At 66.8% G+C, this 57,671-nt stretch carries 46 protein-coding genes and 2 tRNA genes (2 of these 48 running past the window's edge); 24 read left to right on the forward strand and 24 right to left on the reverse strand.

Annotated elements, in window-relative coordinates:
• The 4 genes in view from ACFXNW_RS19775 to ACFXNW_RS19790 are tightly spaced (at most 19 nt apart) and all read right to left on the reverse strand, a layout consistent with a single transcriptional unit that may run on beyond the window.
• Positions 1-258, reverse strand: the beginning of a protein-coding gene (locus ACFXNW_RS19775; protein ID WP_379419180.1) for a PDR/VanB family oxidoreductase. Its footprint begins 855 nt before the window's first position; the window shows 258 of its 1,113 coding nt (coding positions 1-258); it begins with the start codon at positions 256-258; the stop codon falls past the left edge of the window.
• Complete coding sequence (locus ACFXNW_RS19780) at positions 255-1,157, reverse strand: metal-dependent hydrolase (protein ID WP_379419181.1); 903 nt, start codon at positions 1,155-1,157, stop codon at positions 255-257. Before ACFXNW_RS19780 ends, ACFXNW_RS19775 begins: the two co-directional genes overlap by 4 nt.
• A 19-nt stretch (positions 1,158-1,176) precedes the next feature.
• Positions 1,177-2,964: an amidohydrolase family protein gene (locus ACFXNW_RS19785; RefSeq protein WP_379419182.1), complete on the reverse strand. Its 1,788-nt coding sequence runs from the start codon at positions 2,962-2,964 to the stop codon at positions 1,177-1,179.
• Positions 2,965-2,981: 17 nt separating this feature from the next.
• Entirely contained in the window at positions 2,982-3,905 is a 924-nt protein-coding gene (locus ACFXNW_RS19790) for an alpha/beta fold hydrolase (protein ID WP_379419183.1), read from the reverse strand.
• Between the two features lie 240 nt (positions 3,906-4,145).
• Between ACFXNW_RS19790 and ACFXNW_RS19795 the strand changes: the two genes are divergently transcribed.
• From ACFXNW_RS19795 to ACFXNW_RS19810, 4 genes are all read left to right on the forward strand, one after another.
• A complete protein-coding gene (locus ACFXNW_RS19795; RefSeq protein WP_379419184.1) occupies positions 4,146-5,513 on the forward strand; it encodes an ABC1 kinase family protein in 1,368 nt (455 codons plus the stop codon).
• Positions 5,514-5,557: 44 nt separating this feature from the next.
• Entirely contained in the window at positions 5,558-6,265 is a 708-nt protein-coding gene (locus ACFXNW_RS19800; protein WP_379419185.1) for a TetR/AcrR family transcriptional regulator, read from the forward strand.
• Between the two features lie 175 nt (positions 6,266-6,440).
• Entirely contained in the window at positions 6,441-7,694 is a 1,254-nt protein-coding gene (locus tag ACFXNW_RS19805) for a PucR family transcriptional regulator (RefSeq protein ID WP_379419186.1), read from the forward strand.
• 163 nt (positions 7,695-7,857) lie between these two features.
• Entirely contained in the window at positions 7,858-8,790 is a 933-nt protein-coding gene (locus ACFXNW_RS19810) for an alpha/beta fold hydrolase (RefSeq protein WP_379419187.1), read from the forward strand.
• A 261-nt stretch (positions 8,791-9,051) separates the two neighbouring features.
• Here the strand turns inward: ACFXNW_RS19810 and ACFXNW_RS19815 are convergent.
• Positions 9,052-9,133, reverse strand: a tRNA-Leu gene (locus ACFXNW_RS19815).
• A gap of 382 nt (positions 9,134-9,515) precedes the next feature.
• Here ACFXNW_RS19815 and ACFXNW_RS19820 point away from each other — a divergent pair.
• Positions 9,516-18,875 (forward strand): fatty acid synthase subunit beta domain-containing protein, encoded by a 9,360-nt coding sequence (locus tag ACFXNW_RS19820; protein ID WP_379419188.1) that lies wholly within the window; start codon positions 9,516-9,518, stop codon positions 18,873-18,875.
• Between the two features lie 11 nt (positions 18,876-18,886).
• Complete coding sequence (locus ACFXNW_RS19825) at positions 18,887-19,324, forward strand: holo-ACP synthase (RefSeq protein WP_379419189.1); 438 nt, start codon at positions 18,887-18,889, stop codon at positions 19,322-19,324.
• 176 nt (positions 19,325-19,500) lie between these two features.
• On the opposite strand, the gene ACFXNW_RS19830 is transcribed toward ACFXNW_RS19825, so the two are convergent.
• Complete coding sequence (locus ACFXNW_RS19830) at positions 19,501-20,121, reverse strand: TetR family transcriptional regulator (protein WP_379419455.1); 621 nt, start codon at positions 20,119-20,121, stop codon at positions 19,501-19,503.
• 359 nt (positions 20,122-20,480) lie between these two features.
• Between ACFXNW_RS19830 and ACFXNW_RS19835 the strand changes: the two genes are divergently transcribed.
• A complete protein-coding gene (locus ACFXNW_RS19835) occupies positions 20,481-21,737 on the forward strand; it encodes a hypothetical protein (protein WP_379419190.1) in 1,257 nt (418 codons plus the stop codon).
• A 19-nt stretch (positions 21,738-21,756) separates the two neighbouring features.
• Here the strand turns inward: ACFXNW_RS19835 and ACFXNW_RS19840 are convergent, their stop codons facing one another.
• Together ACFXNW_RS19840 and ACFXNW_RS19845 are read right to left on the reverse strand one after the other, a co-directional pair.
• A complete protein-coding gene (locus ACFXNW_RS19840; protein ID WP_379419191.1) occupies positions 21,757-22,545 on the reverse strand; it encodes an ABC transporter permease in 789 nt (262 codons plus the stop codon).
• Between the two features lie 25 nt (positions 22,546-22,570).
• Entirely contained in the window at positions 22,571-23,548 is a 978-nt protein-coding gene (locus ACFXNW_RS19845) for an ATP-binding cassette domain-containing protein (RefSeq protein WP_379419192.1), read from the reverse strand.
• 121 nt (positions 23,549-23,669) lie between these two features.
• On the opposite strand from ACFXNW_RS19845, the gene ACFXNW_RS19850 reads away from it, so the two are divergent.
• The gene (locus ACFXNW_RS19850) at positions 23,670-24,398 is read left to right on the forward strand and encodes a TetR/AcrR family transcriptional regulator (RefSeq protein WP_379419193.1); all 729 of its coding nucleotides are present in this window, start codon (positions 23,670-23,672) and stop codon (positions 24,396-24,398) included.
• Here the strand turns inward: ACFXNW_RS19850 and bcp are convergent, their stop codons facing one another.
• On the reverse strand, positions 24,399-24,893 hold the full coding sequence (bcp, locus tag ACFXNW_RS19855; RefSeq protein WP_379419456.1) for a thioredoxin-dependent thiol peroxidase: 495 nt from the start codon (positions 24,891-24,893) through the stop codon (positions 24,399-24,401).
• 155 nt (positions 24,894-25,048) lie between these two features.
• Here bcp and ACFXNW_RS19860 point away from each other — a divergent pair, with 155 nt between their 5' ends.
• Positions 25,049-25,270, forward strand: coding sequence for a DUF3618 domain-containing protein (locus ACFXNW_RS19860; protein ID WP_379419194.1), 222 nt, complete (start codon positions 25,049-25,051; stop codon positions 25,268-25,270).
• Between the two features lie 73 nt (positions 25,271-25,343).
• On the opposite strand, the gene ACFXNW_RS19865 is transcribed toward ACFXNW_RS19860, so the two are convergent.
• Positions 25,344-25,643 carry an excalibur calcium-binding domain-containing protein gene (locus ACFXNW_RS19865; RefSeq protein WP_379419195.1) on the reverse strand — a complete coding sequence of 100 codons (300 nt, stop codon included), beginning with the start codon at positions 25,641-25,643 and terminating at the stop codon, positions 25,344-25,346.
• A gap of 316 nt (positions 25,644-25,959) precedes the next feature.
• Here ACFXNW_RS19865 and ACFXNW_RS19870 point away from each other — a divergent pair, with 316 nt between their 5' ends.
• Both ACFXNW_RS19870 and ACFXNW_RS19875 read left to right on the forward strand, forming a co-directional pair.
• On the forward strand, positions 25,960-28,026 hold the full coding sequence (locus ACFXNW_RS19870) for an acyltransferase family protein (RefSeq protein WP_379419457.1): 2,067 nt from the start codon (positions 25,960-25,962) through the stop codon (positions 28,024-28,026).
• A 56-nt stretch (positions 28,027-28,082) separates the two neighbouring features.
• Entirely contained in the window at positions 28,083-28,586 is a 504-nt protein-coding gene (locus ACFXNW_RS19875; protein ID WP_379419196.1) for a MarR family winged helix-turn-helix transcriptional regulator, read from the forward strand.
• Positions 28,587-28,592: 6 nt separating this feature from the next.
• Here the strand turns inward: ACFXNW_RS19875 and ACFXNW_RS19880 are convergent, their stop codons facing one another.
• The 8 genes from ACFXNW_RS19880 to ACFXNW_RS19915 form a co-directional block, all read right to left on the reverse strand.
• On the reverse strand, positions 28,593-28,907 hold the full coding sequence (locus ACFXNW_RS19880; RefSeq protein ID WP_379419197.1) for a hypothetical protein: 315 nt from the start codon (positions 28,905-28,907) through the stop codon (positions 28,593-28,595).
• 38 nt (positions 28,908-28,945) lie between these two features.
• A complete protein-coding gene (locus ACFXNW_RS19885) occupies positions 28,946-29,560 on the reverse strand; it encodes a transglycosylase SLT domain-containing protein (protein WP_379419198.1) in 615 nt (204 codons plus the stop codon).
• Positions 29,561-30,176: 616 nt separating this feature from the next.
• Entirely contained in the window at positions 30,177-30,815 is a 639-nt protein-coding gene (locus ACFXNW_RS19890; protein WP_379419199.1) for a TetR/AcrR family transcriptional regulator, read from the reverse strand.
• 353 nt (positions 30,816-31,168) lie between these two features.
• A complete protein-coding gene (locus tag ACFXNW_RS19895) occupies positions 31,169-32,440 on the reverse strand; it encodes an acyl-CoA dehydrogenase family protein (protein ID WP_379419458.1) in 1,272 nt (423 codons plus the stop codon).
• Positions 32,441-32,466: 26 nt separating this feature from the next.
• The gene (locus ACFXNW_RS19900) at positions 32,467-33,345 is read right to left on the reverse strand and encodes an SDR family oxidoreductase (RefSeq protein ID WP_379419200.1); all 879 of its coding nucleotides are present in this window, start codon (positions 33,343-33,345) and stop codon (positions 32,467-32,469) included.
• Between the two features lie 15 nt (positions 33,346-33,360).
• Positions 33,361-34,230, reverse strand: a complete 870-nt coding sequence (locus ACFXNW_RS19905; protein WP_379419201.1) for a MaoC/PaaZ C-terminal domain-containing protein — start codon at positions 34,228-34,230, stop codon at positions 33,361-33,363.
• Positions 34,230-34,676, reverse strand: a complete 447-nt coding sequence (locus ACFXNW_RS19910) for an SRPBCC family protein (protein ID WP_379419202.1) — start codon at positions 34,674-34,676, stop codon at positions 34,230-34,232. The genes ACFXNW_RS19905 and ACFXNW_RS19910 overlap by 1 nt, the downstream gene beginning before the upstream one ends.
• A gap of 25 nt (positions 34,677-34,701) precedes the next feature.
• Positions 34,702-35,910, reverse strand: coding sequence for a lipid-transfer protein (locus tag ACFXNW_RS19915; RefSeq protein ID WP_379419203.1), 1,209 nt, complete (start codon positions 35,908-35,910; stop codon positions 34,702-34,704).
• Between the two features lie 199 nt (positions 35,911-36,109).
• Between ACFXNW_RS19915 and ACFXNW_RS19920 the strand changes: the two genes are divergently transcribed.
• From ACFXNW_RS19920 to ACFXNW_RS19955, 8 genes are all read left to right on the forward strand, one after another.
• Positions 36,110-37,453, forward strand: a complete 1,344-nt coding sequence (locus ACFXNW_RS19920) for an ABC1 kinase family protein (RefSeq protein ID WP_379419204.1) — start codon at positions 36,110-36,112, stop codon at positions 37,451-37,453.
• Positions 37,454-37,831: 378 nt separating this feature from the next.
• Complete coding sequence (locus tag ACFXNW_RS19925) at positions 37,832-38,725, forward strand: diiron oxygenase (protein ID WP_379419205.1); 894 nt, start codon at positions 37,832-37,834, stop codon at positions 38,723-38,725.
• Complete coding sequence (locus tag ACFXNW_RS19930; protein WP_379419206.1) at positions 38,722-40,515, forward strand: NAD(P)-binding domain-containing protein; 1,794 nt, start codon at positions 38,722-38,724, stop codon at positions 40,513-40,515. The genes ACFXNW_RS19925 and ACFXNW_RS19930 overlap by 4 nt, the downstream gene beginning before the upstream one ends.
• A gap of 52 nt (positions 40,516-40,567) precedes the next feature.
• On the forward strand, positions 40,568-40,756 hold the full coding sequence (locus tag ACFXNW_RS19935) for a hypothetical protein (protein ID WP_379419207.1): 189 nt from the start codon (positions 40,568-40,570) through the stop codon (positions 40,754-40,756).
• A 3-nt stretch (positions 40,757-40,759) separates the two neighbouring features.
• Entirely contained in the window at positions 40,760-41,236 is a 477-nt protein-coding gene (locus tag ACFXNW_RS19940) for a 4Fe-4S binding protein (RefSeq protein WP_379419208.1), read from the forward strand.
• A 54-nt stretch (positions 41,237-41,290) separates the two neighbouring features.
• Positions 41,291-42,409 (forward strand): hypothetical protein, encoded by a 1,119-nt coding sequence (locus ACFXNW_RS19945; RefSeq protein ID WP_379419209.1) that lies wholly within the window; start codon positions 41,291-41,293, stop codon positions 42,407-42,409.
• Positions 42,410-42,512: 103 nt separating this feature from the next.
• Positions 42,513-43,373, forward strand: coding sequence for an SDR family oxidoreductase (locus ACFXNW_RS19950; RefSeq protein ID WP_379419210.1), 861 nt, complete (start codon positions 42,513-42,515; stop codon positions 43,371-43,373).
• Positions 43,370-44,947 (forward strand): succinic semialdehyde dehydrogenase, encoded by a 1,578-nt coding sequence (locus tag ACFXNW_RS19955; protein WP_379419211.1) that lies wholly within the window; start codon positions 43,370-43,372, stop codon positions 44,945-44,947. Before ACFXNW_RS19950 ends, ACFXNW_RS19955 begins: the two co-directional genes overlap by 4 nt.
• Before the next feature lie 40 nt (positions 44,948-44,987).
• Here ACFXNW_RS19955 and ACFXNW_RS19960 read toward each other — a convergent pair whose 3' ends face one another.
• On the reverse strand, positions 44,988-45,659 hold the full coding sequence (locus tag ACFXNW_RS19960; RefSeq protein WP_379419212.1) for a TetR/AcrR family transcriptional regulator: 672 nt from the start codon (positions 45,657-45,659) through the stop codon (positions 44,988-44,990).
• A 351-nt stretch (positions 45,660-46,010) separates the two neighbouring features.
• Here ACFXNW_RS19960 and ACFXNW_RS19965 point away from each other — a divergent pair, with 351 nt between their 5' ends.
• Genes ACFXNW_RS19965 through ACFXNW_RS19980 form a run of 4 tightly spaced genes read left to right on the forward strand, consistent with a single transcriptional unit; the run spans position 46,011 to position 51,319 of the window.
• Positions 46,011-46,910, forward strand: coding sequence for a diiron oxygenase (locus ACFXNW_RS19965; protein ID WP_379419213.1), 900 nt, complete (start codon positions 46,011-46,013; stop codon positions 46,908-46,910).
• Positions 46,907-48,742: an NAD(P)-binding domain-containing protein gene (locus ACFXNW_RS19970; protein ID WP_379419214.1), complete on the forward strand. Its 1,836-nt coding sequence runs from the start codon at positions 46,907-46,909 to the stop codon at positions 48,740-48,742. Before ACFXNW_RS19965 ends, ACFXNW_RS19970 begins: the two co-directional genes overlap by 4 nt.
• The gene (locus tag ACFXNW_RS19975) at positions 48,735-49,553 is read left to right on the forward strand and encodes an SDR family NAD(P)-dependent oxidoreductase (protein WP_379419215.1); all 819 of its coding nucleotides are present in this window, start codon (positions 48,735-48,737) and stop codon (positions 49,551-49,553) included. Before ACFXNW_RS19970 ends, ACFXNW_RS19975 begins: the two co-directional genes overlap by 8 nt.
• Positions 49,554-49,609: 56 nt before the next feature.
• Complete coding sequence (locus ACFXNW_RS19980) at positions 49,610-51,319, forward strand: FAD-dependent oxidoreductase (RefSeq protein ID WP_379419216.1); 1,710 nt, start codon at positions 49,610-49,612, stop codon at positions 51,317-51,319.
• A gap of 190 nt (positions 51,320-51,509) precedes the next feature.
• On the opposite strand, the gene ACFXNW_RS19985 is transcribed toward ACFXNW_RS19980, so the two are convergent.
• Positions 51,510-51,582 (reverse strand) — tRNA-Lys (locus ACFXNW_RS19985).
• Between the two features lie 309 nt (positions 51,583-51,891).
• Between ACFXNW_RS19985 and ACFXNW_RS19990 the strand changes: the two genes are divergently transcribed.
• On the forward strand, positions 51,892-53,103 hold the full coding sequence (locus ACFXNW_RS19990; RefSeq protein WP_379419217.1) for an Ig-like domain-containing protein: 1,212 nt from the start codon (positions 51,892-51,894) through the stop codon (positions 53,101-53,103).
• 97 nt (positions 53,104-53,200) lie between these two features.
• Here ACFXNW_RS19990 and ACFXNW_RS19995 read toward each other — a convergent pair whose 3' ends face one another.
• From ACFXNW_RS19995 to ACFXNW_RS20010, 4 genes are all read right to left on the reverse strand, one after another.
• Positions 53,201-53,485 carry a hypothetical protein gene (locus ACFXNW_RS19995; protein ID WP_163824400.1) on the reverse strand — a complete coding sequence of 95 codons (285 nt, stop codon included), beginning with the start codon at positions 53,483-53,485 and terminating at the stop codon, positions 53,201-53,203.
• 181 nt (positions 53,486-53,666) lie between these two features.
• The gene (locus tag ACFXNW_RS20000) at positions 53,667-55,157 is read right to left on the reverse strand and encodes an amino acid permease (RefSeq protein WP_379419218.1); all 1,491 of its coding nucleotides are present in this window, start codon (positions 55,155-55,157) and stop codon (positions 53,667-53,669) included.
• Positions 55,158-55,190: 33 nt separating this feature from the next.
• A complete protein-coding gene (locus ACFXNW_RS20005; RefSeq protein ID WP_379419219.1) occupies positions 55,191-56,318 on the reverse strand; it encodes a Glu/Leu/Phe/Val dehydrogenase dimerization domain-containing protein in 1,128 nt (375 codons plus the stop codon).
• An 86-nt stretch (positions 56,319-56,404) separates the two neighbouring features.
• Positions 56,405-57,671: the 3' portion of an indolepyruvate ferredoxin oxidoreductase family protein gene (locus ACFXNW_RS20010; RefSeq protein ID WP_379419220.1), read on the reverse strand. 2,219 nt of this gene lie beyond the right edge of the window; the window shows 1,267 of its 3,486 coding nt (coding positions 2,220-3,486); the start codon falls outside the window, past its right edge — the gene reads right to left on this strand; its stop codon occupies positions 56,405-56,407.

Raw genomic sequence — 57,671 nt, forward strand, 5'->3', positions numbered from 1 at the left:
CGGCAATTCGCCGCCCTCGGGTGCGCGCAGTGTCAGGCTGACCACGTCGGTGTCGTGTGCGACCGAGTGGCGATCGGTGATCGTCAGCTGGGTACGCAGATCATCGGCCGCGAGCAGCCGTTCGCGACGGTGCACCAAACCTGCCCAGCCCAGCCGAAGCGTCGCCAGCCCTGCCATCGTCCGCATCAGGATGTCGCGCTCGCGTTTGCCGTAGAGCGCGGGCGGTACCTCGGTCGGAGCAGGGAACAGTGCGTTCACGATGCGATCGCCTTGGCCGCGGGCGAGGTGGCCAGATAGGCCACCGCCTGGCTTGTCGAACCCACCGATTCCGGTGAATAGCGCGGGTTGAACGTCGACAGGGCGCTCCACAGCAGCGACGGCACACCAGGTAACGCACCCCGCCACATCGCACCGAACAGTTTCATCGTCAGCCGGAAGTAGCCGATGTTCGGCAGGCTCGGATCGGCGGTGACGAGGAACTTGGTTCCGCGCGCGACCAGCACGATGAACAGCGGAAACACCAGCAGCATCGGTATCGCCCGCCGCAGGTATCCGGCGCCGAAATACACCGCGACATCGTGGGCGACATGGCGATGTTCGACTTCTTCGGCGCCGTGCCACCGGTACAGATCAGCCATCCGGGAATCGGCATTTTTGCCTTCCAAGTCGGCATTGAGCACCCAGTCGCCGAGGAAGGCGAAGAAATGCTCGAGGCAGGCGATGATCGCCAGCCGCTCGACCAGATGCTGGCGTCGCGCCTGCTCGGTGCGGGCCGGACGTGGGCCTGCCGCCTTGCGGAACAGGAACTCGGCCTGGCGGACATAGGGTTCGACATCGATTCCCTGACCGGCCAGTACCTGATTCAGCACCTCGTTATGGGTTTCGGCGTGCATCGACTCCTGGCCGATGAAGCCGATCATGTCCTCGCGCACCTTCTCATCGCGCACCATCGGCAATGCCTCGTTGAAGGTCTGGCAGAACATCCGCTCACCCTCGGGTAGCAGCAGATTCAGCGAGTTCATCACGTGTGAGGCGATCGGCTCGTCCGGCATCCAGTGCAGCGGGGTGCCGGTCCAGTCGAAGCGCACGTTGCGCGCCTGCAAGGACACGGCGCCGGGATCGGCGCTCGACTGTTCGGTCTTTCCGCGAGGTTTCATTGCTCGACTCCTGCCCGTCTCATGCGCGCGCGGCGGCGGTTTCGGGTGCGCGCCGAGACTGTTGCCCAGCCCGCAGGAACTGTCCCGGGCCCCAGTTCTTTCCGAGTCCATCGGCGAAAACGCCGTGACGGTAGACAGGGATGCCGTTGACGATGGTGGCCAGCACCGCCCGGTCATTACGGTTGACCATCCGGTCGAGGCCGAACTCGGGCATCGGGTGTTCGTGTAGCTGGTGCACCGACTCGTCCAGCCCGGCCGGATCGACGATCACCAGGTCGGCACGGTCGCCGCGCCGGAGGAAGCCCGCATCGATGCCGTACCACTGCGCGAGTTCACCGGTCAGCCGATGCACGGCGTGTTCCACCGAAAGGAACGGACGCTTCGTCGTCTGGGCTCGTACGACTCGCTCCAGCAGCCGCAGGTGGTAGTTGTAGAACGCCATATTGCGCAGGTGCGCGCCTGCGTCACCGAAACCCATCTGCACACCCGGATTGGCGGCAAGCTTGTCGGCGTATTTCGGACGATGATTGGCCACCGTCGTACGCCAGCGCAGCTCGGTCCCGTATTCGACGACCAGATCCAAGTAGGCGTCCACCGGATGTATTCCGCGATCCACGCCGACCTGACCGATGGATTTACCGACCACCGATTCGTCCGGGCAGGCCAGGATTTCGGCGTCGAAGAAGTTGCGATGCCAGATCCGTGGCGAGAATTTATCGTCGTAGTTCTTGCGGAACCAGCGCCGGTAGTCCTCATCGCGCAGCAGCTCGTTGCGCTCGACCTCGTCTTTGAGATGAAGTGCCGCCGCACCCGCGCCGAATTCCTCGAACACCACCAGATCGATCCCGTCGGCGTAGACGGTGAACGGCACCGGAAGATGCTGCCAGCGGAATTCGGTGCGCGCGAACCGGTTCAGCAGCGGCGCGGTGTACATCATGAAATAGACCAGCGGCGGATAGGCCTTGGAATCGGCCGCCGACAGCAGTGAGGTCTTGAGCCTCTTGCGGCCGGCCAACCCGGAGCTGGCGAGGAAGAACTTCCAGATATTGGGCCGGAAGTTCACCGTCGGCGCGCTCTGCAGAATCCGCTCACGCCTGCGCAATACCTTGTTCAGCGCCCGGACCTCTTTGCCGCGTGCATAGGTCGACGGCAGCGAACGTGAGCGGTAGATGTCGCCGTCGATCTTGTCGAGAGTGTTCGACATCGACGACATCCCGAGGAAGCCCGCGTCCACGGCTTGGTCGAGATAGGACTGCATCCGTTCGAGTTCGGCCCGCTCCGGCTTGGTATCCCGGGTGACGGCGCGATCGATCCCGAGCACATGGGTGCGCAGGTCCGAATGACCGAGGAACGCGGCGACATTCGGGCCGAGCGGCAGCGCGTCGAGCGCCTTCGCGTACTCGGCCGGATCGCTCCAGGTGCGTTCACGCTCCAGCACACCGTGCACCGCGTCGCGCGGCACCGCCTCGACCCGGCTGAAGATATCGGCACAGTCGGAGTTGGAGGCCAGGATCGTCGACAGCGAACAGTTGCCGACGACGACGGTGGTGACGCCGTGCCGCACCGACTCCGAGAGTTCGGGTTTGATCAGTATTTCGGCGTCGTAGTGGGTGTGCACGTCGACGAAACCAGGCATCACCCACTTGCCGTGTGCGTCGATGACCTCGGTGTCCGCGCCGACAGGTAGCGGATCCGCCGAGACCTCCTCGACGATGCCGTTGCGAATGCCCAGGTTGCGGGGCAGCGGCGCGGCGCCGGTGCCGTCGAACCAAGTGCCGTCGGTGATGACGAGGTCGAAATCGGACACAGGGTGCTCCTTGCCGGTCATCGGGTGCGGTGGTCGTCGACGAACGCCGCGCCGAGCTCGGCGACGAGTTCGGGATTCTTGAACGGCAGCCAATGCCCGAACGGCACATCGCGACGCACGACATCCGCCGCCCAGCGCCCGGTGTCGTCGTAGCCCGCCGGCCGCACCGCGACATCGCGGGTATTGACCACCAGCTGAACCGGCACCTTCGTGTAGCGCTCGCGCGGCCGGGTCAGGCGCGCGATGATGTTGGCGCGGTAGAACTTCAAGCCCGAGACCATATCGCGGTTCAGCGATTCGGCCACGTGCACCCGCTCTCCGGGAATACCCTCGACCACCCGGAGGAACAGCCGCCACGACCAAGCCCGGCCGAACACGCGCCACACCAGATCCGACAGCACCGGCACCATGAAGAACCCGGTGTAGGCCGAGGAGACCAGCTGGGTGAGCGGGCCCCACACATTGCGCGGTGTCGGGCTCGACAGCCTGGCACGCACCCACTGCGCGAGATGATCCAGGTTGGGCCCGGAAATCGAGGTGAACGACGCGATCCGTTGCTCGGCGCCCGGGTCGCACACCGCTTCCCAGACCTGCACCGACCCCCAGTCGTGGGCGATCACATGCACCGGCCGATCCGGGCTGACGGCATCGACGACGGCGAAGAAATCGGCGGCGAGCTCCTCGAGGCGATACCGGGCGACCTTTTTCGGCGCACTCGATTCCCCATAGCCCCTGGTGTCATAGGCGATGACATGGAACCGCTGCGCCAGCAGCGGGATCACCGAGTCCCACAGGTGGTGGGTATCCGGCCGGCCGTGCACCAGCACCACCGGCTCCGCATCCGGGCTTCCGTACTCGAAGACGGCGATGTCGATATCACCGTTTCCGACGACCCGGCGCCGCTGCGGCGCCCGGTCGCCGGTCATCAGTTCGCCCGTCATCAGGCCCCTTCCCTCGGGCTCCATTGCCCGTCGACACCCGGTACATATGTAGTACCGCCAGTACTGGGTAAAGAGTGTTGCTACATGAGTGAAGGATGTCAACCTCGGGGCGTGATCGGAGGGCGGGCGCGGTAGTGATCGAGCACAGTTTCGGGCCGGGAGGTCGACAACGATCGGGGCGACGGGCGAGAGTAGCGTGACGCGCGTCATATGGCGTGCGGCCGAGAGAGGTGGGAGAAGGTGGCCGGTCGCGTGCCGAAGGGGCGTTTTGCGCGGGGAAGCAGGCTCGGCCGGTTGGCGGCAGGACAAGCCGTGCGCGGGGTCGGCACCCGCCTGTCGATGGTGGGGCGAACCGAGCAGGCGCGGCAGGTGCTCGCGGAACGGTCGGCCCTGCAAACCGCGCAGCAGATCGTCACGGTGCTCGGCAGTATGAAGGGCGCGGCGATGAAGCTGGGTCAGATGCTGTCGGTGCTCGACATCGAGATGGTTCCGGAATCGCATCGCGAGCTGTTCCGGGTGAAGCTTGCCGAACTGCGTGATCAGGCGCCCGCGGTTTCCTTCGCGCAGATGCGCACGGTGATCGAAGACGATCTCGGCCCATTGGCGCGAGCCTTCGCCGATTTCGACGAGACACCGATGGCCGCGGCGTCCATCGGCCAGGTCTACCGGGCGAGATTGCACGACGGCCGCGCGGTCGCGGTCAAGGTGCAGTATCCCGGAGTGGATGAGGCCATCGCCGCGGACATGCGCAACCTCGAGTTCTTCAGCAAAATGTGGAAGTCCGTCCTGCCGAGCGCAGCCGACGCCGCCGTGCTCGACGAGATCACCCGCAACCTGGAACGAGAACTGGACTACCCGCGCGAGGCGCGGACCCAGCATCGGGTGGCCGAGCGCTACCGCGACCATCCGTTCATCGTGGTGCCCGACAGCGTCGGAGAACTCTGCACGCGCCACGTTCTGGTGACGGAGCTGGTGGAAGGCAGGCAGTTCCAGCAGATCCGGGAGCTGCCCGAGGCCGAACGTGATCGGATCGGCGAACTCATCTACCGCTTCTATATCAGTTCGCTATTCGCCGACCACGAGTTCTGTGGTGACCCGCATCCCGGCAACATCCTGCTCGCCGACGACGGACGCGTGGGTTTCGTGGACTTCGGTCTCTACAACCGGATGGATCCGGTGCACGTCGACTTCGAGCGCATGTGTCTGCGCTTCGCTGGTGAACAGCGCGCCGATGACCTGTACGCCGCCTGGGTCGGGCGCGGCATCATCGACCCGGACGCCGGCGTCAGCCCACAGGAATGCCTCGAATATGTGTGGGCCGCCGCGGGCTGGCATCTGCTCGACGAGCACATCACCATCACTCCCGAACTCGCCACCGGGGCCGTGGTGCTCGCCGTCGATCCGCGGGCTTCCGAGTTCAAGGGCATGCGTCATCAGCTGCTTCCGCCGGAACATGTGTTCTCCCGCCGGGCCGACCTGTTCACCTATGCCGCGCTCGGGCAGCTCGGGTCGACCAACAATTGGCATCGCATCGCCCGCGAATGGCTCTACGACGAACCGCCCGTCACCGAGATCGGACTCGCCACGGCGCAGTGGCTGAGCCGCTAAGGTGAGCGGGTACTCATTTTCGGCGACAGCGGCAGGGGAGTGCGATGCCCGCGAAAGCAGTTGGTCAGCGTCGACGTCCTAGCCAGGAGCGTGCCAAGGCGACAAGGGAACACATCCTGGACACCGCCGCGCGATTGTTCGGCGAACGCGGTATCGCCAACACCTCCACCAATCGGATCGCCACCGAAGCCGGCCTGAGTATCGGCACCGTCTACCGCTATTTCTCCGACCGCACCGTCATCGTCGAGGAGTTGCTCGGCAGGCTGCTCGAAGACATCGAAAGACGCTTCACGCAGCGGGTATTCGATCTGTCGGAGAACTCGATCGAAAATCTGACCGTCGGCGTGCTCGAGGTGATCACCGAGGAACTCGTCGCCAACGCGGAGCTGGTGCGCGCTCTCGTCGCCGGAGTTCAGTTCTACAACAGTGGAATTCCCGAATTCGAGCCGCGGCTGCGGCTGCTGGTCAAGGTCCTGCTGATCCAAGTGCTCGGCCCCGGAGACGATCACGAGTACGACCTGATGACCTTTGTGGTGCTCAACACCGGTTTCGCGGCTGTGCTGCGTGCGTCGGCCCTCGAAGTGAGTATCGAGGAGCGTCAAGAGGCGATCGCGATGACCGCGCGCATGATCGGCGCCTGGTTCGAGGTCGAAGCGGCAGCGAAGGGGCACGCCCAGACGCGGTTCTCGGGGCTGGGCGGGGCTGGTGCCCGGCAGGTGACTCCGGTTGCCCGGGGCGACGTCAAAAAGTGAGCGGTTGCCTAGGTATCGCTCCTGCGGCATGTCGTTTTCGGCAGCTATTTCACCTATACCGCCTGGTAGATCTTCTGTTTGTGGGCAACCATGCGGAAATGTAAAGAGGAGTGGAAGGTGAGCGCGCGCTCGCATTAGTGTTCGTTGCGTAGTACAGGTGACAGGGAGGTCACACGTGACGATCGAGAACGCGATCCGCCCCGGATGCCAGACTCCTGGCCGGCCGATGTCGCCGCCCGTGCGCGATGTCCGCCGGTTGTCCCGTCGGCTGGTCGATCACCTGGCCAGTTCGGTTCCGCCGTTCACCACGCTGCGGGCGGAGGTGATGGCAGGAGAGGTCTCGGCATTGGTCCGGGTCTGCGTGGAGTGGTCGATTCAACGCATGAACGGCGACACCGAGCCCGCGCCTACCGACCGACTCAACGCCGCGGCGGCGAAATGGGCGAAGGACGGTATCCCTATCGACGCCGTATTGCACGCCGTCCATGCGGGATTCAAAGCCGGCCTCGACTTGCTGTTCGCCCGTACCGACGTGAACGGAAGCGACGACATCGTCGAGGGCACCACCGCCGCACTGGAATTGCTGAATCTGATCACCTCGACGGTCAGCAAGGCCTACGTCCGCGAGCACCGAGCCGATGCCGCCGAACACCACACCGCCGTGCATACGCTCACCTCCGCGCTGCTCGGCGGTCACGCCACCTCGAAGATGGCGCGCGAGTGCGGTATTCAGATCGCCGCCGAGTATTTCGTGCTCGCGGTCTCGTTGCCATCGCATCCCGACGAGAGCCATCCCCGCCTGGATCCACATGTCGTCGCGCGTCGCAAGCTGCGCCGGGTGCAGGCCGCGCTGGCCGACCAATGCGGTGACACCTCGTTGTCGCTGCTGTCGGTCGACGGCGGAACCATCCTGGTTCCGGCCACCTCCTGCGCCGAATCCGAGCTCGACGACATGCTGCGCGCACTGTCGGAGGCCGCGCTGGTGCCGATCCGCGCCACCGTGCTCACCGCCGCCGCCGATGACGTCGCCTCGGCCGCGGACCGCGCCCACGACCTACTCGACACCGTGCACCAGCTCGGCCGAGGTCCTGGCCTGTACCGCTTCGCCGAACTGGCCTTGCACTACCAGCTCACCCGCCCCGGCATCGGCCGCGACATCCTGCACGCCCGCCTCGCACCGCTCGACGATCACCCCGAGCTGATGGAAACCCTGCGCGTGTTCTTCAGCATGGACCTCAACCGTCAGCGCACCGCCCGAATCCTGCACGTGCACCCCAACACCGTCGACTACCGCCTGCGCCGCATCGGCCAGCTCACCGGCCTGGACCTGTCACCGACCGAAGGCCTGTGGTACCTGCGTTCGGCATTGATCGCCCGGGTGAGCGGCGACCGCCAGGACGCGTCGATGGGCGACCGTCAACCGGCCTGAGGGTTCCGGGCTCAGCGCCTCGCCGGCTTCCGTGATGACCGAAGCGCAGCTCCACAATGCCGCCTACCTCGCGTAATGAGGCTCGGTGAATATTGAATCCGACGTCGAACGCGAATACCGTCGAACCGATCGCTTGCATCCGCGACATCGAGGGGCGCCGGGCATGGAAAACCGCAGTTTTCTCCAGGATTGGCGGCGACTGGGCAGCCGCCAGGTCGCCACGAATGGGATCGAGCTGCGGGTGGTCGACCATGGCCAGGGGCCGCCGGTGGTGTTCTGTCACGGGTTTCCCGAGCTGGGTTTCTCCTGGCGGCACCAGGTTTTCGCCCTGGCCGCGGCGGGTTTCCGGACGCTGACTCCGGATATGCGCGGATACGGCGGCAGCTCGCGGCCGGCCCGCATCGAGGACTACGACATCGTGACGTTGTGCGCCGACCTGGTAGGTCTGCTCGATGAGGCGGGACTGGACGAGGCGGTGTTCGTCGGCCACGACTGGGGAGCCTCGGTGGTCTGGCAACTGGCCATGCTGCACCCGGATCGTGTGCGGGCAGTCGCAGGTTTGAGTGTCCCCGCGACCCCGAGGTCCGCGGCGCCGCCACTGTCGATTCTGCGTTCCAGGCTCGGCGACGCCTTCTATATGTGCTGGTTTCAGGAGCCAGGAGTCGCTGACGCCGCACTGGCAGCGGATGTGCGTCGCACCCTGCAACGCGACGGCGTCGTCAGCGCTACCGACCTGGCCTACAGCGAGGATTCGGCCGACGCGGTGCCCGAGTGGCTCGAGGCCGACGAATTCGACTATTACGTAGACACGTTCACCGCGACCGGCTTTACCGGTGGGCTCAACTACTACCGCAACTTGGATCGGAACTGGCACCTCACCGCCGACCTGGCCGGCGCAACGATCGACGTGCCATCGTTGTTCATCGCGGGATCGACGGACCCGGTCATCAGGTTCACGCCCACAACGAAGATGGCTGCGGTATTGACCGATCTTCGGGCCACGATCATCCTCGATGGCGCGGGCCACTGGATTCAGCAGGAGCGCGCCACCGAGGTGGATGCTGCCTTGCTCGAGTTCCTCGGCGGCCTGGACTGAGTGCCGCGAGTGAGTATGGCGTCGCTGTGATGAAGCGTTGCGGGTGCGGTGCGCGATGGGCAGGACTCGATCGCCGAGAGTGAGCTGGACCCTGCGGCGGGGCCGATGCGGGGTGCTGAAGAAGCCGTCTGCTGTGTGTTCGGCAACTGGATGAATTGCCCGGTTCCCAGGGCTGAGAATGCGAAATCGCTGGTCGGCGCAGTGCCTGCGTAGCCTCGAATGCCTGCGGACCGCCCTATGGGGCAGCCCGGTTCGGGGTTGTGCGCGAGGGGGGACTTGAACCCCCACGTCCGTGGACACCAGAACCTAAATCTGGCGCGTCTGCCAATTTCGCCACTCGCGCTGATGGTACGACCGTGCAAACTCTACCGGTCTCGGTGCAGATCGCGAAGCAATGGGCGGGCGTGGCGTACTCGCGAGTAACCCCACCAGCGGTTATAACGATTAGATAACGGCCAATATGAGGGGGACTCATGTTTCACCTAGGCAAACAGCGGGAGGACCTGCGGATTCAAACATGAGGACGAGTCATGTTTCTCGCCCTTCTGGTACGGCCGTACAGAAATACTGAACGGTAGCGGACGGGCGGCGGGGCAAACGTGAGGATTCCCTCATGATTTTGTGCAATCCTCGCCATATCAGGGCCAGTTGGGTGAGGAGTGCCCGCACGAGGACGTGCGGCATCCCCGGACGGCATGTCGCCACGAGAAGGAAGACGAAGCGTCTTGACGATCAACGAGAGCACCACGGCCGGGACCGGATTTCGCGCACATGCGGGTAGGGGCGCATCCGACGGAACGCGATCGCCCTTGCTGGATCGTCTGCTGAACGGAGCGCCCTATGCACTGGCGTTCGGCGGTCAGGGTGCCCAGTGGCTGGGCGAGCTCGAGGAGATCGGCCGCGACGCCGCCCTGGAGCCGGAGCTCACCGCGCTGGTGAACGAGTCGGCGGCCCTGCTCGAGCCCGTTGCCGCACAGTTGCTGGTGGTGCGGCCGGTGGGATTCGACCCGATCGGCTGGATGCTGGAAGACGAGCTGGTCGACGCGGATCAGGGAGAGACCTCCGCGGCGCCCTCGGATCAGGTGCTTCGCTCGGCGACGGTCTCGATGCCCGGTGTCATGCTGACCCAGCTGGCGGCGCTGCGCGCGTTGCGGCTGCAGGGTCTCGACCCGGCCGAGCACGCCCCCGCCGCGATCATCGGACATTCGCAGGGCCGGCTGGCCGCCTCGGCGGTGGAGGCGGGAGGCACCCGCGATGCCGAACTGCTCGCCATCGCCCAGTTGATCGGTGCCGCAGCGGGTCTGGTGGCCCGCCGGCGCGGGCTGATGCCGGTGGGAGACCGCTCGCCGATGGTCGCTGTGTCCAATGTCGATCCCGACGAGCTGCGCGCGGTGGTCGCCGAGGTGTCCGAGGGTGTCGATCCCGCGGTCGCCGCGGTGGTCTCGATCCGCAACGGCCGCAGGCGTGCGGTGCTGTCGGGCACCCCGGCCCAGCTGGAGCGGGTGCGCTTGCGGTGCGAGCAGATCCACGCCGAGCAGACCAGGGAACGTGAGTCGAAGACTCGCGGCGGTGCGGTGTTCGCGCCGGTGTTCGAGGACATCGACGTCGACGTCGCCTTCCACCACCCGGCGCTGGCCGACACCGTCGACCTGGTCGCAGGCTGGGCGGGCCAGTGTGAGCTGGACACCGAGCTCGCGGGCTCGCTGGCCGCGCAGATCCTGGTCGATCCGATCGACTGGGTCGCCACAGTGGATGCGGTCGTTTCCGAAGGCGCGGAATGGATTCTCGATCTCGGCCCCGGTGATCTGCTGTCCCGCGTCACCGGCGGCTCGTTGAAGGGCACCGGCGTCGGCATCGTCGCCGCGGCCACCCGTGCCGGTCAGCGCAGCCTGCTGACCCCGGGTGCGGCACCCGAGGTGGCCCAGCCGTGGTCGGCGTTCGCACCGCGTCCGGTGCGGCTGCCCAACGGCCGGATCGTGGTCGAGACCGCCTTCACCCGGCTGACGGGTCGTTCGCCGGTCCTGCTCGCGGGCATGACCCCGACCACGGTGGACGCGAAGATCGTCGCCGCCGCGGCCAATGCGGGCCACTGGGCCGAGCTGGCCGGCGGTGGCCAGGTCACCGAGCAGATCTTCGCCGACCGGGTCGCCGAGCTGAAGACGCTGCTGCACCCGGGCCGCTCGGTGCAGTTCAACTCGCTGTTCCTGGATCCGTACCTGTGGAAGCTGCAGCTCGGCGGCAAGCGGTTGGTACAGAAGGCTCGCGCGGCGGGCGCTCCGTTCGACGGCGTCGTGGTCACCGCCGGTATCCCCGAGCTCGAGGAAGCCGTCGCGCTGGTCGAGGAACTGACCGAGGCCGGGATCACCCACGTGGCGTTCAAGCCGGGCACCGTCGCCCAGATCCGCGCGGTACTGCGGATCGCCGACGAGGTCCCCGGCTACCCGGTCATCATGCATATCGAGGGCGGCCGGGCCGGCGGGCACCACTCCTGGGAAGACCTGGACGATCTGCTGCTCGAGACCTACTCCGAGCTGCGCGCCCGCGACAACGTGGTGGTCTGCGTCGGTGGCGGTATCGGCACTCCGGAACGGGCCACCGAATACCTCACCGGCGTGTGGTCCGAACAGCACGGCTACCCGGTGATGCCGCTGGACGGCGTGCTGGTCGGCACCGCCGCCATGGCGACCTTGGAGGCCACCACGGCCCCCGAGGTCAAGCAGATGCTGGTCGACACCCCCGGAACCCCGGACTGGGTCGGCGCGGGCACCGCCACCGGCGGTATGGCCTCCGGCCGCAGCCAGCTCGGTGCCGATATCCACGAGATCGACAACGCCGCTTCGCGCACCGGCCGCCTGCTCGACGAGGTCGCCGGTGACGCGGACGCCGTCGCCGAACGTCGCGCGGAGATCATCGCCGCCCTCGACGCCACCGCCAAGCCGTACTTCGGCGACCTGGCCACCATGACCTACGTCGAATGGCTGGAGCGCTACGTCGAACTCGCGGTCGGCCTGGACCGCCGCAAGGACTTCGACTGCGGCAGCGACCTCGGCGAGGCCATCCTCGACGCCACCCGCTCGGTGTGGCTCGACATCACCTGGCGTGACCGTTTCGCGGACATGCTGCGCCGCACCGAATCCCGGCTCAACCCCGCCGACCGCGGCGAGATCCCGACGCTGTTCTCCGACGACGATCTCGAGCACCCCGTCGCGGCGCTGTGCACCCTGCGCAAGCAGTACCCGGCGGTCGCCGACACCCTGCTGCACCCGGCGGACGTGCCGTTCTTCGTCGCGCTGTGCAAGACCCCCGGCAAGCCGGTGAACTTCGTCCCGGTCGTCGACGCCGACGTGCGCCGCTGGTGGCGGTCGGATTCGCTGTGGCAGGCCCACGATCCGCGCTACTCGGCCGATCAGGTGTGCATCATCCCCGGCACGGTGGCCGTCGCCGGTATCACCCGGGTCGATGAGCCGGTCGGCGAGCTGCTCGACCGCTTCGAACAGGACACCGCCTACTCGCTGGTTCGCGCGGGCGTCGTCCCGGCCGCGGTGGATGCGCGCCGCACCGCCGCGGTGACGGCGGGCGCGATCGACGTGGTGCTGGCGGCTCCCGATGTCGAATGGTCCGGCCGCACCACCATCAACCCGGTGCACCGTCTCGGCGCTGTCGCCGACTGGACCGTCGACGGACAGGGCGCCGTGCATCCGCCGACCGGTGCGACGCTGGTCGACACCACGGGACCGGTGGCCGAGAACAGCTACCTCGAACTCACCGTTCCGCTGTACGCGGGCAATGTGGTTCGCATCCGGATCACCGTGCCGGTCTCGGTGTACAACGGCGGCGCGCCGGTTGTCACCGCAGATGACGCGGACGACGCCATGTCCGCGCTGCTCGCGGTGGCCGCCGGGCAGTCGCTGCCGGAAGTGAAGGGCCGCGTCGCGCACGTCAACCTGGCCTGGACCCCCGACCTCATCGCCGACCACGCCGGCGTCACCGGCTCCGGTCTGCCGCGCAACCTCAGCACGCTCGGGCGCACCGTCCCCGACGTCCTGGTCGGCGCCTGCTGGCCCGCCGTGTTCGCGGTGCTCGGCGCCACCCGCACCGAGGCCGCCGAGTCCGTCATCGAGGGCATGCTCGACCTGGTGCATCTCGATCACCGGATCGAGCTGATGCGCGAATTGCCCGCCGACACCAGCATTCTGGTGGTTCGCGCAGAATCGACGTCGGTGCTCGACACCGATATGGGCCGGGTCGTGGAGGTCGAGGTCGTCGTCGGTGAGATGCGCGATCAGGGCCTCGACGTGGTCCCGCTGGCCCGGCTGAACGAGCGTTTCGCCATCCGTGGCCGCAACGGCTCTGGTGAGCTGGCCGATCCGCCGCGCGCGGGCGGCTCGCTGTCCGCGGGCGCCGCCGATACACCGCGACGTCGTCGTCGCGATGTCACCATCGTCGCGCCGCGCACCATGGCTGCCTTCGCCGCGGTTTCCGGTGATCACAACCCGATCCACACCAGTGATGCCGCCGCCAAACTGGCCGGCCTCGGCAGCCCGATCGTGCACGGGATGTGGCTGTCGGCCGCGGCCCAGCACGCGGTGTCTGCGCTGGATCCGCAGAGCTCGGTGCCCGCGCGCACGCTGACCGCGTGGACCACACGGTTCCTCGGTATGGTGCGTCCCGGCGCCGAGATCGATGTGCGCGTCGAGCGCGTCGCGGTCGATCAGGGCAGCGAGATCGTCGAGGTGTCCTGCCGTACCGGTGGTGATCTGGTGATGACGGCGACCGGACGGACCGCGGCCCCCAAGACCGTCTACGCCTTCCCCGGTCAGGGCATTCAGCGCAAGGGCATGGGCCTGGACGCGCGCTCGCGGTCCAAGGCAGCCAAGCAGATCTGGGACCGCGCCGACAAGCACACCCGCGCGGCGCTCGGCTTCTCCATCCTCGCCGTCGTCCGCGACAACCCCACCTACCTCAAGGCGCGTGGTGTCGAGCACCGGCACCCGGACGGCGTACTGCACCTGACCCAGTTCACCCAGGTCGCGATGGCCACCCTCGGGGTGGCGCAGGTGGCCGAGCTGCGTGAGGCCGGCGCCTTCGTCGAAGGTGCGCTGCTGGCGGGCCATTCGGTCGGCGAGTACAACGCGCTCGCCGCGGTCGCCGGTGTGCTGCCGCTGGAGGCGGTGCTCGAGGTGGTGTTCCAGCGTGGTTCGGCCATGCACGAGCTGGTGCCGCGTGATGCCAAGGGCCGCAGCGACTACCGGATGGCCGCGATCCGCCCGTCGCAGTTCGGGCTGCCCGACGACGAGGTCATCGGCTTCGTCTCCGGCCTGTCCGAGCAGATCGGCGAATACCTCGAGGTGGTCAACCTCAACCTGCGCGGTGCGCAGTACGCGATCGCGGGCACGGTGGCCGGTCTCGAGCATCTGGAGACCGAGATCGACCGCCGTCGCGCCGAATTCGGCGGTAAGCGCGCGTTCATCCTGGTGCCCGGCATCGATGTGCCGTTCCATTCGACTGTGCTGCGGGAGGGGGTGCCGGAGTTCCGGCACAAGCTCGAACAGCTGCTGCCCCAGGATCTGCACCCTGAGGTCCTGGTCGGGCGCTACATCCCGAACCTGGTGCCACGGCCGTTCTCGCTGGAGCGCGAGTTCATCACCGAGATCGCCGAGCTGGTGCCGTCCGAGCCGCTGGCCGCGGTACTCGCCGACTTCGACTCCTGGGCACAGCGGCCCGCCGAGCTGTGCCGTGTGGTGCTGATCGAGCTGCTGGCCTGGCAGTTCGCCAGCCCGGTGCGCTGGATCGAGACCCAGGACCTGCTGTTCACCGATACCGCGCACGGCGGGCTCGGGGTGGAGCGCTTCGTCGAGATCGGTCTCGGTGCGACGCCGACGGTGGCGAACCTGGCGAGCCAGACCCTGAAGCTGCCCACCTTCGGCACCACCACGGTCGAGGTGCTCAATATCGAGCGCGAGTCCGGTGTCGTGTACTCCACCGACACCGATCCGGCACCGGTCGACGAGCCCGAAGAGGCGCCCGCCGAGACTGCCGCCGCCGCACCGGCCGCAGCCGCCGCGCCTGCGCCGGTTGCCGCACCGGCTGCCTCGGGTGGCCCGCGTCCCGACGACATCGTGTTCTCCGCCGCCGACGCCACCCGCGTGCTCATCGCACTGTGGACCAAGCTGCGCATCGACCAGATCGGCCCGGTCGACACCATCGAAGGCCTGTGCGACGGCGTCTCCTCTCGCCGTAACCAGCTGCTGGTCGACCTCGGCGCGGAGCTGTCGCTCGGCGCCATCGACGGTGCAGCGGACGCGGATATGGGTGCTCTCTCGGCGACCGTCGAACGGCTCGCCCGCACCTACAAGCCGTTCGGCTCGGTGCTGTCGGACTCCATCGGCGATCACCTGCGCAAGGTGTTCGGCCCCTCCGGCAAGCGGCCCGCCGCGATCGCCGAGCGGGTCAAGAAGGTATGGGAACTCGGTGACGGCTGGGCCAGCCATGTCACCGCCGAGGTGTCGCTCGGCACCCGCGAGGGCGCGAGCGTGCGCGGCGGTGATCTGGGCGGGCTCGTCTCCGGTGCCCTGGGTGACGCCGCCTCGGTCGACGCCGCCATCGACGCCGCCGTGCAGTCCGTGGCCGCCCGTCGCGGCATCTCGGTCGCGTTGCCCGCCGCCGGTGGTGGCGGTGGCGCGACGGTGGACGCCGCCGCGCTCGGTGAGTTCACCGAGCAGATCACCGGCCGCGACGGCGTGCTCGCCTCGGCCGCGCGCCTTGTCCTCGAGCAGCTGGGTCTCAGCGAGGAAGTCTCCGCCCCGGAGACCACCGATGACGGTCTGGTCGACCTGGTGTCGGCCGAACTGGGTTCGGATTGGCCGCGACTGGTCGCTCCCGCGTTCGATGCCCGCAAGGCGGTGCTGATCGACGACCGCTGGGCCACCGCGCGCGAGGATCTGGCCCGGCTGTGGCTGGCCGACGACGCCGATACCGCGCAGCAGTCCGTCGCGGGCTTCACCGGCGCGGGCGAAGCCGTTGCCGCCCAGGCCGGTTGGTGGCGCCAGCGTGCCATGCACGAAGCCCGCTCGGTGCTGGCCGGCCACTACGGCAGGATCGCCGAGGCCGCGCTGAGTACCGAGGAACCCGGCATGTGGTCCGCCGATGTCGCCGTGGTCACCGGCGCCAGCAAGGGGTCCATCGCCGCCGCCGTCACCGGACGGCTGCTCGGTGGCGGTGCCACCGTCGTGGTCACCACCTCTTCCCTCGACGACAAGCGCCTGGCCTTCTACCGCGGGCTCTACCGCGATAACGCCCGCAACGGCGCCGCGCTCTGGGTCGTTCCGGCGAATATGGCCTCCTACACCGATCTCGACGCGCTGATCGAATGGGTCGGCACCGAACAGGTCGACAACGCCGGTGGCGCCAAGATCAAGACCAAGGACGCGCTGACCCCGACCCTGTTGTTCCCGTTCGCGGCGCCGCGGGTGGCAGGTGACCTGTCCGACGCCGGTGCCCGCGCCGAAATGGAGATGCGGGTTCTGCTCTGGTCGGTCGAGCGGCTGATCGGCGGACTGTCCAAGCTCGGCGCCGACCACGATGTCGACGCCACCCTGCATGTGGTGCTGCCGGGTTCGCCCAACCGCGGCCTGTTCGGCGGTGACGGCGCCTACGGCGAGGCGAAAGCCGCGCTGGACGCCGTTGTCGCCAAGTGGCGGGCCGAGAAGTCGTGGTCGACCCGGGTCACCCTGGTGCACGCGCTGATCGGCTGGGTGCGCGGCACCGGGCTGATGGGTCATAACGACCCGATGGTCGAGGCCGTGGAGCTGGCGGGCGTGCAGACCTGGTCCACCGATGAGATGGCCGATGAGCTGCTCAAGTGGGCCACCGGACGGGCCCGCGCGGTCACCGCGGACGGCCCGCAGCAGATCGACCTGACCGGCGGCCTGGCCGCCGCCAAGCTCGATCTGCCCGCACTGGCCAAGCAGGCACAGGAGGCCGAGGAAGCCGCCGCCGCTGCCGAGTCGGACGCCGACGAGGCCCAGCTGATCCCCGCCCTGCCCGCGCCGCCGACGCTGACCTCGGCGCTTCCGGTGCCCGAATGGGGCCGGGTCACCGCCGATCTCACCGATATGGTCGTGATCGTCGGCGCCGGTGAGCTCGGACCGTACGGTTCCGCGCGCACCCGCTTCGAGATGGAGGTCTCCGACGAACTGTCGGCGGCGGGCGTGCTGGAACTCGCCTGGACCACCGGCATGGTGGCCTGGGAGAACGATCCAAAGCCCGGCTGGTACGACGCCGAATCCGGTGATTACGTCCCCGAATCGGAGCTGGCCGAGCGGTATCACGACGCGGTGGTCGCGCGCTGCGGTATCCGCCGCTACGAAGACGACGGCGCCATGGTCGACAACGCAGGCCCACTGATGACCTCGGTGTTCCTCGACAAGGACCTGTCGTTCACCGTCGGCAGTGAGGCCGAGGCCCGCGCCTTCCACGCCGCCGACCCCGAGCACACGGTGATCACTCCGGTCGCCGAGTCCGGCGACTGGACCGTGACCCGTCAGGCGGGCACCGAGATCCGGGTGCCGCGCAAGGCGAAGCTCTCGCGCACCGTCGGCGGCCAGATCCCCACCGGCTGGGATCCCACCGTCTGGGGCATCTCCGCGGATATGGCGTCCTCGGTGGACCGGGTGGCGCTGTGGAACATCGCCTGCACGGTCGACGCGTTCGTCGGCTCCGGGTTCAGCCCGGCCGAGCTGATGAGCTGGGTGCATCCGAGCCTGGTGGCCAACACCCAGGGCACCGGCATGGGCGGTATGTCCTCGATGCGCTCGCTCTACGTCGACAACCTGCTCGGCGAGCCGCGCCCGAACGACATCCTGCAGGAAGCACTGCCGAACGTGGCGCTGGCGCATGTGGTGCAGTCCTACGTCGGTAGCTACGGCGCGATGGTGCACCCGGTGGCGGCGTGCGCGACCGCCGCGGTCTCGGTGGAGGAAGGCGTCGACAAGATCCGGCTCGGCAAGGCCGAGGTCGTGGTGGCAGGCGGGTTCGACGATCTCGGAATCGAGGGCATCGTCGGCTTCGGTGACATGTCGGCCACCGCCGACTCGGCGGCCATGAGTGCCAAGGGCATCAGCGACCGGTACTTCTCCCGCGCCAACGATCGCCGCCGCGGCGGGTTCGTCGAATCGCAGGGCGGTGGCACCGTGCTGCTGGCCCGTGGTGATGTCGCGGTGGAACTGGGTCTGCCGGTGCTCGGTGTGGTGGCCTACGCACAGTCGTTCGCCGATGGTGTGCACACCTCCATCCCTGCGCCCGGGCTCGGCGCGCTGGGTGCGGGCCGGGGCGGCCGGGAATCCCGGTTCGCCGCGGAACTGCGCAAGCTCGGCGTCGGCGCCGATGACATCGCGGTGATCTCCAAGCACGACACCTCCACCGCGGCCAATGATCCGAACGAGTCGGAACTGCACGAACGCCTCGCCGGCGCGATCGGGCGCTCCGAGGGCGCTCCGCTGTTCGTCGTCTCGCAGAAGAGCCTGACCGGGCACGCCAAGGGCGGTGCGGCCGCGTTCCAGCTGATCGGCCTGTGCCAGGTGCTGGAAAACGGTGTGGTGCCGCCGAACCGGAGCCTGGACTGCGTCGACGAGAAGATGCGCGAGTACCCGCACCTGGTGTGGGCGCGTGAGGCGCTGCGCTTCGGCGACCGGTTCGCGCTCAAGGCGGGTCTGGTGACCTCGCTCGGGTTCGGGCACGTGTCCGGGCTGCTCGCGGTGGTGCATCCCGAGGCGTTCGTCCAGGCGATCGACCCGGACAAGCGCGAGGACTACCAGCGCAGGGCCGAGCAGCGTCAGCTGGCCGGACGTCAGCGGATCGTCGAGGCCATGTGCGGTGGGGCCCCGCTCTACGAGCGGCCCGCCGACCGTCGCCTCGGCGGCGACGGCACACCCGCGGCGCAGGTGCGCGGACTCGAGGCGGGCATGTTGCTCTCGGGTGAGGCGAGGCTGGGTGCCGACGGTGTGTACCGGATCGGTGGACGTGGTTGCGAGACCGGGCAACTCGTTGCCGACGGTTCCGACACCGCCGGACAAGCCACACCGTAGGCTGCGCGACTGTGACCATCCTCGGAATCGGCTTGGACCTGGTAACCATCTCCGAGTTCGCCGAACAGCTGCAAAAGTCCGGGACGACGATGCTCAGGGAGAGCTTCACCGCAGGTGAGCGGCGGTACTGCCAGAGCAAGGGCACCGACCCTGCGCGCAGCTACGCGGCGCGATGGGCGGCGAAGGAGGCGGTGCTCAAGGCGTGGGCATCGTCTCGCTTCGCGCGCCGCCCGCAGATCGGGGACAACCCGTATCCGCTGATCGAGGTCGTCAACGACGCCTGGGGCAGGCCGAGCATCAAGCTGCACGGCCTGGCTGCGGAGTTCCTGCCCCGGGCGCGGGTGCACCTTTCGCTCACCCATGACGGTGATACCGCCGCGGCGATGGTGGTGTTGGAGGATCCGGGTGAGCTGGCCGATCTGATCGCGGGCCGGGTGCCCGAGAGCTGATCGATGCGCATGGCGCGCGTTCGGGCGTCGGTCCGCAAGGACTGTCACCGGATGCGCGCCTTTCGCATGTCCGCAGCTGTGCGAGATCCCGCGAGGCCGGTCCGGGCAAGCGCGGTCGGCATCGGCCGGTGTCGATGCCGCGGCCGAGCTCCCGCGCGGGCAGCTTCGACGCCGGTTCAGGTCTTGCTGGCTGTGCGCGATTCTTTCTCGGCCACGAGTAGATAGGCGACCATCAACCGCTTGAGTTCGGCGACGGCGTCGGCATGGCTCTGCTCGTCCTGGACCGAGAAGTTGAGCATCGAGTAGACCACGTGCACCAGGACCTCGGCCATCATCGTGCGCCGTGCCCGCGGCGTGCGCGGGGTCAACGGGCGCAGCATCTGCGAGACGACCTCGGCGAACTGCTTCTCGTGGATGGCGCCGGTGGCCCGGGTGGACGGGGTGGACTGCATCGCCAGCCACACCTCGCGGCGCGACGGGTCGGTCATCCACAGGCCGGCCATGTGGTCGACGAACTGGTTCATATGCCGCAGCCAGTCCAGCGAGGGGACCTCGCCGTGGAAGTCGGCCAGCTCCTGGGAAACCGCGACCAGGTCTTGCCGATTCAGCTCGCAGACGATGACGTACTTGTTGGCGAAGAACTGATACAGCGTGCCGATCGGCACCTCGGCCCTGGCGGCCACCTCTTCACAGGTGAACGATTCGAACCCCACCTCGACGAGCAGTTCGCGCGAGGCCTGCAGCAGTGCGTCGAACTTGCGTTTGCTGCGCTCCTGAGTGGGGCGCTTGCGCGGCATGAGCTCCTGCGGGTCGTCCTGCAGATCCAACGCAGGGTCCAGGCGTCGTTTCGACCTGGCCTCCGTGCGTACGTCCACTCATCCAGGCTAGCGGTACCGGCCGGTCCGCGGCACACGGCCGCTGTTCCCGGTGGCCGAAACTGGTATTTGTCACCACCCATCCGTCCCGCCTGTGGTATCGAACACATACCAAGGGCACGTGCCTTCGGCGTGTGTTCAGGGCAGGGATCCAGGGGAAATGCAGGGAAATCTCTCCAGGCTCACGGATTTCGGCGAGTCCGTGAGCCGGTGGCGGCACAGGGAAGGCGTGAACTGTGGTAGCTCGGTCCGAATCAGCTCGATCTGTCATTACTCTCGGCGTGTCCACCGAGCGTGGTGCGGTCCACGCGGTGGCCATCGGCGACGAAGGCGCGAAACTGTCCGACCGGGTGCTGCTGCACCGGGTCGCCGCGGCGGAAAGCGATGGGAAAGCCGAGCTGGCCGAGACCGTCGCACGGGCGTTGGATCGGATCGCTGCCGAGATCGGCTCGTCCCGAGAGATCGCTGGAGTCGCGGTGGCCTACCGCGATGCCGCCGAGCGCCGCGCGATCGTCACCCGGCTGGCATCGGGGCCGTGGCGCAGCGCCTCGCTGGTCTCCACCAAGTCCGCGCATCTGAGTGTGGCCGGTGCGATGACCTGGCTCGACGAGTTCGACAATCTGCTGATCTGTGAGGTCGTGCCGGGGTATCAGGCCTTCACCCTGGTGGATCGGGGGCGCAGCCGGGTGCTCGCGGCGACGGGTCATTCCGGGGCGGCGGTCACGATGGAGACCATGCGCGCGGCGGTTACGGTGGCGCGCGATCAGCTCGACGCCGCCGAGGTCCGGCCCGATGCGGTGGTACTGATCGGCTCGGGTGCCGACCAGCCCGCCGTCACCGGCGCGGTCGCCGGATTCGGTGCGCCCGTCATCCCGTGCATGATCGCCGGATCCGCGCCCGCCATCGGTGCCGCGTTGTTCGCCATGGACGATCTGGTCGATGTCGTGGTCCCGATCGAGCAGGCCCGCCGCCAGCGCGGTGGCGGCGTCGCTCTGGTCGCCGCCGCCGGTGTCCTGGCCAGCGGCCTGGCCGGTGGCGGGATGTATCTGCTCGCTCAGCAGGGCAGGCACTCCGGTCCAGCTGCCGCCGACGCGATGTCGGCCGCGAACTCGCACACCGTCGACGCCCACGGCACCGATGTCGCAAGCCCAGGCGCACCGGCGAACCCACCGCATGCCCCGGTGCGGGCTCCCGAACCCATGGCTTTCCAACCGGGTTCGGCGACGATGGTTCCGGAGACCGAAAGCCTGCACACCACACCCCGCCCGCAGTTCGCGGCCCCGCACTGGAATTCGTGGCCCGAACAGGACGGCGTCCCCTTGGTTGCGGCGGAGCCGGAAACCGCCCCCGCCACGTGGGATCCGAGCCGCAATTCGATCCTGCCGGAACCTGAGGTGAAGGTCGGCGCACCGCACGGATTCCTGTTCCCGGGTGAAGCCCCGCCGCCACCGGCCTTCACCGCCGAGTCCTACGCCTGGTGGACTGAGCATGTGCGCATGCTCGCCCAGTGGGCCGCCGAGCAGGTGTTGCCGAGCTGACCGGCGGCGGCGCATCTGCTCAGTTCATGGTGCGGCGCCGGAACAGCACGCGCGCCGAGAAATAACCGGCCAGCGCGATCACCGCACACCAGATGATCGCCAGCACCGCACTGTTACCGATCGGGGTGCCCATCAGCAGCCCGCGCATCGTCTCGATCACCGGCGTCACCGGCTGGTGCTCGGCGAACGGATGCAACCAGCTCGGCATCGACTCGGTCGGCACGAATGCGCTACTCACGTACGGCAAGAACATGAACGCGAAGGTGAAACCGTTGGCAGCCTCCGGGTTGCGAGCCAGCAGGCCCAGCGCCGCCGCGACCCAGGACAAGGCCAGCACGAACATCGCGATCACCGCGATCGCACCGAGCCAGCGCAGTGGATCGGCGGTGGGGCGGAACCCCAGCACGACCGCGACACCGATGACGATGCCGGTGGTGATGAGATTGCGGATCACGCTCTCGGCGACATGACCGGTGAGCACCGCGGATCGGGCGATGTCCATGGTGCGGAAGCGGTCGATGATGCCGTTGTGCATATCGGTGGCGAGGGCGGGCGCCGTCATCGCGGCACCGAATCCCGCGCACAGCAGGATGATTCCTGGCACCACGTAGTCGATGTAGGAGCCGGGACCCACATCCATCGCACCGCCGAAGACGTAGACGAACATCAGCAGGATCATCACCGGCAGCGCGATCGTCATGATCATGGTGTCCGGACTGCGCAGGGTATGGCGAATATTGCGATCCAGCATGGTGCCGGAATCGACGGCGGCGCGCAGAGTGCGTGCGGCGGGGGACAGGGTGGTCATCGTCATCTCGTTTCGGTGTGAGCTGTCAGGCAGCGGATTCGGCGTGGGTGGGGTGGCCGGTCAAGGCGAAGAAGACATCGTCGAGATCCGGCAGGTGCACGGTCAGCTGATCGACGGCGATATCGAGATCGTCGAACCGGTTCAGCAGCCGCTTCACATCGCCGGCATTGCCATCCGAGGGCACCTGCAAGGTCAACTGCTCGATATCGACCATCGCGTGGTCGCCCGAGGCCACGACCCGGTCGTCGATGGCGCGAGCGGCCGCGGTGAGCAGGTCGCGGTCGGCGAAACGCAACCGGATATGACCGCCGGGAGCCAGCTGTTTGAGTTCGTCGGGGGTGCCGTCGGCGACCAGCTTGCCGCCGTCGAGCACGGCGACCCGGTCGGCGAGTTGATTGGCCTCCTCCAGATATTGCGTGGTCAGGAAGATGGTGGTGCCATCGGCGGCCAGCCGCTGGATGACCTGCCACAGATCGCGTCGGCTGCGCGGGTCGAGACCGGTGGTCGGTTCGTCGAGGAACAGGATGCGCGGCTCGCCCATCAGGCTCATGGCCAGATCGAGGCGGCGGCGCATGCCACCGGAATAGGTCCCTGCGCGGCGGCCGGCCGCTTCGGTCAGGTCGAATCGTTCCAGCAGTTCGGCGGTGCGGCGTCGAGTTTCGGTACGGCCCAGGTGCAGCAGTTTGCCGGTGAGGTGGAGGTTCTCCACGCCGGTCAATACCTCGTCGACCGCCGAATACTGGCCGGTGACGCCGATGAGACGGCGCACGATCTCCGGTTCGTCGACCACATCGTGCCCGAAGACGCAGGCCACGCCCTGATCCGGGGCACTGAGGGTGGCGAGGATGCGCACGAGTGTGGTCTTTCCCGCGCCGTTGGGGCCGAGCAGCGAAAACACTGTTCCCGCGGCGATGTTCAGGTCGATGCCGTCGAGCACCACATGATCGCCGAACGACTTGCCGAGGTGATGGAGCGAGAGTGCGGGTGGGAGGTGGGGAGTCATCGGATCTCCGATCGAAACTGTTTATGGGCTAAACTCAGTTTATAGAATAAACAGTTGTCCGGCGCAAGGGAAGGCAGGCGATCGCACCGATAGAGTCGACACGAGCGAGGAGGGTGAACAGATGACGTCCGGGGAACGCGTACTGCCGAAGTCGGTGGAACTGATGTGGGGGCTCGAGCAGCCGGGCGGCCGCGGCCCGAAACGCGGGCTGAGCCTGGATCAGATCCTCGAGGCGGCGATCACCGTCGGCGATGCCGAGGGATATGCGGCGCTGTCGATGAACCGGGTCGCCCGCGAACTCGGGTTCACGGCTATGTCGCTGTACCGCTACGTGGACAGCAAGGCCACGCTGGTGGAGATGGTGCTCGACCGCGTCGTGGGGTTGCCGCCGGAGATCGAGCCAGGTGGGTCCTGGCGCGTCGGCCTCACGGTATGGGCACGCACCGAATACGAGGTCCTCGGCCGCCACCCTTGGACGTTGGATATCCCGCTCGGGTCACCGCCCTTGGGTCCGAACAATATGGCGTGGCTGGAGACCGGGCTCGGCACCATGCGGGATCTGCCGGTGCCCGAGGGAGTCAAGCTTCAGCTGGTGATGAATATGTCGCTCTATGTGATGGGTCGCCGCCGGATGGCCCGCGACATCGCTGCCGGTGTCGATTCCGACGCCGATTTCACCGAGCCGCTGCGGCAGTTGCTCGACCCGCAGCGGTTCCCGGCATTGCTGTCCGCGCTCGCCAACCGCGCCTTCGACGAAGAGGACATCGACTGGGATGCGGCGGATTTCGAGTTCGGGCTGGAGCGGCTGCTCGATGGCTTCGAGAGCTTCCTGCGCCGCTTCGATCGGTGACTAGACCGACAGATCCCGCCGCAGCTTCGCAACGTGCCCGGTGGCGCGCACGTTGTACTGCGCCACCTCGATCTTGCCTGCCTCGTCGACCAGGAACGTCGAGCGGATGACGCCGGTGACCTTCTTGCCGTACATCATCTTCTCGCCGAACGCGCCCCACGTGGTCAGCACGCTGCGTTCGGGGTCTGACAGCAGCGGGAAGTTCAGGCCCTCGTTATCGCGGAACTTGGCCAGCTTGGCCGGCTTGTCCGGGGAGATGCCGATGACATCGAGGCCTGCGCCGGACAGCTCGGCGAGGTTGTCGCGGAAATCGCAGGCCTGCTTGGTGCAGCCGGGTGTGCTCGCGGCCGGGTAGAAGTACACGATCACCTTGCGGCCGCGGTAGTCGGCGAGCGAGACATCGTTGCCATCGGCGTCGGGCAGGGTGAAATCGGGAGCGGTATCGCCGGGGGAGAGACGGTTGTCGGTCACCACCGAACCGTAACCGAAGGCCATGGCCGCGACCGCGGATACACTCGTCGGCGAGCCCTGGACCGGCCCGTGTACGACGGCCGGGCGGGGGTCCGCGAACTTGTCGCGCACCGCGCGGCGACGCACGACACAGCACCGATCCGCGCGCGGGCGCGGCGATTGTCTACAGGAGGCGCCAAGTGGCAAGGGATACCGAGCGGATCGAGCAGGAGATCGAGGCCGCGCGGACGCGACTGGCCAGCACGCTGGACGAGATCGCGGTACGGGCCGATCCGCAGCGGATCGCCGACGACACCAAGCAGCTGGTGGTGGCCAAGGTCAATCAGCCCAAGGTGAAGTACACCCTGATCGGTGCGGGTGTCCTGCTGGCCGGGCTGGTGCTGGTCAAGATCTTCCGCTGATCGCGGGCCGGACCCGAAAAGACGAACACCCGGTCGGCCGTAGCCGCACCGGGTGTTCGTCTTTTCGAGCGTGTCAGACCGTCGGGCACGCGAATCCGTCGCCGTCGGGGTCCAGATGCGGGCCGAAACCGGGTTCGCCACGGAAGATCGGCGCCCGGCCTGCGGCCTTGACTTCCTCGCAGTTGGCGAAGGCGCCACCGGCCGAGCCGGTCTGCGCGGTCCCGGCGGAGCCGGTGGCCGCCGAGCCGGTGTCGGCGGCGGACGAACCTGTGCCTGCGGAACCGGAAGGGGCGGGGACGGCCAGCGCGGCGGGCGCCGCGAGGAGGGTCAGTCCCGCGACGGCGACGCTGACGATGAGCCGGCGAACGTTCATGTATTCCTCTATGTCTGCTGCGGTGGAGTTGGCGCTCTCGAGTCCGAACGCCGCATCCACTGTTGTGACGACCCACGCACTTGTCAACCGGGTGGCACCGAAATGCCAGCCGCGACCGGCGGTTCTGCGTCGACGACCAGGGGCGACACAGCGCAGGGACAGTGTTCGGTGAATTCCGGTGAAACGGCCGGTTGTGGTAGGGATCTTGCAACGAGCGTCGCGCGCTCGGTATCCGGGCGCGCGAGCTGGAAACGGGAGAGGGCAGTTGGTACGGATCAGCGAGGGCACGGCGGCCGCCACGGCGGCCGCCGCTTCGATGCCACGGGACGCGAAAACGGCCGACTACCGATTGGATCTGGATGGTCTGCGCGGTGTAGCGATCGCGTTGGTGGTGGCGTTCCACATCTGGTTCGGCAAGGTGTCCGGCGGTGTGGACGTGTTCCTGGTGCTGTCCGGGTTCTTCTTCACCGGTATGTTGCTTCGCCGCGCCGAAGGTGACGGCGGGATCGGCCTGTGGCAGACCTTCCGCCGCACCGCCCGGCGACTGCTGCCCGCGTTGTTCGTGGTGCTCGCGCTGGTCGTGGTGATGACCGTGGCAGAACACCCTTATACCCAGTGGGCGGATATGTCGGGCCAGACCGTGGCCTCGGCGCTGTATTACCAGAACTGGTACCTGGCCAACGCCGCCGCCGACTATCTGGCGGCCGATCCCTCGGTGAGCCCGCTGCAGCATCTGTGGTCGATGGCGGTGCAGGGGCAGTTCTACGTGGCAATCACGCTGCTGCTTGCCTCAGTCGCCTGGATCTGCCGTCGCTCCGGACGTCGGTGGGCGGTGCGGCCCGCGGTGGGGGCGCTGGCGGTGGTGCTCGGCATCGCTTCCTTCGTCTACGCGGCGCTGCGTTCGGGCACATACCAGGAGTGGATCTACTACGACAGCGGTGCGCGCGCCTGGGAGCTGCTGGTCGGTGCCCTGCTCGCGGTGGTCGTGCCGTTCCTGCGGGTCCCGGACCGGATGTGGGTGAAGGTGGGCATGTCGCTGCTCGCGGCCGCCGGGCTGCTGGCCGTGCTGACCTGCGGAATCCTGTTCGACGGCGCGCGCCAGTTCCCTGGCCCCGCGGCGCTGTTCCCGGTGGGTGCGGCCGTCGCGTTGATCCTCGCCGGCCTGCGCACCGAGTCGGGATGGAAGCCCGCGGTGTCCAAGTTGCTTGCCACCCGGCCGATAGTCGAACTCGGCGCCGTCGCCTATGCGCTGTATCTGTGGCATTGGCCGCTGCTCATCTACTACCTGATCCAGACCGACACCGAGGTGACGTTGCGGGGCGGGCTGTTGATCATCGGCGCGTCGCTGGTCCTCGCGGTGCTGACCAACCGGCTCATCGAGGAGCCGCTGCGGCTGCGGTCGGGTGGATCGGTCACCTCACCGGTCTGGCTGCGGCGCGGCGCCGCGGTCGCGGTGACCGTCGTCGGTGCGCTGGTGCTCGGTGTGTCCGGGTTCTGGCAGGGCGTACTGATCAACAACCCCGCCCGTCCCATCGGGGCGCTCGACCCGGTGGTGTATCCGGGCGCCGAAGCGCTGCTGGCCGGTGCGACGGTCCCACCGGCCCGGGTACGGCCCTCGGTGCTCGAGGCGCCGGGTGATCTGCCGCCGTCCACCATCGACGGCTGTATTTCCGACTGGTTCACCACCGAGATCACGACCTGCGTCTACGGGGACCCCGCAGGCACGCGGACCATGGCCGTGGTCGGCAACTCGCATGCCGAGCACTGGCTGCCCGCGCTGGACGCGCTCGGTCGGGCGCACGGCGTCAAGGTCGTCACCCTCCTCAAGATGGGCTGCCCGCTCAATCTCCGCGAGGACGCCAAGTATCGCGGACTCGATATTCCGGACTGCCGCGATTGGTCGCGCGCGGTGGTCGATCGGCTCGGTACCGAACGGCCCGACTGGGTGTTCACCACCGCGACCGAGCCCCAATGGCCGATCGGCGGCGACAAAACGCCCGATGAGTTCGTCGAGGTGTGGACGGCGATGGCCGAGCGTGATCTCGAGGTCATGGCCATTCGGGACACGCCATGGCTGCGCAACGACAAGGGCACCAGATACCGCGCGGTCGATTGCCTTGCCGCCGGTGGCGACGCCGAGAACTGCGGCATCGCCCGCAGCGAGGCACTGTCGCCGGTCAACCCGGCTATCGAGCCCGCCGCGGACTTCGCGAATGTGCATCTGCTCGATCTCAGCGATGCGGTATGCGGCCCTGAGGTCTGCCGGGTTGTGGTGGGCAATGTGCTCGTCTATCACGACGAGCATCACCTGACCGCAAGCTACGTCCGCACCATCACCCCGGAGCTGGAACGTCAGATCGGCGCGACGACCGGCTGGTGGTGAGCCGCCCGGTCTCGCGATTGGTGTCTACGTCAACCAATGGTGACTAGCATCGTGTGGTGGTCGGATGGCTGAACGACGAGGAACAAACCACGTGGCAAGCCTACATCCTGTTGCGACAGCGCATGGATGCGGCGATCACGGCCGGATTGGCGGCCGACGGTCTGTCGATGCCCGATTACGAGCTGCTGGTCTCGCTGTCGGCTGCCCCTGACGGTTGTCTGCGCGCCAAGGAGCTGGCGGCGCAGGTGTGCTGGGAGAAGAGCAGGCTGTCCAAGCATCTGGCTCGAATGGCCTCGCGTGGCCTCGTCGAGCGGCGTCCGGTGGCCGATGACGCCCGCGGCGTTCTGGTGCGGCTGACGCCGCAGGGGCGTGCGCTGCTCGAGCGTGCGGCACCGCATCATGTCGCGCTGGTGCGGGAGATGTTCATCGATGACATCACCGACGAAGAGGCGCGGGCGCTACGAACGTTGTCGGTGCGTGTCGCCGGACGTTCGCAGCGCCATCGGCCCGGGCCGGGTACGGAGTTCGCAGATCCTGCCGGCGATGCGGAAGCGGTGTGATCGGGGTCAGGACCAGGGCGTGATCGGTGGCTTGACCCACAGCAGCTTCTCGTCGCGATGCGCACGCCCGGCGGCGGGATGATCGGGATGACGCTCGGCCCAGGCGTCCTTCTCATCGAGCAATGCCGCCACCGACTGCCACGTCTCGCCGGTGCTCGGCGGATTGGTCTGCGCTGCTCGGGCGAGTTTGCGTCGCGTCGCGGACGACATCGCCAGCAGTTCGGCGCCGGTGATACCGCGCTCCCATATGAAACCGGCCAGGCGCCGCGCCTTCTCGGCGCGGCTCCTGGCCGCAGCGTCGGAGTGGGCGTAGTCGGCCATGGCGCAGTGTACGTCGGGGCCGATGACGCGGGTTCGCGTCAGTACGCGCTGTTGACGTTGTCCATCGAGCCGTAGCGGTGCGCCGCGTAGTTGCAGGCGGCCACGATGTTGGACACCGGGTTCCAGACGTCGAACGGGGTGCCTTCGACGTGGTAGGCGGCGAAGGTGGGGTCGATCACCTGGAGCAGGCCCTTGGACGGGATGCCCGCGGCGGCGTTGGAGTCCCACAGGTTGATCGCCTGCGGGTTGCCGGTGGACTCACGCATGACGTTGCGCATGATGCCGTCGTAGGAGCCGGGGATGCCCTTGGCAGCCATGATGTCGAGCGCCTGGCGGATCCAGCCGTCGAGGTTGTCCGGGTAGACCGGCGGCGCGGGCATCGGGGCCGGAATCGGCTCCGGTGCGGGCGCGGGGGCCGGGGCCGGTGCGGGCACGGCTTCGGCGACCGGCTGGTCGGCAGGCTTGTCGGCGACCGGCTGGGCCTGCGCGGGCTGCTGCTCGGAGACCATCGCGATGCGCTCCGGAACGCTGTCATCGGCGACCGACACTGCGGAGGATGCGGCGACGGCGACGATTCCGGCCGCGGCTACCGCGAAGGCGAAGCCCTCACGCAGCGAGCGGCGGCGGATGTTGGAAAGGCGTCGGTCAGGCATGGCGAAATCGGTTCCCTTGATCGGTATAGGTTTCGATCCGGCCGCATCGGGGCAGCACGGATCCACGGCGGCGGCTCTCTGCGCGCACGCCGGAACAGGGCTGTGTGCTGTTGTGGGGTTGTGTTGTGTGACGGGAACACTCAGCGGTTCCCGATCACCGACGCGTGGATCTCATGCGGTTCCCGGGAACTCGTTTCCCGGCCCGCCGCGTCGCGCGGAACTCCACTCGGGTGGAGCGTCGGCCCTTGCTTCGACCTGATTGCAGAATGGTCACGGAAGATTAACGGAAGATGAACAACCGGCCAATCGGAGGCGATGTTGACCTTGAAGGCCTCGAGTGAACTGCATCGATCCGCTATCTATGCAGGAGGTTCCTCAATAAACCTCTTGTGCCTCAGCTCACAGAAGTTTTCAACTCGAAGTCTGTTTTCGGCCTCGAAAGTGACATTCCCGTGACCTTGCCCGTGTATTCGCGCGTGACCGAGGACACTGTGTCGGGATAAGTAGAAAGCCCCGGCATCGTCAGTCGAGCGTCGTGTTCCATCTCGCTGAGCGTCTGGCTCCCGGTGTATCCGGATTGCGTCCAGGTTCGCGCTCTCGGCCGGCCGTATCTCGATCAGTCAGGGGTGGCCGTGTCTTCCAGGTGGGGTTTGCCCAGGCCGACTATTTCGAAGCGTACCGCTGCCCACGTTCGCTCGACAGTTTCCGCGGACGCGCTGAAGCTGAGCATCGCCACGCCCCGCATCGCCGCCATGGCGGTGACGAACTTCGATTGGAAATCCGGGATCGCCATCAGTGCCGGCACGTACTTCGCTGCCAGTAACCCCAAGTGTGCCATCAACTCTCGATCGAACCGCCGCAGGTGCGATCGCAGCTCGGGTTCGGTGCGCGCGGCGACCCAGAGTTCGATGGCTGCGGCGAACAGCGGTCCGCGGTGATAGTCCCACAGCCTGTCGATCAGCGATTCGTAGTCGACCATGGACTTCGACCGAGTTGGGGTGAGGGACCGTTCGACGTCGGTGGAGATCTTCTCCGCGAGATGATCCAGTGCCTGGACCATCAGATCGGGCTTGGAGGAGAAGTAGTGGGCGTGCGCGCCTCGACTGACTCCGGCCTGCTTGACGATCGCGCCGGTCGTCAGATTCGCGTATCCGTACTTGACCAAGGATTCGATGGTCGCGTCGAGCAGGGCCGCGCGGGTCGCGGCCCGCCGCTCCGCCTGGGTACGACGCGGGCGGGTGGTGGGGAGGGCCATCGTTCTCCTGATGCCGATGCGATCGGAACATACATTCGGTGGGTTACAACTTAGTGTAGCCCGCGGAGGCTATGTGCGGCCCATCATCGCCCTGATGAGGCGGTTTGTCTCGATTTCCTGCTCTGCTCGAAGCCTATATGGAGTCTCGAGGAATCTTGTAAACATCAATTCATGTTTGTAAGTATCTGACCGATACCCGTTGCATGCCCCCGGGCAAGCTTCTGCGGCGCAACCTTTCCCGATGCGTGACCTGTCGGGGCCGTGCCTGGTCGCCAGGCACGGCCCCGACAGGACTGCGGTCGGTGCGCAGGAGGGCCGGACACTTCCGGTCCGGGCACCGGCTGTCGACCGGCTTACGGAGCGAGCAGCCCCTTGGCGACGTGTGTCACCTGGATTTCGTTACTCCCGGCGTAGATCATGAGAGACTTCGCGTCTCGAGCCAGCTGCTCGACCCGGTACTCACTCATGTAGCCGTTGCCGCCGAACAGCTGGACTGCGTCCATGGCGACGTCGGTGGCGGTCTCGGAGGAATACAGCTTGATCGCCGAGGCCTCGGCCAGGGTCGGCAGCTTACCGGCCTTGGCTCGTTCGAGGACGTTGAAGACCATGTTCTGCACATTGATCCGTGCGACTTCCATTCGCGCCAGCTTGAGCTGGACCAGCTGGAAGCGACCGATCTCCTGGCCCCACAGTGTCCGGGATTTCGCGTAGTCCACGCACAGCCGGTGACACTCGTTGATGATGCCCAACGCCAGCACGGCCACGCCGACCCGTTCGGCCACGAAGCTCGAGCGGGCGCTTTCACGGCCGTCGCCGCCTTTGTGCTCTTCGGTTTCGCCGAGCAGCCGATCGCGGCCGAGCCGGACATTGTCGAAGAACAACTCACCGGTGGGGGAGGAGTGCATCCCCATTTTCCGGAACGGTTTGCCCTGGGTGAAGCCCTCCATGCCTTTGTCGAGCACGAAGGTGAGGACCTTGCGGTCGCGTTTGCCGACCGCTGGATCACCCTCGTCGAGTTTGGCGTAGACGACAACGAGATCGGCGTAGGGGCCGTTGGTGATGAAGGTCTTCTGCCCGTTGAGGATGTAGTCCTCACCATCGCGCCGCACATAGGTTTTCATGCCGCCGAACGCGTCGGAACCGGAGTCGGGTTCGGTGATCGCCCATGCGCACACCTTGTCGAGGGTGACGATATCTTTGAGCCAGCGTTCTTTCTGCGCGAGTGTGCCGCGGGTGGCGATCGTCGCGGCACCCAGGCCAAGGCTGACGCCGACCGCGGCGACCAGCCCCAGGCTCACTCCGGACAGTTCGCTGACCAGGATCGCGCCCATCGAGGCCTGGGCCGCGGCGGCGCCGAGCCCACCGTCGCCGGAGCTCTTGGCTTTCTCCGGTTTCGGTTCCCCGGCAGCGATCCGCTCGGCTTTGGAGCGCTGGGTACTCAACAGGTGGTCGACGGCCTCGCCGGCCATCGCGTCCACCCCGAACTCACTGAACAGTTTCCGCAGAATCGGGTACGGCGCCAGTTCACCACTTTCGAGGGCGTCCAGGTGCGGCCGGATGTCCCGGTCGATGAATTCGCGCACGCTGTCGCGGATGATCAAGTCGGTGTCGGACCACTCGAACATCATTGTTCTCCTTGCTATTCCGGTATTCAGGGCAGTCGTGCCGCGATGTCGTCGATACGCCAGGGACCGTCGGTTTCGATGGTCTTGACGTCGTGCCAACCCGCCAATTCCGAGATCGCGCCGCCCTGGACTGCGAAGACTTTGCCCGTCACCGCACATTTATCGGAGGCCAGGTAGGCCACTAGCGGCGAGATATTGGCGGGACTGAAGGCGTCGTAACCGCCATCGGTGACGGCGGCCTGCTCGGCTGCCATGATCGCGCCCATGCCTGGGGTTGCCAGGGTCAGTCGGGTCCGTGCGATCGGGGCGATGGCGTTGACCCGTACGCCGTAGCGCTCCAATTCCTCGGCGGCGACGAGAGTAAGCGCCGCGATCCCGGCCTTTGCGGCACCGTAATTGGCCTGTCCTGCGTTCGGGACCGTCACGCCCGAGGCGGAGGCGGTGTTCACGACCGCCGCGGTGGGTAGGTCACCGGCTTTGGCGCGGTCCTTCCAGTACGCGGCGGCGTGCCGCAGCACGTTGAAGTGGCCCTTCAAGTGCACAGCGATCACCGCATCCCACTGCTCTTCCAGCGTTCCTGCGATGAACGCATCGCGCAGAATGCCGGCGTTGTTGACGACGGCGTCGAGCTTGCCGAACGCCGAGATTGCCTGGTCGACAAGGCTGTTCGCACCGTCCCAAGCGGCGACGTTCGCGGAGTTGGCGACCGCGCGCCCGCCGGCGGCGACGATCTCGTCGACCACCTGCTGCGCGGTTCCGGCATCACTTCCCTCACCGGCGTTGCTGCCGCCCAGGTCATTGATGACCACCGCTGCTCCCTCGCGGGCGAACAGCAGTGCGTGCTCGCGGCCGATGCCGCGCCCGGCACCGGTGATGACGGCGACTTTGCCTTCCAAGGCACCCATGTGATTTCTCCTATTTCAGTCGGCGATGTCGGCGAGGCCGTCGCCGAGCACGACGTCGGTACCGCGCACGGTTTCGAAGGCGTAGGTGGTGATCCCATTGCGGGAACCGACCTTCCAGATCCGGGTCTCGAGGTCGTCTCCGGGGAACACCATCTTCGAGAAGCGCACTGCCAGACGCCGTAGCCGCGCCACCTCGGAGTCGCCCACTTCGGTGAGCACCGCCCACGAGGCGAAGGCCATGGTGCACAGGCCGTGCGCGATGATGCCCGGCAGCCCGGCGTCCTTGGCCGACTGCTCGTCCAAGTGGATCGGAACGGGGTCACCGGATGCCGGTGCGTAGCGGAAGGTTTGGTCGTCATCGATGTGCTGAGCCACCTTCGCGACCGGCTCGCTGTCTCGGATTCCCTCGGGAAGCCGATGCGGCGGCGACAGCTCACCGGCTTTGCGTCCGTTGCTGGCATCCTCGCCGCGGAAGAACATCGTCACGTACTGCTCGTTGACGAGTTCACCGTCCGCACCACGACATTCGACCTGCACGACCGCGCGGGTGCCGTTGTCCAAGCCCTCGTAACCGATCATCTTCGCCCGTGACACCAGGGTCTCGCCGGGCCGGATCGGCCGATGGAAATGGAAGTCTTGTTCTCCGTGCACGCCCCGGCCGAAGATGTGCAGCGGGACAACGTCCACGGCCGGTTCGATCATCCGCTCGAACACGGGCACGATCGCGAACACCGGTGCCCCGACGTCGCCACGTCGATGGGCGTCGATGGGATCGTTGGTCGCTGCGGCGTATTCGCCCATACGGTCACCCGTGACCTCGAATCGGTCTTCCTCGGTCCACGTGCCGAGGTTCTCGTCGGCGAACACGAGCTCCGTGTTCACCATCAGGCGGCCTTCGCTGCGGCCAGTTCGTCCAGCTTCTGCAGCGTGGCGTCGAGTTGCACGGCGCCGTCCTTCTCGACCGCCTTGCCAAGGGCGCCCTTGATCATCGCGCCGTCGAAGTCACCGGAGACGGTGAAATCGGTACCACCATCGGCGGCGTCGGTGATGGTGAAGGTGAATTCGCACTGCACCCCGGCCATGCCGGTGCCGGCCAAGACCAGACGGCCGGGCGCGTCGATTTCCTTGACAGTCCACTCGATCTTGTTGGCCATGCCGAGCATGACGATCTTGGCGACCAGTGTGGTGCCGACCGTGATCTCGGCCGGTGGCTCCTCGATCCACTTCTCGTGGATGGTGAACCACTCGGCCCAGCCGCGCAGATCCGAGACCGTGGTCCACAGAGTGTTGCGGTCCGCGCTCAGGTGCTTGGTTTCTTCGATGTGTCCCATGACATGTGCTCCTTCGAGGGGGTGTTCAGCGCTCGGCGCGCTGGTAGGCGGTGATCACGGCGGCCCCGCCCAGGCCGATGTTGTGTTGCAGCGCGGCATCGACGCCGTCGACTTGACGGTGGTCGGCCTGCCCGCGTAACTGCCAGGTCAGTTCTGCGCATTGCGCCAGGCCTGTAGCGCCCAAGGGGTGCCCCTTGGAGATCAAGCCCCCTGACGGGTTGACGACCCACGTGCCGCCATAGGTGGTGTCGTTGTCGTCGATCAATGTCGCGGCCTCGCCCCGCTCGCACAGGCCCAGCGCCTCGTACAACAGCAGTTCGTTGGCCGAAAAGCAGTCGTGGAGTTCGATGACCTGGAAATCGCGTGGGCCCAGACCGGATGCGGCGTATACCTGTCGTGCGGCGGCGACGTTCATGTCGTAGCCGATCAGCGCGGCGCAGGTCCTGGCGGTGAGTGATGACTCGAAATCGGTGGTCATGGCTTGGCCGACGATCTCCACGGCCTGCCCGGCAAGACCGTGACGGTCGACGAAGCTCTCACTGGCCAGGATCGCCGCGCCCGACCCGTCCGAGGTCGGCGAGCACTGCAGTTTGGTCAGCGGCTCGTAGATCATCGGCGCATCCAGGATGTCGCCGAGCGAGTACTCGTCCTGGAACTGGGCATACGGGTTGTTCACCGAATGCCGGTGATTCTTGTAGCCGATCTTGGCGAAGTGCTCGAGGGTGGTGCCGTAGGTCTGCATGTGCTCGCGACCGGCGGCGCCGAACATCCACGACGCGGGCGGCAGCTTGACCTCCGAGATCTCTGCCAGCAGGTCGATGTGGCGCATCATCGGCTGCTCACGGTCGTCGTAGGTCGAGCCGAGCGAGCCCGGCTGCATCTTCTCGAAGCCAAGCGCCAGCGTGCACTCCGCCAGACCGCCCCGGATCGCCTGCGCCGCGAGATAGAGCGCCGTCGACCCGGTCGAGCAGTTGTTGTTGACATTGACCACCGGGATACCGGTCATGCCCAGCTCGTAGACCGCGCGCTGGCCCGAGGTCGACTCGCCGTAGACGTAGCCGACAAAAGCCTGTTCGACCTCGCGATAGTCGATGCCTGCGTCGGCGAGCGCCTTGGTGCCCGACTCGCGTGCCATGTCCGGGTAGTCCCAGGCGCTTCCGTCCTCGTTCGTCCGCCGGCCCGGCTTCTCGAACTTGGTCATGCCTACGCCTATGACAAACACCTTGTTCGCCATCGCGACCCTCCTTCCCGGAGTGGTACAACCACTCCTTCGGCCGCAAACATACATTCACCAATGTTTGTAATGCAAGGGTGAATCCCTCCTTCCTGTGAAACCTCGTACTAGCAGAGCTTGCTCGCGTGTGGCATCCTCGTGACCGACACAAAGATACATGCACCAATGTATGTAATCACCGGCTGGAATCGGAGAACTCATGGCTGCGTCTCAGGCGCCTCGCCCGCTGCGGCGGGTACCACTCACCGTCGAGATCGCCCGGGTGGGAACCACTCTCTGGCACGCCGCCCGCGGTGGCGGTCGGCTGCTCTATGAGGACCGCGTCATCGGCGCCGATCCGGCGCGCGCGGCAGCCGAGCTGCGCCGCCGTGTGGTGGACCTCGGGCCGACCTATGTCAAACTCGGGCAGTTGGTCGCCTCCAGTCCGGGCGTTTTTCCCGAGGTGGTCGCCGAGGAATTCCGCAGCCTGCTCGATCGGGTCCCGCCGGCCGCGCCTGGGGCGATCGAAGCCGTTCTGGCCGCGGAACTGGGCAGGCCACCGCAGCAGATCTTCGCGACCTTCGATCCCGAACCGATCGCCTCGGCGTCGATCGCCCAGGTGCACGCGGCGACCCTTCCGGGTGGTGAGCGGGTGGTGGTGAAGGTGCGCCGCCCGGGCATTTCGGAGCGGCTCGCCGCCGATGTGCAGATCCTGGCACGGCTCGCGGTCCTGCTGGAATGGACCGAGTACGGCAGAATCGCCGGTGCCCGCGACATTGTGGCCGACTTCACCGCCAATCTCAACGACGAACTGGACTTCCGCACCGAGGCCGGCGCAATGACCGAATGGTCGAACGCTATGGCGGACACCGAATTCGCGGACAAGGTCCGAGTGCCGCGTGTCCATTGGGACTACACCACCGGCAAGGTGCTCGTGATGGAACACATCGATGCGATCCGCATCGATGACGTGGACGCGGTGACAGCCGCCCGACATGACGGCGCCGACCTCATTCGCACGATTCTGTTGTCGCTCCTGGATTCCGCGTTCCGGCGCGGCGTCTTCCACGGCGACCTGCACGCGGGCAACGTGCTGGTGGATCCACAGGGCCGGGTGGTGCTGCTGGATTGGGGCATTGTCGGCAGGTTCGACGATGACCGGCGACTGATCCTGCGCAGACTGGTGGGAGACCTGGTGGTGCACAACGATTTCGATGCCGCCACTCAGGGCTTGATGCGGCTGGGCGCAGTAGGCCGCCCGGGCCGTCGCAAGCAGGCCGCCGCCGATATCCGCTCGTTCACCGCCCCACTGTCGGGCTCGGAACTCGGCCGGATCTCCTATGCCGACTTCGGCAAGCAACTGGCCGAACTCGCCAAGCGCTACCAGGTGCGACTGCCTCGTGATCTGGTGCTGGTCGGTAAGCAGCTGCTCTACGTCGAGCGGTACATGAAACTTCTCGCTCCGCAGTGGAAGCCGATCACCGATGAACAGGTTGTCGCTTTCATGGCGGAGCTGCTCGGCCAAGCCGAGCAGGAGCGCGAAGGCGCCGAAGTCGCCGACTGAGTAGCGCCGGGGGTCGCTGACCATGCAAGTGGCCGAGACCACCCATCGAACTCCAGGAGCTTCGAGGTAGCGGCAAACAAACATTCTCAAATGCATGTAACCTGCACGATCCGACTCGCGTCCGGTGGCTTCTGCGAGCAAGTAAATGGGAGTGGTAGCTCGCTGAGGGTTTGTATTTTGGCGCTTTTAACAGTCACTATAGACAGAATTGACGAAATTGACTACCTTGGGTGCAGGGCTGAACGTCCACTCGGCGTCGGCGACAATGTTGCATTCATGGCGATCTGTAAATGGGCTCGCAGTTGAGTGGATCAGTGCGGTCCACCGCGTCGGACGGGCGGCCGACCCAGCGGCATGCCCGAATATTGGGAGGATTCGATGACGAACCACGCCGACAACCGCGGCCCGGTGGCCGACCGCTTACTGGAAGGTTCGATGCGTCGTTCCTTCGATTCCGACATCGACGTCGACTTCGACGAGCCCGCGGACCCGGACAAGTTCTATCTCCCTCCCGAGGTGATCTCTCTCTACGGCACCAAGCTGTGGGCACAGATGGACCACCAGCAGCGGGTCGACCTGTCCCGTCACGAGATCGCCAACCTGCTCTCGCGCGGAATCTGGTTCGAAAACACTCTCAACCAGGGGCTGCTGCGGGCGATGATGTATCAGGATCCGACCTCGCGCCACGTGCACTACGCGCTGACCGAACTAGGCGACGAGACCCGCCACATGATCATGTTCGGGCGCACGGTCGCCGCGCTGGGCGTGCGGCCCTACCGCCTGTCACGGCTGGGCTCGCTGGCAGTGAATTTGTTCCCGACCGCCTACAAGGGCTTGTTCTTGTGGGTCGCGGCGCTGGTCGGCGAGGAGATCCTCGACGACGCCCAGAAGCGGCTTTCCCACCACCCCGACCTGCAGCCGTTGATCCAGCAGGTCATGCGCATCCACGTCACCGAAGAAGCGCGCCACATCCGGTTTGCCCGGGAAGGTGTGCGCCGCAAAGTGCTTCGCGCACCATGGTGGGAACGCGCGTTCGCGGCTACCGCCAACGGCGGGGGTGCGTTCGTGGTGTACGGGATGTTCATCAACCCCGCGGTCTACCGGCGGGTGGGTCTGAATCCCTGGCAGGCGTGGTATCAGGCGCACCGTAACGAACTGGTCAACGCCCGTCGGCGGGAGACATTCGAGCCCCTCGATAGGTTTCTCACCGAACATGGTCTGATGAACCCGTTCTCGCGCTGGGCGTGGCGAGTGACGGGATTCAAGCGGTGAGCGGCACGTACAGTCGGCGCTACGACGTGATCGTCATCGGTGCGGGATTCTCCGGGATCTGCGCGGCGATCAAGTTGCTCGAAGCCGGTATCGACAACCTCCTCATCGTGGAGAAGGCCGACCGCGTGGGCGGCACCTGGCGCGACAACGACTACCCCGGCGCGGCGTGCGATGTGATGGCGCACCTGTATTCGCTGTCGTTCGCCCCGAACCCGGCATGGAATCACCGTTTTCCCCCGCAAGACGAGATCCTCGCCTACCTCGAGCAGGTGGCGGACCGTCACGGACTCACACCGCACATCCGGTTCGGTACCGAAATCGTCGAGCAGAGCTTCGACGACGAGCAGGATGAATGGCTGCTCGTGAGCGGGTCCGGCCGACAGTGGCGGGCTCGCGCCGTGATCGCGGGAACCGGACCGTTGCACGTGCCGAAGATTCCCGCACTCGCAGGAGCGGATGCGTTCGCCGGTGCCCAGTTCCATTCCGCACGCTGGGATCACGGCGTCGACCTCGAGGGCAAGGTAGTGGCGGTGGTCGGCACCGGTGCCAGCGCGGTACAGATCGTGCCTGCCATCGTCGATACTGCCGGGAGGGTTGTGGTCTTCCAGCGGACTCCGCATTGGGTGCTCCCACGTCCCGCGCTGCCGATCACCAGGGCCGAACGCGCCTTGTTTCGGCTGGTCCCCGGCAGCCGAGTGCTGGCGCGCGGGGCCATCTACCTCGCCCAGGAAGCGCTCATCGGCGCGTTCCTGCATCCGCGGTTGATGAGCGCTCTGCGCGCGGTGGCCCGCCGTCATCTGCGCAGACAGGTATCCGAGCCTGATTTGCGGGCCGCGCTCGAGCCCGACTATGAGATCGGATGTAAACGGATTCTGATCTCGAGCGACTATTATCCGGCCCTGCAACGCCCTGATGTCTCGCTGGTGACCTCGCCGATCACCGGGATCGAACCCGAGGGGATCCGCACCGACGACGGTGGCCTGCACGAGGCGGACGCCATCGTCTACGCCACCGGATTCGATGTCCTCGACCACGTGACCGAGCAGCGGTTGCGCGGCCGTGCGGGCACCCCGATCCAGCAGGTCTGGCGCGACGGTGCCAAGGGCTACTACGGGGTGGCCGTGCACGGGCTGCCGAACTACTTCCTGATCATGGGCCCCAACTCGGGGGTGGGAAACCAGTCGATCGTGTTCGTGATCGAATCCCAGGTGGAGTTGATCGTGCGCTGTCTGCACGCGCTGTTCGACGGCGAATACACCCGCGTCGAGGTGAAATCCCATGTGCAGGCGGAATTCAATCGCGAACTACAGCGCCGCTCCGCCGGTACGGTATGGACCGCAGGCGGATGCCGGAGCTGGTACCTGGACCACGCCGGGGTCAATAGAGCACTGTGGCCCACCTCCACCCTGTCGCTGCGCCTTCGCATGCGCCGAATCGCGCTGGGCGACTTCGATTTCAGCACTGCTGACGATCGTGAAGACGGCGAAACCTACACCGGTTCGGCGACATTGAGCACTGACGACGGCACGCAGATCACCGCGCGGGTGCGGTTGCTCGCCCGCTACGAACCCGTCCCCGACACCGTCAAATGGCAGGGCCGGGTCGAACCGACCCCGGAGCTCGCCCGCCTGCACACCCAGGTCAACCAGGCGATTCGGATCCAGGTACCGGGACGAGACGCCGTGGACGGCGTCCTCGTCGACACCGATCCGTGGGGTGGAGCCCAACTGGTCGGGTGGGGGCGCTCTCCCTACCGGATCGATGTAGAAGCCGCCGTTCTCGGCGACTGAACACCCCTCGCTTCACTCCCACTGCAATGGGGCAGTACGAGAAGAGAACGATATGCGAAATTACTCCGGCCGAACCGTCGTCATCACCGGCGCCGCCCGCGCCGGCGTGCGCGGCCTGGCCCGCGAACGCGCCCGCATCCTCGTCGGACCCGACGCCCGCCTGATCGCGGCCTTGCCGCGGCTGTTCGGCGCCGCCTACGGCCGGCTCATCGAAACCACGCCGCGCGTGCTGGAGGTCTGAGTCGTGGCCTATGTGATCACCCAGCATTGTTGCGGCGACGCCGCCTGTGTGGCCGCGTGCCCGGTTGGATGTATCCATCCGACCCCCGCGGAACCCGCGTTCGCCACCGCGACGATGCTGCACATCGACCCCGCTACCTGTATCGACTGCGGAGCTTGCGCCGACGCGTGCCCGGTGAGCGCGGTGCGTTCCGACACCGAACTCACCGCGCGAGAACTGCCGTTCATCGAGATCAACGCTGCCTACTACCGTGACAATCCGCTGCGACCGGGTTGGCGGCCGTCGCCGCGTTACATCGACATGCCCACCGCGCCCGGCACCCTGCGGGTCGCGATCGTCGGTACCGGTCCCGCCGGCTATTACACGGCCATCGAACTGCTGCGCCAGCCCGGCATCGAGGTCGACCTGTTCGACCGCACGCCCGCCTGGGGTGGGCTGGTGCGCTCAGGCGTCGCACCCGACCACGGCGATACCAAATAGGCCATCGATCTGCACGCCATCGCGGCGGAGAAAGCCCGGCGACTCCACCTGCACTTGGGAGTGGAGATCGGTGCGGACATCTCTCACGACGAACTGCGCGAACTGCATCACGCCGTGGTGTATTGCACCGGTGCCGGGTCCGGGCAGCGGCTCGAGCTCGACGGCGCCGAGCTGATCGGCAACCACACCGCGGTCGACCTCGCACGCTGGTACAACGGACACCCCGACTACGCCAGGCTGCCGATCGATCTATCCGGTGAACGCGCCGTCGTCATCGGCAACGGAAATGTCGCGATCGACGTTGCCCGTATCCTCACCAGCGCTCCCGAGCAACTCGCCGCGACCGAGATCGCCGATCCCGCACTCCGAGCATTGCGCCGCAGCACGGTCCGCGAAGTCGTCGTCCTGGGGCGCCGCGGGCCTGCCGAAGCGGCCTTCACTCATCCCGAACTCGTCGGATTGCTCTCGGTGCCCGGCCTGCATGTCAGCGCCGATATCGGCGACCGCCCGCTGGACGGACCGTGCTCACCGATCACCGAACTCTTGGCCTGCCTGCCCTCGGCCCCGCCGCGCGAAGGCCGCCGCGTCGTGCTGCGTTTCGACACGACGGTGACCCACATCCACGGTGATGACCACGTCACGGCCGTCACCGTCGCCCGTGGCGGCAGCTCACTCCGACCGGAAACCGAGGACATCGCGACGGGGCTGGTGGTTCATTCGATCGGCGCCACGGTCGCATCGGTGCCGGGTGTTCCTCGCGGGAGCCACACCCAGCCGCTACCGAATACCGCAGGACGCGTGTGCGACACCGATGGTTCCCCGGTGCCCGGGGTGTATGTCGCGGGCTGGGCCAAACGCGGCCCTGCCGGGGTGATCGGCACCAACCGCGCCTGCGCCCTGGAAACCGCCGCCGCGGTAGTCGAGGACTTCCTCGCCGGTCGACTCACCACTGCGGCACGCGGACGAGACCACCTCGACAAGCTCATCGCCGCACGTTGCCCCAACGCCATCAGCACGGCCGGCTGGGCGAGTATCGACGATCTCGAACGTGCGCACGGCGCGGCCGAAGGACGCCCCCGGGTGAAGTTCACCGCTGCCGCCGAACTGGTCCAGGCCGCGCGCCCCACACCGCCCCAGGTTTCGAGGCTGCCTCGGTGGCTCGGGCCGCGGTGAGATCGCCTGCACAGACCGCGCAGCCGATCGCTGACACACCTTGTCAGCGGCCGAGCCGAGCGCTCCGCTCGTACCAGAAACACTCTCCACCGAAGGGACATTCATGACATCGCAGCTGACCCTCCACGGCAAGGTCGTCGCCATCACCGGCGGCGCCCGCGGTATCGGCGCGGCGACCGCTCGCGCTTTCGCCGCGGCAGGCGCCCACGTCGTGATCGGCGACATCGACCAAGGGGCCGCGGAGATCACTGCCGCGGAAATCGGCCACGCTACCGTCGCTCTGGGCGTGGACGTCACCGACCGCGCCAGCTTCGCCCGGTATCTCGACGCTGTCGCCCACCAATTCGGCACCGTCGACGTATTGGTCAACAACGCGGGTGTCATGCCCATCGTCGAATTCGACCAAGAGGCCCCTGATTCGGTCCGCCGGCAGGTCGATATCAACCTCCTCGGCGTGCTGTGGGGCTCACAACTGGCGATCCAGGCCATGCTGGCCGCCGGACGTGGTGGGCACATTGTGAATGTTGCTTCCGCAGCCGGGAAACTGACCTTCCCCGGTGTAGCGACCTATAACGCCACGAAGTTCGCTGTGGTCGGCCTGACCGAGGCGCTGGCCGCCGAATACCGAAACCAAGACATCACGTTCTCCCTCATCATGCCCGCGCTGGTGCGGACCGAACTGGCCGACGGCGTCGGCGAGCACTGGGCGCTGCGCAAATCGGACCCCGAACAAGTTGCCGACGCGATCGTGCGCGCGACCCGCCGACGCACCTTCGAAGTGGCCGTGCCCCGCGAACTACAAGTTCTCTACCGCCTCCACGCGGTACTGCCACACTCGGTGGCCGCCTTCACCATCCGCGCACTCGGCGGCGACAGTTATATCAGCGAGGCCGGCCACCATCCACACCGCCGGCAATACGACCAGCGCATCACCGGCACCGACGCCCCCGAGACCAAGCGATGACGCCCGCCACACCCGCGGCCACCTCTGCGGGGCATCGGATCACCGAAGAACTGCTGCGTGAGCTGGCTTCCCACGTGCACACCAGCGGCACCGGCCAGGCCGGCGTGTACGAAGTCTTCACCGGCGCACCGCTGCTGAACCTGCCGCAGGCCGAACCCGGCGATGTCGCCGATCTGGTCGGACAGGCTCGCCTGGCGCAAAAGGAGTGGGGTGCTTGGCCTTTCCGGCGGCGTGCGCGGGTAATCGCGAAATACCTGGAGCTTGCCCGCGACCACAGCGCTATCCTGCTGGACCTGATCCAAGCCGAGACCGGAAAGGGCCGATGGGAGGCGTTCATCGAGTTCCTCGAACCCAACCTCACACTCAGCTACTACCTGCGCCACGGACGCTCCATCCTCGCCGAAACCGGCCGCGAATCTATGGTCCCACTGCTGGTGAGCACGACAGAGGTCCACCATCCCGTCGGAGTGGTCGGGGTGATCACACCCTGGAACTTCCCCTACGCTCTCGGCCTGTCCGACTCGTTGACCGCACTGCTGGCCGGCAACGCGGTCATTCTCAAACCCGACGAACAAACCAGCCTCGATGCGCTCTACGCGGCCACCTTGCTCGAACAGGCCGGCCTGCCCGAACATTGCCTGCAGATCCTTGTCGGCCCCGGCCACACCGTCGGAGCCGAGCTGGTCGAGCACGTCGACTACCTCGCCTTCACCGGATCGGTGACCACCGGCCGTCATGTCAACGAGCAACTGGCCGGCCGCTTGGTCGGCTGCAGCCTCGAACTCGGAGGCAAGAACCCGATGCTGGTCCTCGACGACGCCGACCTGGCCAAGGTCGCGCAGTCTGCGCTGCAGGCGTGTTTCATGCATGCGGGACAGGTGTGCATGGCGATCGAGAAGATCTTGGTACCGCACACGTCATTGGACCGGTTCCTGGATCTGTTCGCGCGCGAGACCGAGCAACTCACCTACAGCACCGGCTACGACTTCACCGGCACGCTGGGCTCGCTGACCGGCCCGGCGCAACTGGCGAAGGTCGAGACGATGGTCGCCGATGCCCTGACCAAGGGCGCGACCCTCGTCACCGGTGGTCGCTCACGCCCCGACCTGGGTCCTTACTACTACGAGCCGACAATCCTGACCGATGTCACTCCCGCGATGGCGCTATACCACGAGGAAGTCTTCGGCCCCGTCGTCGCCGTATCGGGTTACGACACCGTCGACGACGCGGTCGATCTGGCCAATGCCGGTGAGATGGGCCTCAACGCCAGCATCCACGGCCGCGATCTCGCCGTGGCGCAGCGTATCGCCCGCCGGATCCGCGCAGGAACGGTCAACATCAACGAAGGCTTCGGCGCCGCATACGGCAGCATCGGTGCCACCGCCGGGGGCATGGGCCAATCCGGGCTCGGCCGCCGACACGGACCCACCGGACTCCTGAAATACACCGAGCCCCAGACCATCGCCGTGCAACGCCTGTCACTACAGGCACCACCACAGTGGATGCGGCGGCAGGTCACGACCGCGATCGCCAAGCGCGCCTACGGAACCCTCAACCGGTTCGGCTTGCGCTGACGCGGTGCGGCCTACTATGTGGCACCGCCGGGTGTGGAGGTCAGCTGTTCGCCCCTGCCGGGCCCACCACCGAATGCGGTGCGACATCGGTCTGATCAGGCTGCTGTGCTGTGTGGAACTCCGGTCGCAACAACGGCACCAGGAATCGACGGGCATATCGCTCGGGACCGTCGGGCCCATCCAGGTCGAACACTGTCGAGGGCGCCAGGATCAGTGTGTGGAAGCTGCGGACAATCTGTTCGGCTATCACCTCGGCATCGACCCCTTCCGCCAGCGCCTCCACGGGGATGAACTCGACAACAGTCCGGCGGGCCCGGGCGATTGCGGGCGCATCTCCGACCACATAGGGCAACAGAATCTGCGGATTCAGCTCGAGGACCGCGTTGAGCGTGCGATGCTCGCGCAGCGCACGGAACCCATATCCGAAGCCCTCGACCAGGCGCTGTTCGATATCGTCATAGCCGGACACGACGGTGGCCAGGTCGGCGAAGAATCGGTTCAATTCCGCCCGCACAGCGGCCCCGATCAGCGCTTGGCGGCCAGGGAAATGCAGATACAGCGTGGCCCGGGCCAATCGCGCTCGATGCGCGATCTCATCCATCGAGACCTTCGTGACACCGGTCTCGGTGATCCAGTCCAGTGCCGCCCGCAAGATCTTGTCTCGCGTCCGCTGATCTGCCTGGTCACCGCTTCTGGATGCACTTCGCGCCACATCTGGAATCGTATCGGGTCCGCACACACGCCTGTGCGCCCGCGCAACCGCGTCCATCCGCTCGGCCGCCTCCGTGAAACCAACGATGTGGAGATCGACGTCGTGAGAGCGGACCGTGCGCCGATCGCCGAGGAGTACAACGATCGACCTGGCCGAGGCCGGTCGCGGCAGTCGGAGGTAGTCGCGCACATGCCAATTGGGCGTGGGCAGCTCGGTGTCGGCGATGGCACGCCAAGTGCAACGATAGACATATTGCGAAAAAGTGTCTATCTTTCGATTGAGGCCCTTTCGGGCTGTAGTCGCCAACGCTCAGTTCGCCGTGGCCGGCTCCACACGGACGAGGAGGATGTCATGACAACGTCGTCAACACCGACTGCTCGCAACGAGGTCGCTACCCGCCTGATCGACGGATCGATCCGTCGATCGCACAACTCGCTGCTCGAGATCGACTGGGGCGCTCCCCAAGACCCCGACCTGTTCTATATGCCGCCCGAGATGATCACCCTCTACGGCACACCACTGTGGGAGAAGATGACCCACCGGGAGCGGGTGGAACTCTCCCGCCAAGAGGTCGCCAACACCTTCAGTCGTGCGGTGTGGTTCGAGAACACCCTCAACCAGGGTCTGCTGCGGGCGATGCTGTACCAGGACCCCACTTCGCCGCACGTCCATTACGCCCTGACCGAACTGGGCGACGAGACCCGCCACATGGTGATGTTCGGCAAGATGGTCAGCGCGATCGGCGCCGAGCCCTACCGGTTGTCGCGGGTGCAGGCGATGGCGGTGCAGGCGATGCCGCTGTTCTACCGCGGCCTGATGCTGTATCTGGCCGCCCTGTGCGGTGAGGAAGTCATCGATGACGTGCAGCGCAAATTCCTGAACCATCCCGAGCTGCAGCCGATCGTCGCACAGACGATGCGTATTCATATCGCCGAGGAAGCCCGCCACATCCGCTTCGCCCGAGAGGGTGTGCGCAGGCACGTCCGAACGGCGCCCTGGTGGTCGCGGACCTTCTGCGCGACCGCCAACGGCGCCGCCGGCTTCATCCTGGACAAGATGTTCATGGACAAGCGCGTGTATGAACGGTGCGGACTGCCCGTCCGTGAGGCGGTCCGTCAGGCCAAGGCCAACGAATTCAGCCAGGCGCGGCGCCGGGCCGCGTTCGCCGACTTCCACGAGTTCCTCGAGGACAACAATCTGCTCAACCTCGTGTCTCGCACGCTGTGGCGTCGATACGGATTCCTCGCATGAACGACCCGATCGATCAGCTCTTCGACGTCATCGTGATCGGGGCAGGCTTCGGTGGCCTGTGTGCCGCCGCCAAGCTGCGCGAAGCGGGCATCGACAACTTCGTCGTGCTGGAGAAGGCCGGCGAAGTCGGCGGCACGTGGCGGGAGAACACCTACCCCGGTGCGGCCTGCGACGTGATGTCATTGATGTACTCGTTCTCGTTCGCGCCCAACCCGGCGTGGACGCGCGGCTACGCACGTCAGCCCGAGATCCTGGACTACCTGCGCACGTTCACCGATCACCGCGACCTGCGTCGCAGCATCGTCTTCGGCGCCGAAGTGGTCTCTCAGGTCTTCGACGACGACACCGACACCTGGACGTTGCGTACCGCCGCGGGCAATACCTTCGTCGCCCGGTCGGTCATCGCGGGCACCGGTCCACTGCACGTTGCCAGCATCCCGGAACTGCCCGGCATCGAACGCTTCACCGGGACGGCGTTCCACTCCTCGCAGTGGAACCACGACGTCGATCTCACGGGTAAGCGCGTCGCGGTCATCGGCACCGGCGCGAGCGCGGTGCAGTTCGTACCCGAGGTGGCCGCGCTCGCGGGACATCTTTCGGTGTTCCAGCGCACGCCGAACTGGGTGCTGCCCAGGTTCGATCGTTCGATCAGCGCGCTCGAGCGGACGGCCTACCTGGCCGTGCCTGCCCTGCGTCGGCTGGTGCGCGCCGGCATCTACTTCAGCCACGAGGCGGCCACCGCGGCGTTCCTCAACCCGAAGTACATGCCGATCATGCGCAAGATCGCCCAGTGGCACCTGGAACGTCAGGTCCCTGATCCGCACCTGCGTGCGCGGCTACAGCCCCAGTACGAAATGGGCTGCAAGCGAATCGTCATGGACAACGCGTACTACCCGGCCCTGCAGCGCGACAACGTCGACCTGGTGACCGAGTCGATCCAGGAAGTCACCGAGGATGCGATCATCACCGGCGACGGTGTGCGCCATCCGGTCGACGCGATCGTGTACGGCACCGGCTTCAAGGTCGTCGACAAGACTCAGGACATGGACCTGGTCGGGCGTGACAAGCGCACGATCCAGCAGGTGTGGGCAGAGGGGACCGAGGCCTTTCTCGGTGTCGCGACCAACGGTATGCCGAACTACTTCCTGCTGGTCGGGCCCAACACCGGCGTCGGCAATCAGTCGATCGTGTTCATCATCGAGGCGCAGGTCCGCTACATCGTGCAGCTGCTCGTCGCGTTGAACGAGCGCGAATGCACTCGCGTCGAGCCCAAGGCGCACGTGCAGGCGCAGTTCAACCGGGAACTGCAGCGCAAGTCGGCGGGCACCGTGTGGACCGCGGGCGGCTGCAGCAGCTGGTATCTCGACGACAAGGGCGTCAACCGGGCGATCTGGCCCGACACGACCCTGGCCTACTGGCGACGCACCCGTAACGCGAACCTCAGCGATTTCGAGTTCACCCGCCTGACCGATCGTGAAGAGGACGAGGACTATTCGGGTCCGGCGGTGTTGATCGATGCCGAGGGCAGCCGCCACGAGGTCGACGTGCACGTGCTCGCGGTCTACGAGCCGGTGGAAAATGCGATCCGCTGGTACGGCCGGGTCGCGCCGTCGCCGCAGTTGCGGGCGTTGCACGTGCGCAACAATCTGCCTGTCCTGTTGCAGATCGGCGACAACGAGCCGGTCGACGGCGTGCTCGTCGACGCTGATCCATGGGGTGGTTCGCGCATCCACGGTCGTGGCGCCTACCCGTACCCGCCGGTCCTCGACGCCGAACTGGAGCAGCTGTTCGCCATCACCGATGTCTCCTCGCGCGGTGGCTCCGATGCGTGACTATCGCGACCGCACGGTCGTCATCACCGGTGCGGGCAGTGGCATAGGTCAGGCGCTGGCCTACCAGCTGGCCGACCGAGGCGCGCGCCTGGCACTGTCGGACATCGACGCCGATGCGGTCGCCGCCACCGCCGCCGTGTGCAAGCGGCGCAACGCCGAGGTGCAGGATGTCGTCCTCGACGTCGCCGACCGCGATGCGATCTACGCGTACGCCGACACCGTCGCCGAGCGGTTCGGCGTGGTGCACACGGTGATCAACAACGCGGGTGTGGCGGTGCACGCCGGGCTCCAGGCGATGTCGGACGAGGACATGGCCTGGATCATGAACATCAACTTCTGGGGTGTCGTCCACGGCACGCGGGCATTCCTGCCGCATCTGATCGCCTCCGGCGACGGCCAGATCGCCAACGTCTCCTCGGTGTTCGGCCTGATCGCGGCACCCAAGGATTCGGCCTACAACGCGTCGAAATTCGCGGTCCGTGGCTTCACCGAGTCGATCCGGCAGGAATTGCGGATCGAGCGCGCGCCGGTCGCGGTCAGCTGCATTCACCCCGGTGGCATCAAGACCGCGATCGCGCGCACCGCGCGCGTCGGCGCGGGCGAGGACAAGGCGGCGGTGACGGCGCTGTTCGATCGCGTCGCGTTGACCAGCCCGGAGTCGGCCGCGCGCACGATCATCGCGGGATTGCGTCGCGATCGTGCCCGCATCCTGGTCGGCCCCGACGCCTGGGCGATCGCCGCGATGCCCCGCTTGCTCGGCGCGCGCTACACCGTCGCGGTCGAGAACGCCTACCGCCTGCTCGGCGCCTGACTCCGCATCCACCACCTCTCTGAACGTGCCTTCCGGGGAGCCCTCCAAGGATTGATATGGCCTACGTAATTACACAGAACTGTTGCAACGACGCATCCTGCCTGGCGGCGTGCCCGATCGGCTGCATCCATCCCACACCCGACGAGCCGAATTTCGCGACTGCGGAGATGCTCTACATCGACCCCGACACCTGCATCGACTGTGGTGCGTGTGCGGACTGGTGCCCGGTCGACGCGATCAAGTCCGACCGGGCCCTGACCCCGAACCAGTCGCCCTATCCGGCGATGAACGCGGCCTACTACGCGGACAACCCGATTCAACCGGGCTGGCGGTACAAGCAGGCCCCGCCGCTGCTCACCGTCGGTCGGGCGCCGCTGCGGGTCGCGATCGTCGGCGCCGGTCCGGCCGCGTGGTACTGCGCCAAGGAACTGCTGGCACAGCCGGGCGTCGAGGTGTCGATGTTCGACCGGCTGCCGACCCCGTTCGGGCTTGTCCGCCACGGTGTCGCTCCGGATCATCCGGCGACCAAGCAGGTGGTCGATCAGTTCCGGTTCGATCGCGATCAGTCCGATCGCTTCGAGCTCTTCCTCAACGTCGAGGTCGGCACCCAGGTGACCCACCCCGAACTGATGGACCACCACCATGCGGTCATCTACGCCTACGGCGCCGCCGCAGACCGTCGCCTCGACATCGCCGGTGAGGATCTGCCCGGCTCGGTCGCGGCGACGCGCTTCGTGGCCTGGTACAACGGCCACCCCGACCACGCCGAACTCGACCCGAACCTGACCGGTCGGCGTGTGGTGATCGTCGGCAACGGCAATGTCGCCTTGGATATGGCCCGGCTCATCGTGGCCGATCCCGACCAGCTGGCCGCGACCGATATGGCCGATCACGCGCTGGCCGCGCTGCGCCGGAGCGACGTCGAGGAAGTGGTGATCCTCGGGCGCCGTGGCGCGGCGGACGCGGCGTTCACGACGCCGGAACTGCTCGCCCTGACCCAACTGGCCGAGGTCGATGTCGTCGTCGACGCGCCGAACCTCGCCGAGGAGGTCGAAACGGCATCCGACGGGGCAGCGCGCGGCAAGCTCGCTCTCCTGGCGACCCTGCCCACAGCCGCCGCAGCACGCCAGGCGAGCCGGAAGCGAATTGTGCTGCGATTCAACACCGTTCCCATCGAAATCATCGGTACTGACCGAGTCGAGGGTCTCGTAGTCGCCGCGACCGAGGTCGAGGTCGGTGCCGACGGAGTACGGCAGGCACGGGTCAGCGACCGCACCGAGACGGTGGCGACCGGGCTGGTCATCCGCTCGATCGGCTTCCGGGGTACGGCATTGCCGGGAATCCCGTTCGATGAATCCACCGGCACCGTGCCGCAGCAGGACGGTCGCGTCATTGACAGCGAGTCGCGGGACCCGCTGGCGGGTGTCTATGTCAGCGGGTGGATCAAGCGTGGCCCCTCCGGTGTGATCGGCACCAATCGACTGTGCGCGAAGGAAACAGTCGCGAGCCTGCTCGAGGACTTCCTCGCGGATCGACTGACCGCGCCACCCGCCGCAGGCGTTGAGCTGGCCCGGCTGGTGCGCGCCCGTCAGCCCGACACCGTCGACGCGCGTGGCTGGGCGGCGATCGACCGGGCGGAACGGTCCGGTGGTGCCGCGACCGGACGACCGCGGCGCAAGATCGCCGATCGGTGGGCCTTGGTCGAGGCGGCCCGGCGCCGCCCCAGGCGCCGGCTCGCGCTGTCGGTGTTGACCCGGTCGCGCTGAACAACGCTCACTTCACACATCTGCCCGTACATCGGGCCGTCTCGCAACCGCCTGTACAAGCATGTGACTCAGTACACGTTCCGGAACTCTTGGTGGCTAAGATTTGGCGTTTTCGTGGTGACGGCCCGATCCAGCAGCTGGAACAAACGAAGCCCCTGACCATAAGACCTGGTCAGGGGCATTATTAATGTGCGCCATCAGGGACTCGAACCCCGAACCCGCTGATTAAGAGTCAGCTGCTCTGCCAATTGAGCTAATGGCGCGTGCTCCGTGTTTCGGTGCGGGACAGACATTAACAGGCCCGGACGTAGAAAGTGAAATCGATACCTCGACCGAGGGTGTGGCGTATGTCGCCATACCCGTAACGGGTTGAGGTTCGAGAGGGATCTAACCCGGAGACTCGCCGCGACGAGCCGGTCGTCACGTTGGGAACCGTCTGTCGGGCTGGCAGAATGGCAGGACGTGGTCTCGACCGGTCCCGCCCGGCGCGGTGGGTTGAGCTCGGTGGGTAGTCGGTGGGATCCGAAGCCGTCGGTGCGGGCTGTTGCACCGGGACTTGAAACGGGGTTGAGATGCGCATTGGTCGAGGTCGACATCGGTCGACATGGAAGCTCGCAGGGCCGCTGGTCCTGCTCGCGGTCGTGGCGTTGGCATTGCCGTCATGCTCGTCGTCGGAGGCGACGGACGAGTCGGTGGCCATCGACCGCAACCCCATCACCGAACTGATCAAGCCGAAGCTACTGGCGCCGGTCAAGGACGGCGATGTCGGTGTGTCGCCTGCCGCGCCGATGAATTTCGAGGTCGAGGACGGCAAGTTCACCAACGTGTCGTTGCTCACGCCGGAGGATCAGCCGGTCGCAGGCGCCCTCGCGGCGGACGGCCGTTCCTGGGCGACGTCGGAGCCGCTGGGCTACGGGCGTACCTACAAGCTGGTGGCGGAGGCGGTCGGCCTCGGCGGTGCGACCACCAGCACGATGAGCTTCACCACCACCTCGCCCGACAGCAAGACCAAGCCGTATCTCATCCCCGGCGAGGGTGAGGTCGTCGGTATCGGGCAGCCGGTCGCGATCCAGTTCGACGAGAACATCCCCGATCGCAAGGCGGCCCAGGAAGCCATCAAGATCACCACCGAACCGGCCGTCGAGGGCGCGTTCTACTGGGTGAACAATCGCGAAGTCCGGTGGCGGCCCGAGCATTTCTGGGCTCCGGGCACCAAGGTCACCATCGACGTGAACGTCTACGGCAAGGATCTGGGCGACGGACTCTACGGCCAGGACGACATCCACTCGTTCTTCACCATCGGTGATGCGGTGATCTTCACCGCCGACGACAACACCAAGCAGGTGACCGTGCAGAAGAACGGTCAGGTGATTCGCACCATGCCGACCTCGATGGGTAAGGACAGCACTCCCACCGACAACGGCGTCTACATCGTCGCCGACAAGCATCGCGAGATCATTATGGACTCCTCGACCTACGGGGTGTCGGTCAACTCGGCCGATGGATATCGCACGCCGGTCGACTTCGCGACCCGGATCTCCTACAGCGGAATCTTCTTCCATTCGGCGCCGTGGTCGGTGGGGCAGCAGGGCTATTCGAATACCAGTCACGGCTGTCTGAATCTGAGTCCGGCCGATGCTGCCTGGGTGTTCGAGAACGCCAAACGCGGCGACGTCACCATCGTCCAGAACACGGTCGGCGGGACGCTGTCGGGTGTGGACGGTCTTGGCGACTGGAATGTCCCGTGGTCGGAGTGGAAGGCGGGCAACGCCGACGTGGGCTGATACGCCGGCGGGGCCGACACGGCCTGAAAGACGCCACGAGCGGGCACCGGTGATCCGGTGCCCGCTCGCTTGGTTTCCGGGCGGCTGCGGCCCTCGGTCAGGGAAGCATGTCGCAGCCGAGATGGGCGTTGCCCGCCATGGCCGCCGCGCTGCCGGTGGCGGCGCACAGCAGCTTTCCGCCGCCGAGTAACAGTCGATCGAGGTTGGGCAGGCCTGCCGACCCGGTGCCCGAGGAGCCGGTGGTGGCCAGGCCGCCCGCCGAGCCGCTGCTGGCCGAGCCGGAGTCGGGCATATCCGGCAGCCCGACCCCCGCCGCGGCCGTTCCGGCGGATCCGGTGACGAGGGTGGCGCCGATGAAGGCTGCGATTACCGCGGAACGCATCAGAAGATGTTGTCTTTCTCGTCGAACGGGTGCGCCACGGTGGCGCCGCCCTCAGCGCAGTCTACGGACCGGCTCTGAGATGCACCACACATTCGGATCACGATCGTTTCACAAGTCACATTCGCGCTGTACACATGCGACGGCCCCCGGCTCGATGGCGAGCCGGGGGCCGCTGTCACCGCTATCGCGCAGGTGACAGGCTCTTTTCCTCGGGTTCCCGTTGGCGTCGCAGCATCGAATGCGAGCGACTGTAGGCGAAGTAGACGACCGTCCCCAGCGCCATCCAGACCACAAAACGCAGCCAGGTCTCGATGGAGAGATTGAGCATCAGCCACAGGCAGGCGAGGGCCGCCAGGATCGGGAGCACCGGGACGAACGGCACCCGGAATCCGCGCGGCAGGTCCGGGCGGGTGCGCCGCAGGATCAGCACGCCGATCGACACCAGCACGAATGCGACGAGCGTGCCGATATTGACCATCTCCTCGAGGGTGCCGAAGTCGACGAACCCGGCGAGCAGCGCGCAGACCACACCGACGATCACCGTCAGCCGCACAGGCGTGCCCTTGGATCCGGTCTGGGCGAGGCTGCGGGGGAGCAGGCCGTCGCGCGACATGGCGAACAGCACGCGGGTCTGGCCGAGGAACATCACCATGACCACCGTCGACAGGCCCGCGAGCGCGCCGATGGCGATGATGTTCTTCACCCAGGTCGCGCCATTGAGGGCGAAAGCCGTTGCGAGGGTCGCGTTCCCATCCGCGAGCTGGGTGTAGGACACCATGCCGGTGAGGATCAGCGACACCGCGACGTAGAGCACGGTCACGATCGCGAGCGAGCCGAAGATGCCGCGCGGGACGTTGCGCTGCGGATCGCGGGTTTCCTCGGCGGTGGTGGCGACGACGTCGAAGCCGATGAACGCGAAGAACACCAGGCTCGCCGCGGCCAGCAGCCCGTACCAGCCGTAGCTGGTGCCGCCGGAACCGGTGAGGAAGGCGAACAGCGACTGCCGTACCCCTTCGGCCTTCTCCGAGGGCTCCGACGGCGGAATGTAGGGCGTCAGGTTCGAGGGTTTGAAGTAGGTCGCGCCCACTACCAGCACCAGGGCGATCACGCCGAGCTTGATCGCGACCGCGATGGCCGATACCCGGGAGGACAGTTTCGTTCCGGTGGCCAGCAGGACACCGACGATCGCGATGATCAGTACCGCACCCCAATCGAAGTGCAGCGATCCGATCTCGACGACCGGTGCGTTGGCGCCGAGGACCTCACCGAGGTATTGCGACCACCCCTTCGCCACCACCGAGACCGCGAGGGCGAATTCCAGGATCAGATCCCAGCCGATGATCCACGCGATGACCTCGCCGAAGGTCGCGTAGGCATAGGTGTAGGCGCTGCCCGCCACCGGAACCGTCGAGGCGAATTCGGCGTAGCAGAGGGCGGTCAGCCCGCACGCGATCGCCGCGAAGACGAACGCCAGCGACACCGACGGCCCGGCCACCGTGCCCGCCGTTCGTGCGGTGAGGGTGAAGATGCCGGCACCGATGACCACGGCCACACCGAAGATGGTGAGGTCCTTCGCCGTCAGGTCCTTACGTAGTTTCGAATCCGGTTCGTCGGTATCCCGGATCGACTGTTCCACCGATTTGGTGCGGAACAGTCCGCTCGCGATCGCCATTGCAGGTCTCCTCTCTGAAACTCGCCGGCGCCGTCAGAGCGACCGCGGGATGGCGTCGAGGCGTCGTTCGGCGAACCGGTTCGCGGCGGCGCCGGTCCCGATCCCCTCGGCCCGTGCGGCGGCGATGATGTCGCGACACCGGTCGAAGATATCGGCCACCTCGAACTCGATCTCGGCAGGCGCGGCGGCCCTGAGCTCGCCTGCCACCTGGATGAGGCCGCCTGCATTGGCGACGAAGTCGGGGACCCAGGTGATGCCGCGGTCGTTGAGCGTCTGTTCCACGCTGGGTTCGGCCAGCTGGTTGTTGGCCGCGCCGCAGACGAGTTTCGCCTCGATGGCCTCGGCGCTGTCGGCGGTGAGGGTGGCGCCGAGCGCGCACGGTGCGTAGACGTCGACCGGTGCGGTCGCCACTGCGCTCAGCAGCCGTACGGACGGATGCTCCTGCGCGACGCGCTGCATCGCGGCATCGTTGACGTCGGCTACGCACACCTCGGCGCCGTCGGCGAGCAACAGTGCGATGAGTTCACGTCCGACCTTGCCGACGCCCTCGACGCCCACTGTGCGGTTGGCCAGCGTCGGGGCACCCCAGACGGATTCGGCGCCTGCGCGCATCGAGTGGAACACGCCGAGCGCGGTCAGCCTGGCGCTGTCACCCGAACCGCCCGCCGCGGCGCTGCGTCCGGTGACGTGACGGGTGTGCCTGCCGATGACATCGAGATCGTCGGTATTCGTGCCGACATCGCCCGCCGTGATGTAGCGCCCGCCGAGCGTCTCCACGAACCGCGCGTACGCAGCGAGCAGCGCCTCGCTCTTGTCGATCGCCGGATCGCCGATGATGACGGCCTTACCGCCGCCCAGGTCGACACCGGCGGCCGCCGCCTTGTAGGTCATTCCCCACGACAGCCGAAGTACGTCCTGCAACGCCGCGGATTCGTCGGCGTACGGGTAGAAGCGGGTGCCGCCGAGTGCGGGGCCCAATGCGGTCGAATGGATCGCGATGATCGCCTTCAGGCCGGTCCTGTCGTCCTCGCAGAACACGACCTGCTCATGGCGTCGGGCGCTGAGCTCGTGCGAGCGGCCGAAGACTCCTGCATCGGTGTGCAGAACTGTCACTGTCGATTCCTTTCCTTGGCGCCGGGCAGCCTCGGCCTGGTGGGCCATCGCGCTGCCGCGGCTGGTGGGTCGCCGCGGTCTGCGGCGGGTTTCTGGTGTCGTTCTTCGGGTCTGGCGAATCCGGCCGCGCCCGGTCAGTGCTCGATACCGAGCTCGCGCAGACCCGCCCAGTACAGCTCGACGTTGCCGAGCTTGACGTCCTCGTAGCCGCGCACCACATCGGGAAGTTCGGCAGCCTTGGTCGCGATGTCATAGGTCTCTGCGGTCAGGCCGCCTGCGAGCCCACGCACCATCCCGGTGTAGTGGGTGAGCAGTTCGCGCTCGACCTTGCGGACGTGGGCATAGCCGAACGGGTCGAGCTTGGTACCGCGCAGCATCTTGCCCTTGGCGAGGACCTTCAGCGCCACATGTGATTTCGGACCGAGACCGATTTTCTTGCGCCGGCCCATGGCTCGCAGCATCGGCGGATGCAGCTTGTAGGTGAGCTTCTCGCCGCCCGGCACCTGGGCCTGCACCTCGGCGAGGAACTCCGGATCGACCAGCAGTCGTGCGACTTCGTATTCGTCTTTGTAGGCGGTGAACTTGTACAGCCCGCGCGCCACGGACTCGCTGAAATCAGTGCGGTCGGTGATGGTGCGCTCCGCCGACCAGGCGAGTTCGACGATCTCGGCATAACGCCGAGCCACCTTGGCGTTCTGGTACCCGACCAGTTGCGCCGCCCGAAGCTCGACGAGTCGCCGCACTTCGCCCTCGAAGCTGGTGTGCGCCAGCAGTTCCGCGGGCGCCACCGGTGGAGTCCGCCGCGGCTGCCCCTCATTGACAGCCGCGGCGAACGCCGCCGGATCCGCGACGGCGGCGCGTCCCCATCGGAAGGCCGCGATATTGCTGTCCACCGCGACACCGTTGATCCCGATGGCCTCCTCGATCGCCGCGGCGGGCAAGCGCAGCCCACCGGCCTGAACGGCCGCGCCGACGATCAGGAAGTTGGCCGCCGCGGTATTACCGAACAGGGTCTGCGCCGCGGCGAGCGCGTCGAAGTGACTGATCGAATTCGACACTGCGGTAAGCCGTTCCAGTAGCACGCTCGCCTCTGGATAGGTCACCGACTTGTTGTAGACCATGTCGCCGGTCGGGGTCTGGCTCGTCGACGCGACAGCCACTGTGCTCGCAGCATCGCCGTACTGGAGGTAGCGGGGATCGGCGGCGGTGAGCAGATCGATGGCCATGATGCAGTCGGCGCTGCCCGGGGTGAGTCGGTTGGACGGTTCGAGTTCGGTGGCACCGAAGCGCAGATGCGAGACGACCGGCCCCGCCTTCTGGCTCATGCCGATCTGGTCCAGGCTTTCCACCTCGTAGCCCGCGCGCAGTGCGGCGGTGGCCAGCACCTGGTTGACGGTGACG

This window comes from Nocardia sp. NPDC059180, from assembly GCF_042754945.1.
Taxonomy (GTDB): domain Bacteria; phylum Actinomycetota; class Actinomycetes; order Mycobacteriales; family Mycobacteriaceae; genus Nocardia.

Coding starts and splice junctions, on each gene's coding strand:
- ACFXNW_RS19780 (WP_379419181.1), bottom strand. CDS start 1,157: ATGAAACCTCGCGGAAAGACCGAACAGTCGAGCGCCGATCCCGGCGCC.
- ACFXNW_RS19790 (WP_379419183.1), bottom strand. CDS start 3,905: ATGACGGGCGAACTGATGACCGGCGACCGGGCGCCGCAGCGGCGCCGG.
- ACFXNW_RS19800 (WP_379419185.1), top strand. CDS start 5,558: ATGCCCGCGAAAGCAGTTGGTCAGCGTCGACGTCCTAGCCAGGAGCGT.
- ACFXNW_RS19810 (WP_379419187.1), top strand. CDS start 7,858: ATGGAAAACCGCAGTTTTCTCCAGGATTGGCGGCGACTGGGCAGCCGC.
- ACFXNW_RS19830 (WP_379419455.1), bottom strand. CDS start 20,121: ATGCCGCGCAAGCGCCCCACTCAGGAGCGCAGCAAACGCAAGTTCGAC.
- ACFXNW_RS19840 (WP_379419191.1), bottom strand. CDS start 22,545: ATGACCACCCTGTCCCCCGCCGCACGCACTCTGCGCGCCGCCGTCGAT.
- ACFXNW_RS19845 (WP_379419192.1), bottom strand. CDS start 23,548: ATGACTCCCCACCTCCCACCCGCACTCTCGCTCCATCACCTCGGCAAG.
- ACFXNW_RS19850 (WP_379419193.1), top strand. CDS start 23,670: ATGACGTCCGGGGAACGCGTACTGCCGAAGTCGGTGGAACTGATGTGG.
- bcp (WP_379419456.1), bottom strand. CDS start 24,893: ATGGCCTTCGGTTACGGTTCGGTGGTGACCGACAACCGTCTCTCCCCC.
- ACFXNW_RS19865 (WP_379419195.1), bottom strand. CDS start 25,643: ATGAACGTTCGCCGGCTCATCGTCAGCGTCGCCGTCGCGGGACTGACC.
- ACFXNW_RS19870 (WP_379419457.1), top strand. CDS start 25,960: ATGCCACGGGACGCGAAAACGGCCGACTACCGATTGGATCTGGATGGT.
- ACFXNW_RS19880 (WP_379419197.1), bottom strand. CDS start 28,907: ATGGCCGACTACGCCCACTCCGACGCTGCGGCCAGGAGCCGCGCCGAG.
- ACFXNW_RS19885 (WP_379419198.1), bottom strand. CDS start 29,560: ATGCCTGACCGACGCCTTTCCAACATCCGCCGCCGCTCGCTGCGTGAG.
- ACFXNW_RS19890 (WP_379419199.1), bottom strand. CDS start 30,815: ATGGCCCTCCCCACCACCCGCCCGCGTCGTACCCAGGCGGAGCGGCGG.
- ACFXNW_RS19895 (WP_379419458.1), bottom strand. CDS start 32,440: ATGTTCGAGTGGTCCGACACCGACTTGATCATCCGCGACAGCGTGCGC.
- ACFXNW_RS19900 (WP_379419200.1), bottom strand. CDS start 33,345: ATGGGTGCCTTGGAAGGCAAAGTCGCCGTCATCACCGGTGCCGGGCGC.
- ACFXNW_RS19905 (WP_379419201.1), bottom strand. CDS start 34,230: ATGGTGAACACGGAGCTCGTGTTCGCCGACGAGAACCTCGGCACGTGG.
- ACFXNW_RS19910 (WP_379419202.1), bottom strand. CDS start 34,676: ATGGGACACATCGAAGAAACCAAGCACCTGAGCGCGGACCGCAACACT.
- ACFXNW_RS19915 (WP_379419203.1), bottom strand. CDS start 35,910: ATGGCGAACAAGGTGTTTGTCATAGGCGTAGGCATGACCAAGTTCGAG.
- ACFXNW_RS19920 (WP_379419204.1), top strand. CDS start 36,110: ATGGCTGCGTCTCAGGCGCCTCGCCCGCTGCGGCGGGTACCACTCACC.
- ACFXNW_RS19925 (WP_379419205.1), top strand. CDS start 37,832: ATGACGAACCACGCCGACAACCGCGGCCCGGTGGCCGACCGCTTACTG.
- ACFXNW_RS19935 (WP_379419207.1), top strand. CDS start 40,568: ATGCGAAATTACTCCGGCCGAACCGTCGTCATCACCGGCGCCGCCCGC.
- ACFXNW_RS19950 (WP_379419210.1), top strand. CDS start 42,513: ATGACATCGCAGCTGACCCTCCACGGCAAGGTCGTCGCCATCACCGGC.
- ACFXNW_RS19955 (WP_379419211.1), top strand. CDS start 43,370: ATGACGCCCGCCACACCCGCGGCCACCTCTGCGGGGCATCGGATCACC.
- ACFXNW_RS19965 (WP_379419213.1), top strand. CDS start 46,011: ATGACAACGTCGTCAACACCGACTGCTCGCAACGAGGTCGCTACCCGC.
- ACFXNW_RS19970 (WP_379419214.1), top strand. CDS start 46,907: ATGAACGACCCGATCGATCAGCTCTTCGACGTCATCGTGATCGGGGCA.
- ACFXNW_RS19975 (WP_379419215.1), top strand. CDS start 48,735: ATGCGTGACTATCGCGACCGCACGGTCGTCATCACCGGTGCGGGCAGT.
- ACFXNW_RS19980 (WP_379419216.1), top strand. CDS start 49,610: ATGGCCTACGTAATTACACAGAACTGTTGCAACGACGCATCCTGCCTG.
- ACFXNW_RS19990 (WP_379419217.1), top strand. CDS start 51,892: ATGCGCATTGGTCGAGGTCGACATCGGTCGACATGGAAGCTCGCAGGG.
- ACFXNW_RS19995 (WP_163824400.1), bottom strand. CDS start 53,485: ATGCGTTCCGCGGTAATCGCAGCCTTCATCGGCGCCACCCTCGTCACC.
- ACFXNW_RS20000 (WP_379419218.1), bottom strand. CDS start 55,157: ATGGCGATCGCGAGCGGACTGTTCCGCACCAAATCGGTGGAACAGTCG.
- ACFXNW_RS20005 (WP_379419219.1), bottom strand. CDS start 56,318: ATGGCCCACCAGGCCGAGGCTGCCCGGCGCCAAGGAAAGGAATCGACA.